This is a genomic window from Streptomyces sp. NPDC001156, assembly GCF_053598275.1.
Genome location: NZ_JBSFJX010000072.1, coordinates 1 through 42,707, shown reverse-complemented (window position 1 = coordinate 42,707; position 42,707 = coordinate 1). Strand labels below are relative to the sequence as shown.

At 70.6% G+C, this 42,707-nt stretch carries 37 protein-coding genes, 1 pseudogene and 1 riboswitch; of the genes and pseudogenes, 13 read left to right on the top strand and 25 right to left on the bottom strand.

The window, feature by feature from the left end:
* Positions 1 to 308: group II intron maturase-specific domain-containing protein (locus ACWDA7_RS28430; RefSeq protein ID WP_450607520.1), on the top strand; the 308-nt coding region annotated here is incomplete at its 5' end.
* Between the two features lie 123 nt (positions 309 to 431).
* A pseudogene (locus tag ACWDA7_RS28425) lies at positions 432 to 1,463 on the top strand (IS110 family transposase); the annotation flags it as partial.
* Between the two features lie 101 nt (positions 1,464 to 1,564).
* Here ACWDA7_RS28425 and ACWDA7_RS28420 read toward each other — a convergent pair.
* Both ACWDA7_RS28420 and ACWDA7_RS28415 read right to left on the bottom strand, forming a co-directional pair.
* On the bottom strand, positions 1,565 to 2,884 hold the full coding sequence (locus ACWDA7_RS28420) for a class I SAM-dependent RNA methyltransferase (RefSeq protein ID WP_450607518.1): 1,320 nt from the start codon (positions 2,882 to 2,884) through the stop codon (positions 1,565 to 1,567).
* A gap of 108 nt (positions 2,885 to 2,992) precedes the next feature.
* Positions 2,993 to 5,044 (bottom strand): APC family permease, encoded by a 2,052-nt coding sequence (locus tag ACWDA7_RS28415; RefSeq protein WP_450607516.1) that lies wholly within the window; start codon positions 5,042 to 5,044, stop codon positions 2,993 to 2,995.
* A gap of 392 nt (positions 5,045 to 5,436) precedes the next feature.
* Here ACWDA7_RS28415 and ACWDA7_RS28410 point away from each other — a divergent pair, with 392 nt between their 5' ends.
* Together ACWDA7_RS28410 and ACWDA7_RS28405 are read left to right on the top strand one after the other, a co-directional pair.
* The gene (locus tag ACWDA7_RS28410) at positions 5,437 to 6,108 is read left to right on the top strand and encodes a potassium channel family protein (protein WP_450607524.1); all 672 of its coding nucleotides are present in this window, start codon (positions 5,437 to 5,439) and stop codon (positions 6,106 to 6,108) included.
* Positions 6,108 to 6,779 (top strand): potassium channel family protein, encoded by a 672-nt coding sequence (locus tag ACWDA7_RS28405; protein ID WP_359394627.1) that lies wholly within the window; start codon positions 6,108 to 6,110, stop codon positions 6,777 to 6,779. Before ACWDA7_RS28410 ends, ACWDA7_RS28405 begins: the two co-directional genes overlap by 1 nt.
* 154 nt (positions 6,780 to 6,933) lie before the next feature.
* Here the strand turns inward: ACWDA7_RS28405 and ACWDA7_RS28400 are convergent, their stop codons facing one another.
* The 7 genes from ACWDA7_RS28400 to ACWDA7_RS28370 all read right to left on the bottom strand — a co-directional run bounded on the left by ACWDA7_RS28400 (position 6,934) and on the right by ACWDA7_RS28370 (position 13,604).
* Positions 6,934 to 7,683, bottom strand: a complete 750-nt coding sequence (locus tag ACWDA7_RS28400) for a DUF3159 domain-containing protein (RefSeq protein ID WP_450607514.1) — start codon at positions 7,681 to 7,683, stop codon at positions 6,934 to 6,936.
* 3 nt (positions 7,684 to 7,686) lie between these two features.
* The gene (locus ACWDA7_RS28395) at positions 7,687 to 8,085 is read right to left on the bottom strand and encodes an OB-fold nucleic acid binding domain-containing protein (protein WP_433130456.1); all 399 of its coding nucleotides are present in this window, start codon (positions 8,083 to 8,085) and stop codon (positions 7,687 to 7,689) included.
* A gap of 64 nt (positions 8,086 to 8,149) precedes the next feature.
* Positions 8,150 to 8,833: a response regulator gene (locus ACWDA7_RS28390; RefSeq protein ID WP_360989728.1), complete on the bottom strand. Its 684-nt coding sequence runs from the start codon at positions 8,831 to 8,833 to the stop codon at positions 8,150 to 8,152.
* Complete coding sequence (locus ACWDA7_RS28385) at positions 8,830 to 11,373, bottom strand: ATP-binding protein (protein WP_450607511.1); 2,544 nt, start codon at positions 11,371 to 11,373, stop codon at positions 8,830 to 8,832. The genes ACWDA7_RS28390 and ACWDA7_RS28385 overlap by 4 nt, the downstream gene beginning before the upstream one ends.
* A 374-nt stretch (positions 11,374 to 11,747) precedes the next feature.
* Entirely contained in the window at positions 11,748 to 12,506 is a 759-nt protein-coding gene (locus ACWDA7_RS28380; protein WP_450607509.1) for a DUF3710 domain-containing protein, read from the bottom strand.
* Position 12,507: 1 nt separating this feature from the next.
* Positions 12,508 to 13,023, bottom strand: a complete 516-nt coding sequence (gene dut / locus ACWDA7_RS28375) for a dUTP diphosphatase (RefSeq protein ID WP_450607507.1) — start codon at positions 13,021 to 13,023, stop codon at positions 12,508 to 12,510.
* Entirely contained in the window at positions 13,020 to 13,604 is a 585-nt protein-coding gene (locus ACWDA7_RS28370; protein ID WP_450607505.1) for a PaaI family thioesterase, read from the bottom strand. The genes dut and ACWDA7_RS28370 overlap by 4 nt, the downstream gene beginning before the upstream one ends.
* A gap of 58 nt (positions 13,605 to 13,662) precedes the next feature.
* On the opposite strand from ACWDA7_RS28370, the gene ACWDA7_RS28365 reads away from it, so the two are divergent.
* Positions 13,663 to 14,124 carry a DUF3093 domain-containing protein gene (locus tag ACWDA7_RS28365; protein ID WP_450607504.1) on the top strand — a complete coding sequence of 154 codons (462 nt, stop codon included), beginning with the start codon at positions 13,663 to 13,665 and terminating at the stop codon, positions 14,122 to 14,124.
* Between the two features lie 21 nt (positions 14,125 to 14,145).
* Here the strand turns inward: ACWDA7_RS28365 and ACWDA7_RS28360 are convergent, their stop codons facing one another.
* The 4 genes from ACWDA7_RS28360 to ACWDA7_RS28345 all read right to left on the bottom strand — a co-directional run bounded on the left by ACWDA7_RS28360 (position 14,146) and on the right by ACWDA7_RS28345 (position 17,637).
* Complete coding sequence (locus ACWDA7_RS28360) at positions 14,146 to 15,045, bottom strand: hypothetical protein (protein WP_450607502.1); 900 nt, start codon at positions 15,043 to 15,045, stop codon at positions 14,146 to 14,148.
* A gap of 13 nt (positions 15,046 to 15,058) precedes the next feature.
* Entirely contained in the window at positions 15,059 to 15,355 is a 297-nt protein-coding gene (locus ACWDA7_RS28355; protein ID WP_003993510.1) for a DUF4193 domain-containing protein, read from the bottom strand.
* Positions 15,356 to 15,745: 390 nt separating this feature from the next.
* Complete coding sequence (locus ACWDA7_RS28350) at positions 15,746 to 16,978, bottom strand: sensor histidine kinase (RefSeq protein ID WP_450607522.1); 1,233 nt, start codon at positions 16,976 to 16,978, stop codon at positions 15,746 to 15,748.
* Positions 16,979 to 16,983: 5 nt separating this feature from the next.
* Positions 16,984 to 17,637, bottom strand: coding sequence for a response regulator transcription factor (locus ACWDA7_RS28345; RefSeq protein WP_055494404.1), 654 nt, complete (start codon positions 17,635 to 17,637; stop codon positions 16,984 to 16,986).
* 414 nt (positions 17,638 to 18,051) lie between these two features.
* Here ACWDA7_RS28345 and ACWDA7_RS28340 point away from each other — a divergent pair, with 414 nt between their 5' ends.
* Positions 18,052 to 18,225, top strand: coding sequence for a hypothetical protein (locus tag ACWDA7_RS28340; RefSeq protein WP_181923169.1), 174 nt, complete (start codon positions 18,052 to 18,054; stop codon positions 18,223 to 18,225).
* Between the two features lie 287 nt (positions 18,226 to 18,512).
* Here the strand turns inward: ACWDA7_RS28340 and ACWDA7_RS28335 are convergent, their stop codons facing one another.
* Together ACWDA7_RS28335 and ACWDA7_RS28330 are read right to left on the bottom strand one after the other, a co-directional pair.
* A complete protein-coding gene (locus tag ACWDA7_RS28335) occupies positions 18,513 to 19,343 on the bottom strand; it encodes an inositol monophosphatase family protein (RefSeq protein WP_450607499.1) in 831 nt (276 codons plus the stop codon).
* Positions 19,340 to 20,467 carry a ferrochelatase gene (locus tag ACWDA7_RS28330; protein ID WP_450607497.1) on the bottom strand — a complete coding sequence of 376 codons (1,128 nt, stop codon included), beginning with the start codon at positions 20,465 to 20,467 and terminating at the stop codon, positions 19,340 to 19,342. The genes ACWDA7_RS28335 and ACWDA7_RS28330 overlap by 4 nt, the downstream gene beginning before the upstream one ends.
* A 248-nt stretch (positions 20,468 to 20,715) precedes the next feature.
* On the opposite strand from ACWDA7_RS28330, the gene ACWDA7_RS28325 reads away from it, so the two are divergent.
* The 3 genes from ACWDA7_RS28325 (at position 20,716) to sepH (ending at position 24,718) form a co-directional block, all read left to right on the top strand.
* Positions 20,716 to 21,954 carry an MFS transporter gene (locus ACWDA7_RS28325; RefSeq protein ID WP_450607495.1) on the top strand — a complete coding sequence of 413 codons (1,239 nt, stop codon included), beginning with the start codon at positions 20,716 to 20,718 and terminating at the stop codon, positions 21,952 to 21,954.
* Positions 21,914 to 23,233 carry a D-arabinono-1,4-lactone oxidase gene (locus ACWDA7_RS28320; protein WP_450607494.1) on the top strand — a complete coding sequence of 440 codons (1,320 nt, stop codon included), beginning with the start codon at positions 21,914 to 21,916 and terminating at the stop codon, positions 23,231 to 23,233. The genes ACWDA7_RS28325 and ACWDA7_RS28320 overlap by 41 nt, the downstream gene beginning before the upstream one ends.
* A gap of 447 nt (positions 23,234 to 23,680) precedes the next feature.
* Positions 23,681 to 24,718 carry a septation protein SepH gene (gene sepH, locus ACWDA7_RS28315; protein ID WP_450607492.1) on the top strand — a complete coding sequence of 346 codons (1,038 nt, stop codon included), beginning with the start codon at positions 23,681 to 23,683 and terminating at the stop codon, positions 24,716 to 24,718.
* 52 nt (positions 24,719 to 24,770) lie between these two features.
* Here the strand turns inward: sepH and ACWDA7_RS28310 are convergent, their stop codons facing one another.
* Complete coding sequence (locus ACWDA7_RS28310; RefSeq protein ID WP_450607490.1) at positions 24,771 to 25,622, bottom strand: sulfurtransferase; 852 nt, start codon at positions 25,620 to 25,622, stop codon at positions 24,771 to 24,773.
* Positions 25,623 to 25,958: 336 nt separating this feature from the next.
* Here ACWDA7_RS28310 and ACWDA7_RS28305 point away from each other — a divergent pair, with 336 nt between their 5' ends.
* A complete protein-coding gene (locus tag ACWDA7_RS28305; RefSeq protein WP_450607488.1) occupies positions 25,959 to 26,762 on the top strand; it encodes a VOC family protein in 804 nt (267 codons plus the stop codon).
* Positions 26,763 to 26,826: 64 nt separating this feature from the next.
* Here ACWDA7_RS28305 and ACWDA7_RS28300 read toward each other — a convergent pair whose 3' ends face one another.
* The 4 genes from ACWDA7_RS28300 to ACWDA7_RS28285 all read right to left on the bottom strand — a co-directional run bounded on the left by ACWDA7_RS28300 (position 26,827) and on the right by ACWDA7_RS28285 (position 32,192).
* Positions 26,827 to 27,477, bottom strand: a complete 651-nt coding sequence (locus ACWDA7_RS28300; protein ID WP_450607486.1) for a thymidine kinase — start codon at positions 27,475 to 27,477, stop codon at positions 26,827 to 26,829.
* Between the two features lie 81 nt (positions 27,478 to 27,558).
* Positions 27,559 to 28,749, bottom strand: a complete 1,191-nt coding sequence (locus ACWDA7_RS28295; protein WP_450607485.1) for an alkaline phosphatase family protein — start codon at positions 28,747 to 28,749, stop codon at positions 27,559 to 27,561.
* On the bottom strand, positions 28,749 to 29,345 hold the full coding sequence (locus tag ACWDA7_RS28290) for a DUF5998 family protein (RefSeq protein WP_432933768.1): 597 nt from the start codon (positions 29,343 to 29,345) through the stop codon (positions 28,749 to 28,751). Before ACWDA7_RS28290 ends, ACWDA7_RS28295 begins: the two co-directional genes overlap by 1 nt.
* A 42-nt stretch (positions 29,346 to 29,387) precedes the next feature.
* A complete protein-coding gene (locus ACWDA7_RS28285) occupies positions 29,388 to 32,192 on the bottom strand; it encodes a bifunctional acetate--CoA ligase family protein/GNAT family N-acetyltransferase (RefSeq protein WP_450607482.1) in 2,805 nt (934 codons plus the stop codon).
* A 156-nt stretch (positions 32,193 to 32,348) separates the two neighbouring features.
* Between ACWDA7_RS28285 and ACWDA7_RS28280 the strand changes: the two genes are divergently transcribed.
* Positions 32,349 to 32,630 carry an HPr family phosphocarrier protein gene (locus ACWDA7_RS28280; RefSeq protein ID WP_359394575.1) on the top strand — a complete coding sequence of 94 codons (282 nt, stop codon included), beginning with the start codon at positions 32,349 to 32,351 and terminating at the stop codon, positions 32,628 to 32,630.
* A 369-nt stretch (positions 32,631 to 32,999) separates the two neighbouring features.
* Here ACWDA7_RS28280 and ACWDA7_RS28275 read toward each other — a convergent pair whose 3' ends face one another.
* The 4 genes from ACWDA7_RS28275 to ACWDA7_RS28260 all read right to left on the bottom strand — a co-directional run bounded on the left by ACWDA7_RS28275 (position 33,000) and on the right by ACWDA7_RS28260 (position 37,887).
* The gene (locus tag ACWDA7_RS28275) at positions 33,000 to 33,695 is read right to left on the bottom strand and encodes a GntR family transcriptional regulator (RefSeq protein ID WP_450607480.1); all 696 of its coding nucleotides are present in this window, start codon (positions 33,693 to 33,695) and stop codon (positions 33,000 to 33,002) included.
* Between the two features lie 195 nt (positions 33,696 to 33,890).
* A complete protein-coding gene (locus tag ACWDA7_RS28270; protein WP_450607478.1) occupies positions 33,891 to 34,643 on the bottom strand; it encodes a M23 family metallopeptidase in 753 nt (250 codons plus the stop codon).
* Positions 34,644 to 34,656: 13 nt separating this feature from the next.
* A riboswitch (cyclic di-AMP (ydaO/yuaA leader) is annotated at positions 34,657 to 34,866 on the bottom strand.
* Between the two features lie 271 nt (positions 34,867 to 35,137).
* Complete coding sequence (locus tag ACWDA7_RS28265) at positions 35,138 to 36,526, bottom strand: M16 family metallopeptidase (RefSeq protein WP_450607476.1); 1,389 nt, start codon at positions 36,524 to 36,526, stop codon at positions 35,138 to 35,140.
* On the bottom strand, positions 36,523 to 37,887 hold the full coding sequence (locus tag ACWDA7_RS28260; RefSeq protein ID WP_450607474.1) for a M16 family metallopeptidase: 1,365 nt from the start codon (positions 37,885 to 37,887) through the stop codon (positions 36,523 to 36,525). The genes ACWDA7_RS28265 and ACWDA7_RS28260 overlap by 4 nt, the downstream gene beginning before the upstream one ends.
* A gap of 332 nt (positions 37,888 to 38,219) precedes the next feature.
* Here ACWDA7_RS28260 and ACWDA7_RS28255 point away from each other — a divergent pair, with 332 nt between their 5' ends.
* On the top strand, positions 38,220 to 40,676 hold the full coding sequence (locus tag ACWDA7_RS28255) for a DNA gyrase/topoisomerase IV subunit A (protein WP_450607473.1): 2,457 nt from the start codon (positions 38,220 to 38,222) through the stop codon (positions 40,674 to 40,676).
* Here ACWDA7_RS28255 and ACWDA7_RS28250 read toward each other — a convergent pair whose 3' ends face one another.
* The gene (locus ACWDA7_RS28250) at positions 40,677 to 41,762 is read right to left on the bottom strand and encodes a CobW family GTP-binding protein (protein WP_450607471.1); all 1,086 of its coding nucleotides are present in this window, start codon (positions 41,760 to 41,762) and stop codon (positions 40,677 to 40,679) included.
* A gap of 369 nt (positions 41,763 to 42,131) precedes the next feature.
* Here ACWDA7_RS28250 and ACWDA7_RS28245 point away from each other — a divergent pair.
* Positions 42,132 to 42,707 (top strand): DUF6082 family protein (locus tag ACWDA7_RS28245; RefSeq protein WP_450607469.1); only part of this gene is annotated, 576 nt, incomplete at its 3' end.

The window sequence follows — 42,707 nt, the reverse complement described above, 5'->3', positions numbered from 1 at the left end:
GCCAGCCGCTCGATGCCCTGCTGATCCAGCTCAACTGGATCCTGCGGGGCTGGTGCGCCTACTTCCGGCCCGGGGTGTCCAGTGTGACCTTCAAGTACCTGAGCTCCTACGCATGGGCTCGGGTCATGAAATGGTTGTTCAGGAAGCACCGCCGGATCACCGTGAAGGACCTGCGCCGCCGTTTCTGCGGCGGTGGCTGGTGGCCAGGCACCGAGGACAGAAAGCTGTTCAATCCCGCGAAGGTCAGCACAACGCGCTACCGGTATCGGGGAACAGTTATTCCAACTCCGTGGCCGACCACGGGATGAGGAGCAACCCCGGTTTCCTGAACGGGGCTCGTGGAGCGCCCGTTGCGGTGAAAGTCGCACGGCGGGTGCGGGAAGCGGTCCGGGGAAACGGTGCGGTCGCAAGACCGCAGCCGCGCCCCGGGCCGACTTCACTACTACGTGCTGGCCGAGGGCTTGAACGTGATCCTGGTCAACGCTCGGCAGGTCAAGAACCTGCCCGGCCGCAAGACGGACGTCTCGGACGCGGCCTGGCTGGCCCAGCTCGGCGCCCACGGCCTGGTGAGGCCCTCGTTCGTGCCGCCCGAGCCGGTGCGCGAGTTGCGGGACCTGACCCGGGCCCGCACCCGGATGACCGGCGAACGCGGGAAGATCGTGCAGCGGCTGGAGAAGCTGCTGGAGGACACCGGCATCAAGCTCGCCGCGGTCGCCTCCGACATCATGGGCGTCTCCGGCCGGGCCATGCTGGAGGCCCTCATCGACGGGGAAGGCGACCCGCAGATCCTCGCGGAGATGGCCAAGCGCAAGCTCCGCAACAAGATCCCCGAACTCACCGAGGCCCTGACCGGTCGCTTCCGTGACCACCACGCGTTCCTGACGAGGCTGTATCTGGACCAGTACGACCAGCTCACCGGCGCCATCAGGCAACTGGACGAGCGGATCGAGGAGGCGATGGCCCCCTTTCGCCCCGCCCTCGACCTGCTCGACACCATCCCCGGGATCAACCAGGCCACAGCCGAAGTGATCATCGCAGAGACCGGCGGGGACATGGCCCGGTTCGCCTCCGCCAAACACCTCGCGTCCTGGGCCGGGGTCTGCCCCGGCCACCACGAGTCCGCCGGCCGCGCCAAGAACACCAAGGTCCGCCCCGGCAACCCGTATCTCAAGGGCGCCCTCGGGCTCGCGGCCTTCGGCGCGGTAAGAACCAAGGGCACCTACCTGCAGGCCCGCTACAAACGGCTGACCTCACGCCGCGGCCCGCTCAAAGCCCTGGTCGCCGTCGAGCACTCGATCATCACCGCGATCTGGCACATGCTCACCGACAACGTCCCCTACCACGAGCTCGGCGGCGACTACTTCACCCAACGCGACCCCGAACGCGCCACCCGCCGCGCGATCAACGCCCTCAACCAGCTCGGCTACACCGTCACCCTCAACCCGATCGAAAGCGCAGCCTGAGCACCGCACGGTCCGGACACCCGGCGGCCCACTGAGACCACCGGGCATCCAGCCATGCACACACCCATCCTGACCTGCTGTTTATTTACGCGTCAGACGGCCTATCGGACTGGCTCGAGAATGGCGACGCACTCCACGTGATGCGTCATCGGGAACAGGTCGAACGCCCTGAGCGTCCGCACCTGGTACCCGCCTTCCCGGAAATACGCCAAGTCCCGTGCCAGCGCGGCCGGATCGCAGGCCACGTAGGCGATGCGGCGCGCGCCCAGGGTCGAGAGATGGGCGACCGTGCTGCGGCCCGCGCCAGTACGGGGCGGGTCCAGGACGATCAGGTCGACCTCCGTGATGCCGGTGCGCGGCAGGACCGACTCGACCTTGCCCTGTTCGATCCGGACGCGGTCGAAGTCCGCCAGGTTGTGCCGGGCGTCCTCCACCGCGCGCTTGCCGGACTCGATGCCGAGCACCGCGCCCTTGTCGCCCAGCCGGTCGGCGAGCGCGCCCGCGAAGAGGCCGACGCCGCAGTACAGGTCCAGCGCCATCTCACCCTTGCGGGGCAGCAGCCCCTGCATCACGGCCGTCACCAGCGTGTCCGCCGCCTTCGGATGGACCTGCCAGAAGCCGCCGCCGCCCACGCGATGGGTACGGCCGTCGGCACGTTCGCGGACGAAGGGCCGGCCGTGGACACGGTGGACACCACCCGTCTTCTCGTCGACCCGCAGGACCGACACCGGCCGGTCCAGCTCCACCAGCGGCAGTCGCGCGCCCGGCTTCGGCGTGAGGATCACCTGGCGGTCCTGCGAGCCCGTCGCGGCGATCGCCTCGACCGAGTCCATGCCCGTCCAGTCCCGCTTCTCGATGCCCAGCTCACTGACACCCTCGGCGGCGATCATGCAGTGGTCGACCGGTTCCACCTCGTGCGAGCGGTGCCTGCGCAGGCCCGCCTTTCCGGAGGGGTCCACCGCGTACTGCACCCGGGTGCGCCACTGCGGCACCTCGCCCGCCGGAACCTTGTCGCCCTCGGCCGGCACCACCGTGCCGTCCCAGCCCGCCTCCTCGGGAGTGAGGCCGGCGAGCCGCTGCAGTTGCTCGGCGATCACCTCGCCCTTGAGGCGGCGCTGCGCGCCCGGCTTGGCGTGCTGCCAGTCGCAGCCGCCGCAGCGACCGGGACCCGCGTACGGGCAGGGTGCCTCGATGCGGTCCTTGGAGGCTTCCAGCACGCGCACCGCGTCCGCGCGCAGGAAGCGGGCGCCCTCCTCGCCCTCCGTCACCCTCGCCACGACTCGCTCGCCCGGCAGCGTGTGCCGGACGAAGAGGACTTGGCCGGCCTCCGTACGGGCGATGCAGTGGCCACCGTGGGCGACGGGGCCGATCTCGACCTCGTACTCCTCCCCCACCAGCGATTTCTTCGGTTCTGCCTGCATGGCGGGACGACTCCAGATACGAGAGGGGGGACGACTGCGAGACCGGCACGGCCGGACGACAGCCCACCAGTCTACGTGGGTGCGACCCGGCCGTTCACCACAGTGGCCTCAGCCCTGCGAAGACGACGTCTCCCTGGCCCGTTCCTCCGCCGGGCCCCGGCGCACCGCACCCGGAGCGTTCCAGTCCTGCCGCTTGCGGGCCCTGAGTTTCGCGGCCTCCGAGGACTGCAGCTGATACGGGACCGAGGTCACCATGACGCCCGGTGTGAACAGCAGCCGGCCCTTGAGCCGCAGCGCGCTCTGGTTGTGCAGCAGGTGTTCGTACCAGCGGCCCACCACGTACTCGGGGATGATCACGGACACGGCGTCGCGCGGGGACTCGCGGCGCAGGCTCTTCACGTACTCGATCACCGGTCGGGTGATCTCGCGGTAGGGCGAGTCCAGGATCTTCAGCGGCACATCGATGGCACGCCGCTCCCACTCGTCCTTCAGCGCCTTGGTCTCCGCCGGGTCGACGTTGACGCTGAGCGCCTCCAGGGTGTCCGTGCGCAGCAGTTTTGCGTAGGCGAGGGCGCGCAGCGTGGGCCGGTGGATCTTGGAGATGAGCACCACCGAGTGGACCCGCGACGGGCGGACGCTGTCGTCGCTGGGGCCCTCGGGGGCCACGAGCTCCTCCGCGACGCTGTCGTAGTGCCTGCGGATCGCGGTCATCGTCGCGTAGAAGATGCACATGCCGAGCAGAGCGACCCAGGCGCCGTGCGTGAACTTCGTGACGAGGACGACGACCAGGACCAGGCCGGTGAAGAAGGCGCCGAAGGTGTTGATGGCACGGGAGCGCACCATGTGACGGCGCTTGGCCGGGTCCCGCTCGATGGCCAGGTGACGGTTCCAGTGTCTGACCATGCCGGTCTGGCTGAGCGTGAACGAGACGAACACGCCGACGATGTACAGCTGGATCAGCCGGGTCGAGTCCGCGCCGTAGATGAAGATCAGCAGGCTTGCCGCGCCGGCGAGCAGCACGATGCCGTTGGAGAAGGCGAGGCGGTCGCCGCGGGTGTGCAGCTGGCGCGGCAGATAGCGGTCCTGGGCGAGGATCGAGCCGAGCAGCGGGAAGCCGTTGTACGCGGTGTTCGCGGCGAGGAACAGCACCAGCGCGGTCGCCGCCGCGAGCACGATGAACAGGAAACTGCCCTTGCCGAAGACGGCCTCGGCGACCTGCGAGATCACCGGGTTCTGCACATAGCCGGAGCCCAGCGCCACACCGTGATGGAGCAGGTCGGCGGCGGGGTCCTCGGCCATGTGGACCTTGGTGGTCATGGCCAGCGCGATGATGCCGCAGAACATGGTGACGGCGAGCAGGCCCATCATCGCCAGCGTGGTCGCCGCGTTCCTCGACTTGGGCTTGCGGAAGGCCGGGACGCCGTTGGAGATCGCCTCGACACCGGTGAGCGCCGCGCAGCCGGAGGAGAAGGCGCGCAGCAGCAGGAACACCAGCGCGAAGCCGGCCAGGCCCTGGTGCTCGGCCCTGATCTCGTACGAGGCCGTGGGCGCCCGCATGGTGTCGCCGAGCACCAGCCCGCGGAACGCCCCCCACACGATCATGATGAAGACGCCCGCGACGAAGACGTACGTCGGAATGGCGAACAGCGTGCCGGACTCCTTGACCCCACGCAGGTTCATCAGCGTGAGGAGCACGACCACGGCGACCGCGCAGAGCACTTTGTGTTCGACGACGAACGGGATCGCGGAGCCCAGGTTCTCGATGCCCGAGGAGATCGACACAGCGACCGTGAGCACATAGTCGACAAGCAGCGCGCTGGCGACGGTGAGGCCGGCCTTGGGGCCAAGGTTGGTGGTCGCCACCTCGTAGTCGCCGCCGCCGCTCGGGTAGGCGTGCACGTTCTGCCGGTAGGAGGCGACCACGGTGAACATCAGCACGACGACCGCGACCGCGATCCAGGGGCTGAAGTGGTAGGCCGACACGCCCGCGATGGACAGGACCAGCAGCACCTCTCCGGGCGCGTAGGCCACGGAGGACAGGGGGTCGGAGGCGAAGACGGGGAGGGCGATGCGCTTGGGCAGCAGCGTTTCCCCGAGCCGGTCACTGCGCAGGGCGCGCCCGATGAGGATGCGTTTGGGCACGTCGGTCAGTTTGGACACAACAGAGGATCGTAAGGGCTCCTACTGGGAGCCCTCCACCCGCTGAGGGAGATCTGCCTCACGAATGCGACCGCACAGCGGCCAGGCTGCGGATTCCGCAGGTGACCGGTCGCGCACGGGTCGACGGCGAACTCCCGTCCGCTGCCGCCGCCGGACACTTCTCCGCACACGACCGCGCAATGCCCCGGCACCGCGGCGGCACTCGCCGGCGCCGGATTCCTGACTCTTCCCCGGTGCTCGCGGCACCGGCTCCCGCACAGCGCACAAAGCGGTCCGGCGCGTGTCACAGGGGTGCCCCGGGCAGACCGCGCATGTGTAGCTTGGTCGGCGGTCTGAGACCCTGTCTTTGGCGTTTCGACTGAGCCGTGACCATTGACATCGGAAGGACGGTCGTGCACATCGTCATCATGGGCTGCGGAAGAGTGGGATCCGCTCTTGCCCAGACCCTGGAGCAACAGGGGCACACGGTCGCCGTGATCGACCAGGACCCCACCGCCTTCCGACGACTGGGCTCCGGGTTCGGCGGCCGTCGTGTCACCGGAGTCGGCTTCGACCAGGACACCCTGCGCGAGGCGGGCATCGAGGAGGCCGGCGCCTTCGCCGCCGTCTCCAGCGGCGACAACTCGAACATCATCGCCGCGCGCGTGGCACGCGAGATGTTCGGCATCGAGAACGTCGCGGCCCGTATCTACGACCCCCGCCGCGCCGAGGTCTACCAGCGGCTCGGCATCCCGACCGTCGCCACGGTCCGCTGGACCGCGGACCAGATGCTGCGCCGGCTGCTGCCGTCGGGTGCCGAGCCGCTGTGGCGGGACCCCACCGGCGGTGTCCAGCTCGCCGAGGTGCACGCCTCGCCGAAATGGGTCGGCCACAAGATCAGCAGGCTGCAGGAGGAGACGGGTGTCCGCGTGGCGTTCCTCACCAGGCTGGGCGAGACGATGCTGCCGACGTCCCAGACGGTGCTGCAGGAAGGCGACCTGGTGCACGTGATGATGCGGACGGACGACGTCGAGAAGGTCGAGGCGTCGTTCGCCGAGGGTCCTGAAAGGGAGGGCGGTCACTGATGAGGGTCGCCATTGCCGGAGCCGGTGCCGTGGGCCGTTCGATCGCGGGCGAGCTCCTGGAGAACGGGCATGAGGTCCTGCTGATCGACAAGGCGCCGACCGCGATCTCGGTGGAGCGCGTGCCCCAGGCGGAGTGGCTGCTGGCCGACGCCTGCGAGATCACGTCCCTGGACGAGGCGGCGCTGCAGCGCTGCAACGTGGTGATCGCCGCGACGGGCGACGACAAGGTGAACCTGGTCGTCTCCCTGCTGGCCAAGACCGAGTACGGCGTCCCGCGCGTCGTCGCCCGGGTGAACAACCCCAAGAACGAGTGGCTGTTCAACGAGGCATGGGGCGTCGACGTGGCGGTCTCCACGCCGCGTCTGATGTCGGCGCTGGTGGAGGAGGCGGTGAGCGTCGGCGACCTGGTCCGGCTGCTCCGCTTCAGCCACGGCGACGCCAACCTGGTCGAGCTCACGCTGCCCCCGGAGTCGGCCCTGGCCGGCACGCAGGTCGGCGACGTGCAGTGGCCGGAGGACACGTCCCTGGTGACGATCATCCGCGGCACCCGGGTCCTGACCCCGTCGCGGGAGGACTCGCTGGAAGCGGGCGACGAGCTGCTGTTCGTGGCGGCCCAGGCCCGTGAGGAGCAGCTGGAGGAACTGCTCTCGGTGCGGCGCGAGGACGCCTAGTCCGGATCGCGGTCGACGCGGGGCCCCGGACGGGTCCGGGGCCCCGCGTCGGTCCGTCGTCCGGCGTTCGAGAAGGAAACCGTTCAGGGCGAAGGGGCCCCGGGGGCGCGGCCCCCGCTGCGGGGCGACGCAGGCGGGAGTCCGGCGACAGAGCTCAGGACTGCCGGCGATGCCGGCCCGCGGAGGCCTCGTGTTCCCCCACCGCGACCGTCCGTTCCTTCTCGGCCTTCTCCTCCGCCTCCATCTCCGCGAAGACGTCGATCGGCGGCGGTGCCTTCGCCAGGAACACCCAGGTGAGCCAGACGGCGAGCAGGAACGGCGGGATCTTCAGTGTGACCAGCACCCAGCCGAGCTGGGCGGTGTTGGCCCACCAGTACAGGGGGAAGAGGATCGCGCACTTGGCGAGCAGGATCAGTCCCCAGGCCCAGCTGGCCTTGGCGTAGGCCTTCTTGCGTCCCGGGTTGCGGGTGCGCCAGGAGAGGTTCTCCTTGAAGACCGGGCCGAGGATCAGGCCGATCAGGGGGACTCCGGCGAGCGTGGTGATGATGTAGGCGAGGGCCAGGCCGAGGGTGTAGAGCATGCCCGGCAGATAGAAGTCCTTGGCGTTGCCGGTCATCATCGCGAAGACCACGCCGAACGCCACACCGAACACACCGCTGAAGGCGTGCTTGACGGTGTCCCTTCTGACGAGGCGTACCACCACCAGCAGCAGCGACACCGCGAGCGCGGCGATCGCCGACAGGTGCAGGTCCTTGTTGATCGTGAAGATGGTGACGAACAGGAGGCCCGGCACCACGGTCTCGACCATGCCGCGGACCCCGCCGAACGCCTCGAAGAGCGCGGCCTCCGTCACCGCCCGCGAATCGTGCTGGGCGTCTTCGGTCGGCTTCTCGAGTGACGTCACCGGCTACTCCCGTCCGAGTGGTCTGAGTTCGTACTTCGGGTTGAACAGGACTCTGCGGCCCCGGCTCATCGAGATCCGGCCCGACGCGATCAGCTTGCGTCCCGGCTCGATCCCGACGATGGAGCGCCTGCCCAGCCACACCACGTCCAGGGCCGCCGAACCGTCGAACAGCTCGGCTTCCAGCGCCGGCACACCGGCCCGCGGGCGCAGCGTGACCGTGCGCAACGTACCAGTAACCGTGACGATCTGCCGGTCGTGGCAGTCCCCGATCCGCGTACAGCCGGTGGTCTCGGCGTCCTCCCGCAGTTCCTCCGAATCCAGCTCCTCCTGCGAGGAGGAGAGACGGTCGAGCATGCGGCGGAGCCGGCCGACCGGCCTTTCGGAGCGGGGGACAGCAGTCATACCGAAAGCCTACCGGGGGACGCCTCGCACCGGCGTACCCGAGGCACCGCCCAGGCGGCCCGGCTCACTTCTCGAACCGGTAGCCCATGCCGGGTTCGGTGATGAAGTGCTTCGGGTGCGAGGGGTCAGTCTCCAGCTTCCGTCGCAGCTGGGCCATGTAGACCCGCAGATAGTTGGTCTCCGTCCCGTACGACGGCCCCCATACCTCCTGCAGCAGCTGCTTCTGGCTGACCAGGCGCCCGGTGTTGCGGACGAGCACCTCCAGCAGATGCCACTCCGTGGGGGTGAGGCGTACGTCCTTGCCGTCGCGGTTGACCTTCTTCGCGGCCAGGTCGACGGTGAAGCCGTCGGTCTCCACCATCACGTCGTCGTCACCGCCGCCGGTCGGCTCGGCGCGGCGGACGGCGGCGCGCAGACGGGCCAGCAGCTCGTCCATGCCGAACGGCTTGGTGACGTAATCGTCGGCGCCCGCATCGAGCGCCTCGACCTTCTCGTCCGAGGAGTGGCGTGCGGACAGCACCAGGATCGGCACCCGGGTCCAGCCGCGCAGGCCCTTGATCACCTCGACGCCGTCCATGTCCGGCAGCCCGAGGTCCAGCACCACGACATCGGGGTGGCGGGCGGCGGCGAGCTGGAGTGCAGTCGCGCCGTCGGGGGCCGCGTCGACCTCGTACTTGCGCGCCTTCAGGTTGATCACGAGGGCGCGCACGATCTGCGGCTCGTCGTCGACCACGAGCACCCGGGTCATGTGGTTTGCCTTTCTGGTTCAGCGAGTCGTTCGGGGCCGAGAACACTTTCCACGGCCCGAAGTGTGAGCACCATCGTGAGCCCGCCGCCGGGGGTGTCCTCGGCGGTCAGGGTGCCGCCCATGGCCTCGGCGAAGCCGCGGGCGACCGCCAGGCCTAGGCCGACGCCGGCACCGCGCGGAGCGTCACCGTACCGCTGGAAGGGCTCGAAGATCCGTTCCTTCGCTTCGTCGGGCACACCCGGACCGCGGTCGACGACACGGACCTCCACGCGGTCGGCGAGGGCGCTCGCCGAGACCACCACCGGCGTCCCCAGGGGGCCGTACTTGACCGCGTTCTCGACGAGGTTGGCGACCGTGCGCTCCAGGAGTCCGGCGTCCACCTCGACCATCGGCAGGGTCTCCGGGATGTCCAGTTCCACGCTGTCCTCGGGCACTCCGCCGAGCGCCATCGGAACGACCTCGTCCAGGTCGACCTCCCGGATCAGCGGGGTGACGGTACCGGTCTGCAGCCGGGACATGTCCAGCAGGTTGCCCACCAGGTGGTCGAGCCGGTCGGCCCCTTCCTCGATCGCCGCGAGCAACTCGGCGCGGTCCTCGTCCGACCACTCCACGTCGTCCGACCTGAGCGAGGTGACCGAGGCCTTGATGCCCGCGAGCGGGGTGCGCAGGTCATGGCTGACGGCCGCCAGCAGGGCGGTGCGGATCCGGTTGCCCTCGGCCAGCGCGCGGGCCTGTTCGGCCTCCTGCCGCAGGCGCTGGCGGTCCAGGGCCACCGTCGCCTGGGCGGCGAAGGCGGCCAGCACCCGGCGGTCCGAGGCGGGCAGTACCCGCCCGGACAGCACCAGCGCCATGTTGTCGCCCACCGGCACGTCCACGTCGGCGTCCTCCGGCCGTCCGGTCGGCGCGCCCTGGCCCACGCTGCCCGCGCAGGTCCAGGGATCGAGCTCGCTGGTGCGTTCCAGCACCGCCGCCGACTCCATGCCGAAGGTCTCGCGCACCCGTTCAAGGATCTCGTCCAGGCTGGTCTCACCGCGCAGCACACTGCCCGCGAGGAGGGAGAGGATCTCCGACTCGGCGCGCAGCCGTGCCGCCTGGTGGGTGCGCCGGGCCGCGAGATCCACCACCGAGGCCACCGACACGGCGACGCCGACGAAGATCACGATGGCGACGATGTTCCTCGGGTCGGCGATCGTCAGCCGGTGCAGCGGGGGCGTGTAGTAGTAGTTCAGCAGCAGGGAGCCCAGCGCGGCCGAGGCGAGCGCCGGGAAGAGCCCCCCGAGCAGGGCCGCCGCCACGGTCAGGGCCAGGAACAGCAGCATGTCGTTGGCGAGACCGAGGTGCACGGCGATCAGCAGCAGGGCCAGCACGACCGGCCCGACGACGCCGACCAGCCAGCCCGCCAGGATGCGCGTACGGCCGAGGCGCGCCCCGCGGGTCACCGGGAGACCGCGTCCCTTGGCGACCTCCTCGTGGGTGACGATGTGCACGTCGAGGTCGGGGCCGGACTCGCGGGCGACCGTCGCACCGACACCGGGTCCGAAGATGTACTGCCAGGTCTTGCGGCGCGAGGAGCCGAGCACGATCTGGGTCGCGTTCACGCCGCGGGCGAAGTCCAGCAGCGCCGCGGGTATGTCCTCGCCCACCACATGGTGGAAGGTGCCGCCCAGATCCTCGACGAGGGTGCGCTGGACGGCGAGCTCCTTCGGCGAGGCCGAGGTGAGCCCGTCGGTGCGGGAGATGTAGACGGCCAGCACCTCGCCGCCTGCGCCCTTCTCCGCGAGCCGCGCGGCCCGGCGGATCAGCGTCCGCCCCTCGGGGCCGCCGGTGAGCCCGACCACGATCCGCTCGCGCGAACCCCAGATCTTCGACACCTGGTGCTCACTGCGGTACGCGGTCAGGTACTCGTCGACCCGGTCCGCCACCCACAGCAGGGCCAGCTCACGCAGGGCGGTCAGGTTTCCGGGCCGGAAGTAGTTGGACAGGGCCGCGTCGACCTTGTCCGGTTTGTAGATGTTGCCGTGCGCCATCCGGCGGCGCAGCGCCTGGGGCGACATGTCGACCAGCTCGATCTGGTCCGCGCGCCGCACCACTTCGTCGGGTACGGTCTCGCGCTGCCGTATGCCGGTTATGGACTCGACGACGTCGCCGAGGGACTCCAGGTGCTGGATGTTGACGGTCGAGACCACATCGATCCCCGCGGCCAGCAGCTCCTCGACGTCCTGCCAGCGCTTAGCATTGCGTGAGCCGGGAATGTTCGTGTGGGCGAGCTCGTCCACCAGGGCGACGGCGGGGGCACGACGCAGGACCGCGTCCACGTCCATCTCGGTGAAGACCGAGCCGCGGTGGACCAGCTCCTTGCGGGGTATCTGCTCCAGGCCGTGCAGCATCACCGCCGTGCGCGGGCGGTCGTGGTGCTCGACGAAGGCCACCACGCAGTCCGTGCCGCGCTCGACGCGCCGGTGTGCCTCGGACAGCATGGCGTATGTCTTGCCCACGCCGGGTGCCGCACCGAGGTAGATCCGAAGCTTGCCGCGTCCCATGGCCCCATTGTCTTCCCATCACACCTGCGTACGCTGCGTCGACTTTACGGCCAATAATCACGGCAAATGGGACGGGGCGCCTCGGCCAGGGCCGCTTTGACGCAACCCTGATGCGTCCGCCGAGCCCCGCGGACGGTACGGCGGCCGGGCTCCGAGGCAGCGGAGCCACGGCCGCCGTACGCGGATCAGGAGGGGTTGTCCCCGTGCGTGAGGGTCTCCCAGGCCACGAAGAGGTTGTTGCTGCCGGCCGGTCGGGTCCGCTCGCGTTGGCCGGTGACCATAGGTACAGACCAACTGGCCGTCAAGGGGCCGCACACGAAGAGGCCGTACCCCCTGCGGGGTACGGCCTCGTGTCGGTTGTGTACGTGAAGCTGTCAGCGGACCTCGGTGATCTCGGGTCCGCGCTGCAACTGGCCCATGCCGCCCGAGAAGCGGGAGCCCTCCTCCTGCTGGACGCCCTCGGGCACCATCTGCGCGTCGTTGGGCAGCTTCAGGACGATCGGATCGCGGGGCGCCATCGGGCCCTCGCCGCGGACCACGACCGTGTCCCTGAAGATCTGTTCGAGCAGGCCCGCTGCCTGCGGCTGCACGGCACCCTGACCGGAGATCACACCGCGCAGGAACCAGCGGGGACCATCCACACCGATGAACCGGACGACCTGGAATCCGCCCGTGCCATCCGGCAGCTGCACCGGTACCTGAGCGCGCAGCTCCCAGCCCAGCGGTCCCTCGACCTCGTCGACGATGCCGCCCTGCTGGGTGATGCCGCTGGCGATCTCCTCGCGCACCTCGCCCCAGATGCCCTCGCGCTTGGGCGCGGCGAAGGCCTGCAGCTGGACGGCGCTGTCCCGCAGGACGACGGTGGCCGCGACAATCGCGTCTCCCGCGACCTCGACCCGCAGCTCCATGCCCTCGACCCCGGGCACGAGCAGACCGCCGAGATCCACCCGGCCCTCGCCGGGCTCCCGGACCTCGGTGCTGTCCCAGGGGCCGTCGGGCCGGGGCTCCGGTTCGAGCCTCACGCGCTCGTGCTCGGCCTCTTCGTCCGCCTCAGTGTCGACACCGTCGACGACCTGCTCGGCCTCGCCGGCCGCGTCCTCGGCGGCATCCTTCTTGTTGCGACGTCCGAACACGTCACTGTCCTTCCCGGTCGGATACGACCGAAGCGTATCGATTCCCACCCGTTGTGCCGCCCATTGCGGCGTGACCGCCGGTGGACCCGAAGCCCCCTGCGGCCCGCGCCGAGTCGGGAAGCTCCGCCACCTCCTGGAAGCGGACCCTCTCGACCTGCTGGACGACCAATTGGGCGATCCGGTCGAAGCGCTCGAACCGCACGGACTCGCGCGGGTCGAGATTCACCACGATCACCTTGATCTCCCCACGGTACCCGGCATCAACCGTCCCCGGGGCATTCACGAGGGCGACACCGCAGCGGGCGGCGAGACCGGACCGTGGATGCACGAAGGCCGCGTACCCCTCGGGGAGCGCCACAGACACACCCGTGGGCAGTACGGCCCGCTCTCCCGGCTCGAGCTCGCAGCTTTCCGTGGTGCGCAGATCGGCTCCGGCGTCGCCGGGATGCGCGTACGCCGGAAGCGGTACGTCGGGGTCGAGGCGCCGGATCAGCACGTTCACGGGGTCGCTGCTCATGGATTCACCTCGAAGGCTCGTGCGCGCCGGAGCCGGTCCGGGTCGTTCATGGCCGCCTGGATCTCATCGGGGCGGCCGTTGTCGATGAAGTGGTCGACCTTCACCTCGATGAAGAGGGCCTCCGCCCGGACGGCCACGGGCCCGTCCGGGCCGCCGATCCGCCCGGTCGCCCTCGAATAGATCTTCCGTCCGGCCACCGCCGTCACCTCGGCCTCCAGATACAGGACGGTATCCACGGGGACCGGCCGGACGAAGTCGGTCTCCAGCCGTCCCGTCACCGCGATGGTGCGCAGCAGCCAGTTCAGGGAGCCGAGGGTCTCGTCCAGGGCGGTGGCGAGGACCCCGCCGTGGGCCAGGCCGGGCGCGCCCTGGTGTGCGGGCTGGACGGTGAACTCGGCGGTGATGGAGACGCCCTCACCGGCCCGCGCCTGCAGGTGCAGCCCGTGAGGCTGCTCTCCCCCGCATCCGAAGCACTGCCCGTAGTGGGCGCCGAGGAGTTCACCCGGCGCCGGGGCATCGGGGTGCCGTACGGGCGCCACGGCGTGGTCGGGAGGCGTCAGAGCTGCGGAAGTACCACTCACAGGCGCAGACCTTACCCGCGCGTGAGCGCGCTTCGGACACCGTGCCAAGCTTGGTTTCATGCAGCTCTCCGCGCCGCCGTACGAAGAACGTCTCACCGCGCCGCGGTCCTGGTGGCTGATGTGCCTCCTGACCGGTGTCGCGCTGGCCCTGATCCTGCTCCCCTTCGGCACGTTGCCGCTGCTCGGCGGGCTGGTCGGCGGCACCGCCGCCGCGGCGGTGGTGGCGAGCTCGTACGGCTCCCTCCGCATCCGCGTGGTGGGCGACTCGCTGATCGCCGGCGAGGCGAAGATCCCGGTGTCGGCGCTCGGCGACTCGGAGATCCTGGACGCGGAGGAGGCCCGTGCCTGGCGCACCCACAAGGCCAACACGCGCGCCTTCATGCTCCTGCGCGCCTACATCCCGACCGCTCTCAAGGTCGAGGTGACGGACCCGCAGGACCCGACGCCGTACCTGTATCTGTCGACCAGGGAGCCGGAGAAGCTGGCAGCCGCGATCAAGGCGGCCCGGGCGCGGGGGTGACAGCGGGACCGCGCCGGCCCGTCAGTACCCCGGCGGCAGGGCGTCCTTCGGCTGCTCCAGCGGCGGCAGCTCCGGCAGGGCCTCCCACGGCACCTGCACCTTGCGCAGGTCCGACCGGACGCGATCCGCGAGCCGTCGGGTGTCCTGCCCGTTCATGACCGCCCCCACCGCGGCGCCCACCAGGAAGGGCATGAGACTGGGCAGGTCGCGCACCACCCGCTTCATGATCTGCTGTCGCAGTCTGCGCTTCACCTGACCACCGAGGGCCGTGTCTATGGTCGACGGCCTGGTCACGTCGATGCCGCGCTCGCCCGACCACGAGCGCAGATAGGCGGTACTGCGCTGGGCGAGGTTCCCGGCCGGCCGCCGCCCGTACACCTCGTGCAGTTCGGCGATCAGCTTGATCTCGACCCCGGCGACTCCGGTGATCTCCGCGGCCAGTTCGGTCGGCATGGCAGGCGGCACGGGCAGCATCGCCGCGGCCCCGATGCCGGCCCCGACCGTAGCCGTCCCCCTCGCCGCGCCCGCGACCAGCTTGTCGGCCAGTTCCTCGGGCCCGAGGCCGGGGAACTGCCTGCGGAGCGCCGCGAGGTCACGGACGGGGATCCGCGGGGCCGTCTCGATGACCCGGTCGGTGAGGTTGACCAGGGCCACCTTGGCCCAGCCACCGCCCTTGCGGACGCCTTCCTGGACCCCGTCCCGGACGGCGGCCGCACGGCGCTGCCACACGGGTACCGGCGGTCGGGCCGGTACCTCGGGCCCTTCCGGGGCCGTGGAGGCTTGTGCCGGTTCGAGCGAGGCTGCTCCCGGATCGGAAGAGCCCCGCTCGTCGTCACGTGCGCCACGGGAACCCTCGGAGGGCTCCAGGTCCGCTCCCTTGTGCGGGAAGCGGCGCTTCCGAGGAGGGGTCGAGCCAGTCACGGCCGACCCGTCCTCAGTCGCAGTCGCGGCAGATCGGCTGACCGTTCTTCTCCCGGGCCAGCTGGCTGCGGTGGTGCACCAGGAAGCAGCTCATGCAGGTGAACTCGTCCTGCTGCTTCGGCAGCACACGGACGGCCAGCTCCTCGTTCGAGAGGTCTGCGCCCGGCAGCTCAAGGCCTTCTGCGGCCTCGAACTCATCGACGTCGACGGCAGAAGCGGACTTGTCGTTCCGCCTGGCCTTCAGCTCCTCAAGGCTGTCGGAGTCGACATCGTCGTCGGTCTTGCGTGGGGTGTCGTAGTCGGTTGCCATTTCGCTCTCCCCCTCTGGGTGTCTGCGGGTGTCTCCAGCGCACGTAACGCGTGAGAGGCCGGACTTGTGCCCGCCTCGAGGCGGAGATTTTGCCTCACATCAAGGTCTGTTACTCAATCGACACCCAACCGGACTCCTCAAGAGTGATCGGGTTGGATGGCGAACGGGACCGTACACGGTCCGTGTGCCCCAGCACAAAGGCATCTCACCGTGTACTTCCCGTGATCAAGGCCCGGGAAAACCCGGATTTTTAGGCTTTATGGGCACTCGAACGATCACAGAGAGTAGATGGCTGGAAAAACATCGCTGTGATCGATCACACAAGGACAGTCGAGGTCCCGGATCAGAAAATTCTGCGCAAAGCGAACATCCGACCGAGCCAACGCCCTCTCAGGTGGGCAAGGTGACGCGCATCACCAATCCACCGCCCTCTCGGGGCTGCGCGCTGATGTGCCCGCCGTGGGCGCGCGCCACGGACCGCGCGATCGACAGACCCAGCCCCACGCCCTTGTCGCTGCCCGTGCGCTCCGTACGGAGCCGGGTGAAGGGCTCGAAGAGGTTGTCGATCTCGTAGGCGGGGACCACCGGTCCGGTGTTGGAGACCACCAGCACGGCCTCGCCGTGCTGGAGCTCGGTCGTCACCTCGACCCAGCCGCCCTCCGGGATGTTGTAACGCGCCGCGTTCTGAACGAGGTTCAGGGCGATCCGCTCCAGCAGGACCCCATTGCCCTGGACGACCGCCGGGCCGCGACGGCCACGGATCTCGATGCCCTTGGCCTCCGCCTCGGCGTGCACCTGGTCGACGGCCTGGGACGCCACCTCCGCCAGATCGACGGGCTTGCGCTCGACGATCTGGTTGTCGCTGCGGGCGAGCAGCAGCAGGCCCTCCACGAGCTGTTCACTGCGCTCATTGGTGGCGAGCAGCGTCTTGCCGAGCTGCTGCAGTTCGACGGGCGCCGCCGGATCGGACAGGTGCACCTCGAGGAGCGTGCGGTTGATCGCCAGCGGCGTGCGCAGCTCGTGCGAGGCGTTCCCGACGAAGCGCTGCTGGGCGGTGAACGCCCGCTGCAGCCGCTCCAGCATGTCGTCGAAGGTGTCCGCCAGCTCCTTCAGCTCGTCGTCGGGGCCGTCCAGCTCGATACGGCGGGACAGGTCCGAGCCGGCCACCGCACGCGCGGTACGGGTGATCCGGCCGAGCGGCGAGAGCACACGGCCGGCCATCGCGTAGCCGAAGGCGAAGGCGATCACGGCAAGGCCCAGGAGGGCCAGCAGCGAGCGGCTGAGCAGGTTGTCGAGGGCGTGCTGGCGCTGCTCGTTCACGCACGCGTTCATGGCGTTGTTGAGCTCGTTCGCCGTGGGGGACGCGGGGAAGTTGCAGGTGTCGCTGGCGACCTGACCCGAGAGGATCTTGAACGGCAGTTCGCTGCCCACGTTGAGCGCATGCGCGGCGAACAGATAGATGATCGACAGCAGCAGGATGCCGGCGATCAGGAACATGCCGCCGTACAGCAGCGTGAGCCTTATGCGGATGGTCGGGCGCAGCAACGGGAACGCGAGTTCCGGACGGCGCGGGTCCCACGTGGGCTTGGGAGGTGCCATGGGCGGTGCGGGTGTCGGCGACACGGTCATCAGATCCGGTATCCGGAGCCGGGCACGGTCACGATGACCGGGGGCTCTCCGAGCTTGCGGCGCAGGGTCATGACGGTCACGCGCACGACATTGGTGAAGGGGTCCGTGTTCTCGTCCCAGGCCTTCTCCAGGAGCTGCTCGGCCGAGACCACGGCACCCTCGCTGCGCATGAGCACCTCCAGGACGGCGAACTCCTTGGGGGCGAGCTGCACCTCCTTGCCCTCCCGGAAGACCTCACGGCGGTTGGGGTCCAGCTTGATCCCGGCGCGCTCCAGGACGGGCGGCAGCGGCACGCTCGTGCGCCGGCCGAGGGCGCGTACGCGCGCGATGAGCTCGCTGAACGCGAACGGCTTGGGGAGGTAGTCGTCGGCGCCGATCTCCAGGCCCTCCACGCGGTCGCTGACGTCGCCCGAAGCGGTGAGCATCAGCACCCGGGTGGGCATGCCGAGCTCGACGATCTTGCGGCAGACGTCGTCGCCATGCACGAGCGGGAGGTCGCGGTCGAGGACGACCACGTCGTAGTCGTTGACGCCGATGCGCTCCAGGGCGGCCGCACCGTCGTACACGACGTCGACGGCCATGGCCTCCCGGCGCAGTCCCGTGGCCACCGCATCGGCGAGCAGTTGCTCGTCCTCGACGACGAGTACGCGCACGTCGCTTGTCCTTCCTCTGTCCACCCGCGTCACCCGATTGCGGGCAGCCCACGGGCAGGTCTGTCGTGGATGAGCTCCATCCTGCCCTTTTCGGCCGTAAACCGGCTGTAAGACGGGGTGAGGCGCTCCGCCATACCGGGGCGGCGGTCCGGGAATGAGAAAAAATCTCGGGCGGTTGAGGTTTCCGTGGAAGGGCGCGGGGGGAGGACGGCTTTACACCCCGCGATCACGCTCTGCATGTGGCACACCACGATGTGGTCGGCTGCTCACCGCTTCCCGCAGGGCGGGCGTGGGTGTCCGGCACCGTCGCCGCCCAGCCAGGGCTGCGCTGGGCACCCAGTGGAGACGTGATCGACCTTCCCAACGGCACACCCCCGTGCCATCGACCCACGACCCAGGACGAGGGGGCGCAGCATGGACGCATTCACCGCAGGACTTCTGCAGCGCATACGGGCGACCGAGTCCGACCTGACGCGGGCGCGCGAAACCGGCGACGACTTCCTCGCGGAGGTCGAGCAGTCGGAGCTCGACGACCTGCATCGCCTTGCCGCCGAGCACGGTGTGGAAGTCGGCGCGACGCGCGTCTGATCAGCTCGCACCGAGCGGGCCCCGGCAGATCCAGGCCAGGGCCCGCTTCGCATGCCTGGGCTGTGGGAGCGAAGGCCCGGGCCCGGCACTCCCCCGGAGGCGGGATCGCCGGAGCCCGCACGGGTGGGCGGCCGAGTGAGTGATCCTGCCGAAGCCACGCACGGACCACCGGTCGGTCCGTCGAGCGCGCTCCCCCGGCCGGCGCACGCCCGTCGATCCGGCCCGGGAACCCGCCCACGAGCCTCAGGCCCGGGCCCTGGGGTCACGCACGGGCCGGGTGGGTGTGCTCAGTCGTGCCACGCTCCCAGCTCGTCCAGCCGGGCCTGGAGCCGCTCGAAGAGACCCGGTGGGGCGGCGATCGTCAAGGCCGGGGAGATCGGCTCCCCGGGGCGGCCGCCGGTCAGCGCGCCCGCCTCGCGCGCGATCAGGTCGCCGGCCGCGTAGTCCCAGGGGTTCAGCCCCCGCTCGTAGTACGCGTCCAGGCGGCCCGCCGCCACATCGCACAGGTCGATCGCGGCCGAGCCGCCCCGCCGGATGTCCCGCACCTCGGGGATCAGCCGACGGGCCACCTCGGCCTGCTGGGCCTTGCGCTCGGCGAGATAGCCGAAGCCGGTGCTCACCAGGGCCAGGCCGAGCTCGGCCGCGGGACGCACCCGCGCGGGGCGGTCGTTCACGAACGCCCCCTCGCCCTGGACGGCTCGGAAGATCTCCTCGCGCATGGGGGCGTGGACCACTCCCACCAGCGTCTCCCCGTCCTTGCGGGCGGCGATGGAGATCGACCAGCTCGGCAGCCCGTAGAGGTAGTTGACCGTTCCGTCGATCGGGTCGATCACCCACTCGACACCGCTGCTGCCCTCGACACTGGCCCCCTCCTCGCCGAGCAGGCCGTCGTCCGGCCGGCGGTCGGACAGGAGCCCGGTGATGAGCTTCTCGGCAGCGATGTCCATCTCGGTGACGACGTCGATGGCACTGGACTTGGTGGCGGCCACCCCGAGGTCCTCGGGGCGCCCGTCGCGCAGGAAGGCGCCCGCGCGGGTCGCGGCGTCCAGCGCGATCTCCAGGAGTTCGGCCTTCAGCCGCTGCGACGGCTCGGACTGCTCGATCACGGTGTTCCTCACGCGTAGAGGCTGTCGGCGCCCGCGGCGGCGGGCCTGGGGGCGCGGGCCGGGCAGCAGCCCACCGGACAGACGTTGTGGTTCGGGCCCAGGGCGCCGAGGGCGCACGGGGCGGCCTGCTGCCCCCGCTCGGTCGTCGCGCGCTCGACGATCAGGTCGCGGACGGCGGCGGCGAACCTCGGGTCGGCGCCCACGGTGGCCGAGCGGCGCACCGGCAGCCCCAGCTCCTGCGCCTTGGCCGTGGCCTCGGTGTCGAGGTCGTAGAGCACCTCCATGTGGTCCGAGACGAACCCGATGGGCGCCATCACGACCGCCGGGACCCCTGCGTCGTGCAGCTCCTCCAGGTGGTCGCAGATGTCCGGCTCCAGCCAGGGGATCTGCGGGGCGCCCGAGCGCGACTGGTAGACGAGCTGCCAGGGGTGGTCGACGCCGGTCCGCTCGCGCACGGCCTCGGCGATCAGCCGGGCCACGTCCAGGTGCTGCTTCACATAGGCCCCGCCGTCCCCGTGCTCCTCGACCGGGCCGGAGGTGTCGGCCGCCGACGTGGGGATGGAGTGGGTGCTGAAGGCGATGTGGGCGCCGTCCCGGACGTCCTCGGGGAGGTCGGCCAGGGACTTCAGGACGCCCTCGATCATGGGCTCCACGAAGCCGGGGTGGTTGAAGTAGTGCCGCAGCTTGTCGATCCGCGGCAGCTCGAGGCCCTCGCCCTCCAGGGCGGCCAGCGCCCCCGCGAGGTCCTCGCGGTACTGGCGGCAGCCGGAGTACGACGCGTACGCGCTCGTGGCCAGGACCAGAATGCGGCGGTGGCCGTCGGCGACCATCTCGCGGAGGGTGTCGGTCACGTAGGGCGCCCAGTTGCGGTTGCCCCAGTAGACGGGCAGGTCCAGGCCGTGGTCGGCGAAGTCCTTGCGGAGCGCGTCGAGAAGGGCGCGGTTGTGGCTGTTGATGGGGCTGACCCCGCCGAAGAGGAAGTAGTGCTGCCCCACCTCCTTCAGGCGCTCCTTGGGGATACCCCGGCCTCGCGTCACGTTTTCCAGGAACGGGACCACGTCGTCCGGGCCCTCCGGGCCTCCGAAGGAGAGGAGCAGCAGGGCGTCGTACGGTCTGGCGTCTAGTGCGTCGGGCATGTCTACGATCCTGCCACCCGCCTCCGGCAACGCTCCTGCCACCCGCCCGTGCCGGGCAGCCGTTCACGGATGATCGACCGGGCGTTCGGTGCACCGTGGTCCGCCGGTCCCGGAACCGGGTCTACTGAGGCGGACCACGGTGCCGTCCGCACACTGGTGCGGACGGTGAGCTGCGCATACGTTAGGGTTGCCTAACTCGTAAGGCGCATGATCGCTTTTCATGCCTTACCGGAAGCATCGGAGACCCCGTGCCCAGCCCCTATCGCGCCTTGTTCGCCGCTCCCGGTTCCAAGGGTTTCTCCACCGCCGGCTTCCTCGGCCGGATGCCTCTGTCGATGATGGGCATCGGCGTGGTGACGATGATCTCCCAGCTCACCGGGCGCTACGGGCTCGCGGGGGCGCTCTCCGCCACCATCGCGCTCTCCGCCGCCGCGCTCGGCCCGCAGGTCTCGCGTCTCGTGGACCGGTACGGGCAGCGCCGGATACTGCGCCCCGCGACGCTCTGCGCCCTGACCGCGGCCACCGGGCTGCTCCTCACCGCGTATCTGAACGGGCCGGACTGGGTGCTGTTCGTGTGTGCCGCGGGCATCGGCGCGGTGCCGAGCCTCGGCGCCATGATCAGGGCCCGCTGGGCAGCCCTGTACCGGGGCACTCCCCAGCTGCACACCGCCTACTCGTTCGAGTCGGTGGTGGACGAGGTCTGCTTCATCTTCGGACCGATCATCTCCATCGGCCTGTCCACGAGTTGGTTCCCGGAGGCCGGGCCGCTGCTCGCCGCGTGCTTCCTCGCGGCGGGCGTCTTCTGGCTGACCGCCCAGCGCGCCACCGAGCCCGAGCCGCACCCGCGAGAGCACCACACCGGCGGCACCGCGCTGCGCTCACCGGGACTGAGGGTGCTCGTCGCCACGTTCGTGGCCACCGGCACCATCTTCGGCGCGGTCGACGTGGTGACCGTCGCCTTCGCCGACGAGCAGGGCCACAAGGCCGCGGCGAGCGTCGTCCTGGCGCTGTACGCGGCGGGTTCCTGCGTCGCCGGCCTCGTCTTCGGCCTGCTCCGCTTCACCGGGGCGCCGGAACGCAGATGGCTGCTGGGCATATGTGCCATGGCCGTGAGTATGATCCCCCTCCTACTGGTCGGAAACTTGCTGTTTCTGGCCGTGGCGCTGTTCGTTGCGGGCCTGTCCATCGCACCCACGATGATCACGACGATGGCCCTCATCGAGCGGCACGTACCACGCGCGCATCTGACCGAGGGAATGACCTGGATATCCACCGGGCTCGCGGTCGGGGTCGCGATCGGCTCCTCCTTGGCCGGCTGGGTGATCGACGCGGCCGGCGCGAGGTCCGGGTACGGGGTTCCGGCGGTGTCCGGGGCCGTCGCGGTCGCGGTCGGTTTCCTCGGGTATCGCCGGCTGGGTAGGCCGGTTCCGCAGCGGGGAGGGCCCTATGAGCACCACAGTGAGCGGGAAGAGCGGCACGTGGCGTAACTGGGCGGGGAACGTCACCGCCCGGCCCCGGCGGGAGGTCACCCCCGCGTCGGTGGAGGAACTCTCCGCCGCCGTACGGCGGGCGGCCGAGGACGGGCTGACGGTGAAGGCCGTCGGCACCGGGCACTCCTTCACCGCCGCCGCCGCGACCGACGGCGTACTGATACGCCCTCAACTGCTGACCGGCATACGCGGGATCGACCGCGAGGCCGGGACCGTCACCGTCGAGGCGGGCACCCCGCTGAAGAGACTCAACGCCGCGCTCGCACGCGAGGGGCTGTCGCTCACCAACATGGGCGACATCATGGAACAGACGGTCTCCGGCGCCGCCAGCACCGGCACCCACGGCACCGGCCGCGACTCGGGGTCGATCGCCGCCCAGATCAGGGGACTGGAACTGGTGACGGCCGACGGCTCGGTGCTGAGCTGCTCCGAGAAGGAGAACCCGGACGTCTTCGCGGCCGCACGCATCGGGATCGGCGCCCTGGGGATCATCACCGCGATCACTTTCGCGGTCGAGCCGATCTTTCTGCTGACGGCCCGCGAGGAGCCGATGCCCCTGGAGAAGGTGCTCGCCGACTTCGACGAACTGTGGGCCGAGAACGAGCACTTCGAGTTCTACTGGTTCCCGCACACCGGGAACACCAACACGAAGCGCAACAACCGCAGCCTCGGCCCCGAGAAGCCCATCGGACAGCTGAGCGGCTGGTTCGAGGACGAATTCCTTTCCAACGGGGTCTTCCAGGTGGCCAATTGGGTCGGCCGCGCCGCGCCCGCCACCATCCCGGCGATCGCCCGGATCTCCAGCCGCGCCCTGTCGGCCCGCACTTACACCGACATCCCCTACAGGGTCTTCACATCGCCGCGCCGGGTGCGGTTCGTGGAGATGGAGTACGCCGTCCCGCACGAGGCGTTGGTGGAGACGCTGCGCGAACTGAAGGCGATGGTCGACCGCTCGCCCCTGCGCGTCAGCTTCCCCGTCGAGGTGCGCACCGCCCCGGCCGACGACATCGCCCTGTCCACGGCGTCCGGGCGGGACACCGCGTACATCGCTGTACACATGTTCCGCGGTACGCCCTATCAGGCGTACTTCACCGCCGCCGAGCGCATCTTCACGGCCCACGAGGGACGCCCGCACTGGGGCAAGGTGCACACCCGGGACGCGGAGTACCTCGCCGAGGTCTACCCGCGCTTCGGCGAATTCACCGCCCTGCGGGACCGTCTCGACCCCGACCGGCGCTTCGGAAACGACTATCTGCGCCGCGTATTCGGCGCCTAGGGAAGGTGTTTGACGGACCATCAGATTCGGTCGCCTTTCCGTCGCAGGGTGATTGCGGTGCTGCGCGTCGGGTGAGGTGCGCCACGTTTTTCGGCCGCGAAACGGTGCAGTGGGCGGCCGAGTCACACCCCTTGCCAGAAGTCGGGCGGCGCGCCGATCTACTCAGGTGGCCCGAATGGAGTACTGTTGCGAGCCCTGGGTCCGGTCTCCCGCCAGGGCGTCCGGGGCCTTGCTGGACCGCCGGGGGGGGGCTGGTCGCACAGGGTGACGGGTATCGTCACTTAGCGTTGCGAATAGGTAACCGTGCCATAACGGCGACCCAGGGCCCATGCCCGACACGCCGGGCAACTCGGCAAGGTTGTGGCAGGCTGCACCCGGGCAGGCCACACTCGACTAGCGGAAGCAGCGACGCACGTGACGTCGGCAGGCACCACCCGGGAGGTCCCCATGCCCGAACTGCGTGTCGTGGCCGTCTCCAATGACGGCACACGGCTGGTGCTGAAGGCTGCGGACAGCACGGAGTACACGCTTCCGATCGACGAACGGCTCCGCGCCGCCGTACGCGGCGACCGTCCCCGCCTCGGCCAGATCGAGATCGAGGTGGAGAGTCATCTCCGCCCCCGTGACATCCAGGCCCGTATACGCGCCGGTGCGACCGCCGAAGAGGTGGCGCAGCTCGCAGGGATCCCCGTCGACCGCGTACGGCGCTTCGAGGGCCCCGTGCTGGCTGAGCGCGCCTTCATGGCCGAGCGGGCCCGCAAGACACCCGTGCGCCGGCCCGGCGAGAACGCCGGTCCCCAGCTCGGCGAGGCCGTCCAGGAGCGGTTGCTGCTGCGGGGCGCCGAGAAGGACACCGTCCAGTGGGACTCCTGGCGCCGCGACGACGGCACCTGGGAGGTGCTGCTCGTCTACCGGGTCGCGGGTGAGCCGCACTCGGCGAGCTGGACGTACGACCCGCCCCGACGGCTCGTCCAGGCGGTCGACGACGAGGCGCGGTCGCTGATCGGCGAGTCCGACGACTTCTCGGCAGCCGAGCCGAGTTACCCCTTCAAGCCGCGGATCGCCCGGCTGCCGCGTGACGGCAGGATGGACCGCGCCCTGGAGCGCCAGGCGGAGCGACCCGTCCTGCCGGCGCAGTCGTCCGAACCGCCGGAGGAGAGCACCGGTGAGCGTGACTCGCTCACCAGTCTTCTGGAGGCGGTGCCCAGCTTCCGCGGCGACCTGGTGGTGCCGGAGCGGCCCGCCGAGCCGCAGGAGGAGCCCGTGCAGGAGCCCGCGGCGGAGGAGCCGCCGGCGCCCGCGGCCTCGGCCGGCTCCGCCTACGCGGACGTCCTGATGCCGCGCAGCGTCGGCAGCCACCGTGACCGTCTGATCGGTGCGACGGACCGCCAGGCCGAGGCGGACGGCGTCCGGCCCGGCCGCAGAGCGGCGGTACCCAGCTGGGACGAGATCGTCTTCGGCACCCGGCGCAAGAAGCAGGACTGACCCGACGTCCGGGGGCGGGGTCCACGCGCTCGCGTGGACCCCGCCCCCGCGTTCACTGCGGGTCCGGACCGACCGCGACCGGGCGACCGGTGTTGCCGGACCACTCCGACCACGACCCCACGTACAGCGCGGCCGTGATCCCCGCGACCGCCAGCGCCAGCACCTCGTGGGCCGCGGAGACACCCGAACCGCAGTACACCCCGACCTCGGTCCCCTCCCTGACACCCAGCGACTTGAAACGGTCCACGAGCTCTACGGCCGGCCGGAACAGGCCGTCCTCATCGACGTTCTCGGACGTCGGCGCCGACACCGCACCCGGAATGTGGCCGCCCACGGGGTCGATCGGTTCCACCTCGCCCCGGTAGCGCTCACCGGCCCGCGCATCGAGGAGCACCCCGGTCCGGGCGAGTGCCGCGGCACCGTCGGCGTCCAGGAGCGGCAGGGCCCCCGGCAGGGGCCGGAAGTCTCCGGGGGCCGGCTCCTCGGCCCCCGTGGCGAGCGGCCCCTGCCATGCGGGGAGTCCACCGTCGAGCACCCGGACGTCCGGGTGCCCGGTCCAGCGCAACATCCACCACGCACGTGCGGCGGCCCAGCCCTGCCCGCCGTCGTACACGACGACCGGCCGCTCCGAGGAGACGCCGGCGGCCCGCATGGCAGCGCCGAAACGCTCCGTGCCGGGCAGCGGATGCCGCCCGGCGGGGCCGGGCGGATCGGCGAGATCGGCGTCCAGGTCCACGAAGACGGCGCCCGGAATGTGACCGGCGGCGTGGGCGGCGCGGCCGTCGAAAACAGGGGCGCCGGACGCCGCCGCGGCGGTCAACTGCCAGCGGATGTCCAGCAGCGTCGGCGGCTGCGGTCCCGCCAAGTCGCTCGCGAGTTCGGATGCGGAGATGATGGCCTTCATGGCCCCCATCCTCGCGCACGGGGTGGCCGAGTCGCTCAGGTCCGGCTACTCTGCTCCGCCGAACAGGTCCGGTGACCGCGTGTACGGGTTCGGGCACATGCTGTACAGCCGATGCTCACGGCCGGCACGCCGCACCGCCAGGGAAACGGGACGCGACATCGCGCATCGGGCAGGGGTACCTCGGGCCGCCGGGCGCCTCGCCACGGCGCGGCCCGACCGTAGGACGCGACCGGTGGTGCGAGCATCGACACGAGGCGTGCCCCTGCGCGTGCGCGGCGCACGGGCATGCGGGCGGAAGCTGAGCGGCCGCCATGAGGGGCCGAGGAGAGAGTGACGATGACCGAGGCACGGGGGTCGGCGGGCCTGACCGGCACGACGCATGAGAGGCACGCACCCGGTACGCCGTGCTGGGTGAGTCTGATGGTGCACGGGATGGCCGCGACCCAGGAGTTCTACGGGGCGCTGTTCGGCTGGGAGTTCCGGCCCGGACCACAGCCGCTCGGACCATATGTGCGGGCCGTGCTGAACGGCTACGAGGTGGCGGGCATCGGCCAGCTGCCGCTGGACCGCCATCTGCCCATCGCCTGGACGCCGTACCTCGGCTCGGACGACGTGGACGTGACCGCCGAGCAGGTACGCAGCTGCGGCGGAACCGTGGGCGTGGGCCCCCTGGACGCGGCCGAGGCCGGACGGCTGGCCATAGCCTGCGACCCCATGGGCGCGGTGTTCGGCATCTGGCAGGCTGCCGACCACCTCGGCACGGGCCTGACCGGCGTACCCGGCACCCCGGTCTGGAACGAGCTCCTCACCTACGACACGGCCAGTGTCGCCCCGTTCTACCGGACCGTCTTCGGCTACGCCGAGGAGCCGGTCGTCTCCCCCGACTTCGACTACATCACCCTCCACATCGAGGGCCGTCCGGTCGCCGGCATCCACGGTGTCGGGCAGGCACTGCCCCGCGACCGGGGCGCGCACTGGATGACGTACTTCCAGGTCGTGGACGCCGACCGGGCGGCCGAACGGGTCGCCGAACTGGGCGGCCACATCGTACGCGCCATGTGCAACACGGCCCTGGGTCACATGATCACGGTCGCCGACCCGGAGGGCGCGACGTTTTCGGTGGTCAGCCCGCTGGGCTGACCTTTCGGGTGAAACGGTCGGCCTCTCCGGTGAGAAGGCCAGTCTCTCGGGTGAGTCCTGGGCGTCAGGTGGACGGCACGGGGAGGACGTCCGGGGACAGGGCCGCCGCGCGGGCGGTGGCCGCGGTCATCCGGCGCCGGTGGTGGCGACGGCACAGGACCTCGTAGCCGATCTCGTCTGCGGACTGGTTGACGTCCCCCACGACCACCTGGGCACCCTCGACCACCATCGCCCCGCCGACCGTACGGGCGTTGTGCGTGGCGCGGGCGCCGCACCAGCACAGGGCCTCCACCTGGAGGACCTCGACCCGGTCGGCGACCTCGACCAGGCGCTGCGATCCCGGGAAGAGCCTGGTGCGGAAGTCGGTGGTGATGCCGAAGGCGTAGACGTCGAGCCCGAGGTCGTCGACCACACGGGCCAGCTGGTCGATCTGCTCCGGCGCCAGGAACTGCGCCTCGTCGGCGATCACATAGTCCGCACGCCCGCCCTGCGAGAGATGGTCGACTACGTACCCGTACAGGTCCTGCCCGTCCGCCACCTCCACCGCGTCCGTCACCAGGCCGAGCCGTGAGGAGAGCTTGCCCTCGCCGGCCCGGTCGTCGCGCGTGAAGATCATGCCCTGCAGTCCCCGCGCGGAGCGGTTGTGCTCGATCTGGAGAGCCAGCGTCGACTTCCCACAGTCCATCGTTCCGGAGAAGAACACCAGCTCGGGCATGGGGAGTTGAGAACCTTTCGGGGCAGGGGTTCGGGGCGTGCGGATCTTCAGCAGCCTACTGGGCGACGGGACGCGCGGCGCTCAGGTACGGACTTCCAGCAGGGGCACCAGCTGTTCGACGGCCGTCATCGAGCCGTGGTTGCCGACCATCGCCGACTCCTTCGGCTCCCGTTCGGAGGCGATGATGAGCACGTCGTCGCGGGCCGCCGCGACCACGTCGCCGATGCGCCGGTACACACGCTCCTCGACGTGCGGGCCGAACCAGCCCGCCGCGATCGCCTCGTCCCGCGAGGCCACCCAGAACTGCTCGCCGAGCACCTCGCGCCAGCAGGTCAGGACATCGTCCTCGGCGCCCGGCACGGCGTAGACATGGCGGGCGCGCCCCTCTCCGCCCAGCAGGGCGACCCCGGCGCGCAGCTCCCAGTCCTCGTCGAAGTCGATGCGGTGCTGCTCGTCGAACGGGATGTCGATCATGCCGTGGTCGGCGGTGACATACAGGGCGGAGCGCGGCGGCAGCTGTTCGGCCAGCCGCTGGACGAGCCGGTCGACGCACATGAGCTGGCTGCGCCAGGTATCGGAGTCGACACCGAAACGGTGGCCCGCGCCGTCGAGTTCGGCGTAGTACGTGTAGACCAGAGCCCGGTCGCCGGCGGCGAGTTGCTCGGCCGCCAGGTCCATACGGTCCTCGCCGGTCAGCCGCCCGAGGAACGTTCCGCCGCTGAGGGCGACCTTGGTCAGCGGGGTGTTCTGGAAGGTCGGGGAGGAGACCTGCGCCGTATGGATGCCGGCCGCGTCGGCGAGCTGGAAGACCGTCGGGTAGGGCTGCCAGGCCCGCGGTTTGGTCCAGGGCTGCCAGCGAAGCTGGTTCATCAGCTCACCCGTGTCGGGGTTGCGGACCGTGTAGCCGGGCAGGCCGTGCACGCCGGGTGGCAGTCCGGTGCCGACGGAGGCGAGCGAGGTCGCGGTGGTCGCCGGGTATCCGGCCGTGAGGGGCCGGCCGCTGCCGCCGCGCGAGGAGCCGAGCAGCGAGGTCAGGAAGGGCGCGTCCTCGGGGTGCGCCTTCAGCTGTTCCCAGCCGAGCCCGTCGACGAGGAACACGCAGTTGCGGTCGGCGGCGGTCAGCTCCGGTATGGCGGCGCCGTGACCCGGCACCCCCATGCCCGCGGCCAGGGTGGGCAGGAGGTCGGCCAGTGAGCCGGTGCCGTACTCGGGGACCGGCGCCGAACCGGCGGCGAGCGGCTCCGGGTGGTCGTCCCAGGTGGTCAGCGCCATCAGTGGGTCAGGTCCGCGGTCGCCTCGGAGAGGGACTGTGCGAAGGCGAGCGCTTGGCGCACCGTCTCCGGGCCGTCCCCGGCCTCGCTGACGCGCAGGCTGAGGTCGTCCGCCGTCGAACTGCCCGTGTAGCCGTGGTCCGCCTCGCAGTTGGGGTCGCCACAGGCGGCGGGTTCCAGGTCGATGCGGGAGACGGCGCCCCAGCCGATGGTCAGGACGACCTCGCGGGGCAGCGTGCCCGGCGTGTACGCCTCGGGGTTGGCGACGACGCGGCTGACGACGACCGAAGAGATCCGGCCGAGCTTCACCGACTCCGTGGAGGTCGTCGCGTACGGCGTCGGGGAGGTGTCGTCCGCGGCCTGCTCGTCGGTGTGGCTGACGATGAAGCGGGTGCCCGTGAGGACCAGCACGGTCACATGGCGGCGCACCTCGTTCGCGTCGAACGTGGTCTCCTGATGGACCAGGTACGACCGGATCGGATCGCCGCCCACGGCGGCTTCCACCGCCTCGGCCACGAGAGCCGGGTAATAGCCGCTGCGCTCGATCGCCGCGCGCAGCCCCTGGGTCGTCGTACTGGTCTTGGCCATGACGTCCATCCTACGGGGGTGCACTGACTGCGAGGCACCGCTCGTCGCCGCTCAGTACACCGGAAGTGTCCTCGGACCGAGATCGTCGCGGGCGGGCGGGGGCGCGAGCCGCACTGTGGCGCCGAGCACGCTCAGGCCGTGCGGCGCGACGACGACGGGCTCCAGGGTGACGGCGACCACCTCGGGATGGTCGTCGACCAGCCGCGACACGCGCAGCAGCAGCTCCTCGAGGGCAGGGGTGTCCACCGGGGCCGAACCGCGCCAGCCGAACAGCAGCGGTGCCGTGCGGATCGACCGGACCAGGGAGGTGGCGTCCCGGTCGGTGACCGGAATCAATCGGTGCGCGGTGTCGCCGAGGAGCTGTGAGGCGGCCCCGGCGAGCCCGAAGGACAGCACCGGTCCGGCCGCCGGGTCGATGACCGCCTGTACGACCGTGTCGACACCGCGTGGCGCCATCGCCTGGACGACCGGCCGCAGCTCCTGCGGCGGACCGAACAGCTCGGTCAACTCGGTGTAGGCCCGGCGCAGTTGCTCTTCGTCGGCCAGGTCGAGACGTACGCCGCCGAGGTCGGCGCGGTGGCGCAGGTGCGGGGCGGTCGCCTTGAGGGCCACCGGGTAGCCCAGGGCGCGGGCGGCCTCGGCGGCGGCCTCGGGCGCGGGCGCGGGCAGCGCCCGGCGGACGTGGATGCCGTACCGGGCGAGCAGGTCGCAGGTCTCGTCGCTGCCGAGCGTGAGCCCCTGCCCCCGGGTGAGCAGCCCGTCGATCAACCCGGCGGCGCCCTTCTCGTCGATGTCCTCGTACTCGGGCACCCTGCCCGGGTCGGCGGCGTCACGGCGCCACTGGCCGTAGTTGACGGCCTCGGCCAGGGCCCGCACGGCGCGCTCGGCGGCGGGATAGGCGGGGATGAGGCGGGCTTCCTCCGGTGCCTGAACCGCCGCGGGCGGCCGTTCCGCCGGGCGCGGGATGCCGCCGCGGTGCGCCTGGGGCGATGTGCTGACCGCCGCCGACAGGGCCTCCGCGATCCCGCCCAGCTCCACATGGACCACGAGTACGGGCTTGGCGGGCGCCGTGGCCGCCGCCGACCGCAGCGCCTCGGCCAGCTCGACGTCCCGCGGCGACCTCTCGCCGACCGCCGGGATCGCCGTGACCACGACGGCGTCGCACGTGTCGTCGGCCAGCGCCGCGGCCAGCGCCCGGTGGAAGTCCTCTGCGGTCGCCTCCGTCGTCAGGTCGAGGGGCGGCAGCGGCCGCAGCCCCTCGGTGAGGCACGCGTCGTACGTCAGCAGCCCGAGCGACTCCGAGTTCCCGAGGATCGCCACCCGCGGGCCGGCCGGCAGCGGCTGCCGCGCCAGCAGCAGTCCCGCGTCCACCAGCTCCGTGATCGTGTCCACCCGGATCACGCCCGCCTGCCGCAGCAGCGCGGACACCGTGGCGTGCGGCAGCCGCGTGGCCCGTACGGCGTGCCCCTGCGGGGCGCCTCCGTGCCGCGCCCCCTGCACCACGACCAGCGGCTTGGCCGTCGCCGTGCGCCGGGCGAGCCGGTTGAACTTGCGCGGGTTGCCGATGGTCTCCAGGTACATCAGGGCGACGTCGGTGTCCGCGTCCTCGTACCAGTACTGGAGCACGTCGTTGCCCGAGACGTCCGCGCGGTTCCCGGAGGAGACGAAGGTCGAGACGCCGGTCGAGCCGGTGACGCCTCCCCCGCGCCGGTGCAGGCGCGACAGCAGGGCGATGCCGATGGCACCGGACTGCGCGAACAGTCCTATGCGCCCGGGGCGCGGCATCTCGGGTGCGAGAGACGCGTTGAGCCGGACCTGCGGCGAGGTGTTGATGATCCCGAAGGTGTTGGGGCCGATGATCCGCATCCCGTACGACCGCGCCTGCCGCACCAGCTCCCGCTGGCGCTCACGCCCGTCGGGACCGCTCTCGGCGTACCCCGCGGACACGACCACGAGGCCCTGGACCCCGTGCTCGCCGCACTCCGCGACGACCTCCGGGACGTGCTCGGCGGGGACGGCGACCACCGCGAGGTCGACCGGCTCGGCGATGTCGCGGACCGAGCGGTGGGCGGGCACCCCGGCAAGCTCCTTCTGCCCCTCGGGCAGTGCCCCGTTCACCGCGTACAACAGGCCCGTGTACCCGCCGCTGCTGAGGTTGTCCAGGACGCTGCGGCCCACTCCCCCGGGCGTGCGGCCCGCACCGATCACGGCGACCGAGCCGGGCGCGAGCAGCCGCTGCACAGACCGCGCCTCCGCCCGCTGCTCCCGCGCACGCTGCACGGCGAGCGACCGGTCGGTGGGCTCCAGGTCGAATTCCAGACGTACGACGCCGTCCTCGAAGCTGCGCTTCTGCTGGTAGCCGGCGTCCGTGAACACCTTGATCATCTTGGTGTTGGCGGGCAGCACCTCGGCGGCGAACCGGCGGATGCCGCGCTCCCTGGCCACCGCCGCGATGTGCTCGAGGAGGGCCGAGGCGACGCCGCGGCCCTGGTGCGCGTCCTGCACCAGGAAGGCGACCTCCGCCTCGTCCGCGGGCGCGGAGGCGGCCATGCCGTCGGTGCCGATGCGGTCGTAGCGTACGGTTGCGATGAACTCGCCGCCGACCGTGGCCGCGAGTCCCACCCTGTCCACAAAGTCGTGGTGCGTGAAGCGGTGGACGTCTTTCGCGGACAGTCGCGGGTACGGCGCGAAGAAGCGGTAGTACTTCGACTCGTCCGAAACCTGCTCGTAGAAGCTGACGAGGCGCTCGGCGTCATCGGCGGTGATGGGCCTGATGCGCGCGGTGCCGCCGTCGCGCAGCACCACGTCGGCCTCCCAGTGGGCGGGGTACTCGTGCCGGTCCGACGAGGTCTGCATGCGCCCCAGAGTAAGGCTCGCGTCCGACAGCGGTGCGAGGCAGGCTGAGGGAGCCTGGCCGCACGTGCACGGGCCGTCCGCCGCCCTCTTTCTGGGCGCGCTCGACATATGGAACACTGGTCTAGACAACCCTGAACACCTGAAGGGCAGCATCACATGGCTGAGCGCCGCGTCAACGTCGGCTGGGCCGAGGGCCTCCACGCCCGCCCCGCCTCCATCTTCGTCCGGGCAGCCACGGCCTCCGGTATCCCCGTGACCATCGCCAAGGCGGGCACCAACCCGGTCAATGCCGCGTCCATGCTCGCGGTTCTCGGGCTGGGCGCCCAGGGCGGCGAGGAGATCGTCCTCGCTTCCGACGCGGAGGGCGCGGACGCCGCGCTGGACCGTCTCGCCAAGCTGGTCGCCGAGGGCCTCGAGGAGCTTCCCGAGACCGTCTGACCCTTCGGGCAGAGCACCACACGGCGGAGCCGCGTCGGCCTTCGGGCAGACGCGGCTCCGCCGTTTTCGCACCCGTTCACGGCACCCGTCAGCGCGGCTCCTCAGGCCTGCCATCACCGAGCGCCCACACCCCGGTCCCGGCCGAGCGGCCGCCATGGTGCGCGAGGCACCCTCGCACGGTCACCCGGTGCGACGTTCCACCAACATGCCGCCCTCGCACCGCCTCCGGCCGCGCAGGAAATTCAGCAGGCCACATCGAATAGCGCGCAAGTCGCACAGATATCGCACGCACCGGATTTCCGTGCGCCCGGGAAAAGGCAGCCTGAATAAACCCCTGCCGAATATCTCTCTTTGTATACGTCGCCCATGTTAATGACGCAGTCCCGACATGTTTACGGCATGTTGCGAAGTCCTCACGCGCTCCGCCCGGTCCGTCGCACCGGGAATGCGCAGCCGGTGCGCCGCGGTCGCACGCTCGGTGTGCACGGCCGTGATGGCCCGCGCCCGCTCGCTGTCCCCGCGTGCGACGGCGTCCACGATGCCGCCGTGCTCCGCCCAGGACTCCACCGGGCCGGCCGGTGCCTCGACCGCGTACATCCAGGAGATCTTGTGCCGCAGCTGAGCCAGCGTGGAGGTCAGCGCGGGGCTTCCGCAGGCTTGCGCCAGCGTCTCGTGGAACCAGCCGCCCAGAGAGCGCAGATCTTCGCTGCCGCCCTTCCTGGCCCGCTCCTGACCCAGTCTGACCAGGCCGCGCAGCACCTTGAGGTGGGCCTCGGTGCGGCGCTGCGCGGCCCGCGCGGCACACAGCGGCTCCAGCAGCATCCGCATCTCCAGCAGGTCGGCGGCCTCCTGTTCGGTGGGCTCCGCCACGCACGCGCCCGCGTGCCTGCGAGTCACGACGAACCCCTCGGCCTCCAGCGTGCGCAGCGCCTCGCGCACGGGGACGCGGGAGACGCCGTACCGGCGCGCGAGAAGCTCCTCGGTGAGCCGGCTGCCGCGCTCGTAGACACCCGCGACGATGTCATCACGGATCGCCGTGCATACCGAGTGCGCCGGAATACGCATGCCCGACCTCCGCCTTAATCCCCGCGAAACGTCGCCGATTGACGTGTTCAACCGACTCTATTGCAGCGGACCGGAATTTCCGACCGCGGGCCGGAATCCATGGATATTTTTTGGACAGACAGCCGTTCGAAAGAGGAAGGCCCCGGCTGCTGAGCCGGGGCCTTCCAGGGGCGCGCGCCTGCTTCGGGCGGGTCGTCAGACGTTCACGCCGTGCGACCGCAGATAGGCGACCGGGTCGATGTCCGAGCCGTACTCCGGGGACGTACGGGCCTCGAAGTGCAGGTGCGGCCCGGTGACATTGCCGGTGGCCCCGGACAGGCCGATCTGCCGGCCCGGAGTGACCGTCTCGCCCACGGAGACACCGATCGACGACAGGTGGCCGTACTGCGTGTAGGTGCCGTCGTTCATCTTGATGACGATCTGGTTGCCGTACGCGCCACCCCAGCCCGTCTCGACGACCGTGCCGGAGCCGACCGCGTGCACGGGCGTGCCGGTCCCGGCGTGGAAGTCGATGCCGGTGTGGGTGCCGGACGACCACAGGGAGCCGCCGGTCTTGTAGCCGGTCGAGACATAGGAGTGGGAGATCGGCGCCACATACGCGTTCAGGCGCCGACGCTCGGCCTCGCGGGCGGCGCGCTCCTTGGCCTCGCGGTCCTGCGCGGCCTTCACCGCGGCACGCACACGCGCCGCCTGCTCGGCCTTCTTCTGCTCCGCGGCCTGCCTCTGGGCGGCGGCCTGTGCGTCGATCTTCTGGGCGACCGAGTCGCCGAGGGTGACGGCCTGCATCAGGCCGGTCTGCTGGACGGGGTCGCCGGCGGCGAACGCCGGGGTGGTCAGAGCGCCGATGACACCGGTGGTGGTGAGCGCCGCGACGCCCACGGCGCTGGTGGTCGTGCGCATGACGCGGCTCGGCCGCCGGTGCTTCCCGGTGGCGCAGGTGAACGCCATGAAGTGGCTGGTCCTTTCCTTCCTTCTCGCCTACCGGGTTAGCTGACGGGTTCGGAGCAGGAAGGTCTCCTACGGGCGCATGCCCGATTCACCCCAGGGACTTGTGCCCGCCAAGGCCACGAAGGCGGCGACAGCGGGCTCCGTCGGCCGCGCAGGCGGCCACGAAAGGTGGGTCCCCGGCTCCCCTGGCTCGCGCCGTACGGGGACTCGGCGATGACTGTCCGGCGCCGCGGGTGCGGCGCACTGTCTGACGGACAGCCTGAGAGACGCTAAGAGGACGGTCTTTCAATCACCAAACCGAACAGAGTGTTTGTAGCGCATCCCACAGGGCAGAGAGGCAACCTCTATGGCAATACGGACAAATAGCACACAAGTGGGGCCCTGGTGCCGGAAAAGGCACCAGGGCCCTCATGTACCCGCCGTGCGACGCGCACCCGTCTTTCAACCAGGTCGCGATCGCACCGGGTTGCGCCTCGCGGGCGCACGGCGTCGCTCTACTCGGCCCGTACGACGCTCACTTCGCCGATACCCAGCGCCTTGACGGCCTCCTCGATCGCTGCCGCGTCGCCCACCAGGACGGTCACCAGCCGGTCGACCGGGAACGCGTTCACGACGGCGGCCGTGGCCTCCACCGTGCCCGTGGCGGACAGCGCCTGGTACAGCCTCGCCTGGTAGTCGTCCGGGAGGTGCTGCTCGACCTGGTCGGCCAGCGTGCTCGCGACGGCCGCCGCAGTCTCGAACTTGAGCGGCGCGACACCCACCAGGTTCTGCACGGCGACGTCCCGCTCGGCATCCGTCAGCCCCTCGGCGGCGAGCGTGCGCAGCACCTTCCAGAGGTCGTCGAGCGCCGGGCCGGTGTTCGGCGTGTCGACGGAGCCGCTGATGGCGAGCATCGCGGCGCCCGTGCCATCGGGCGCGGAGCGCAGCACCTGGCCGAACGCCCGCACTCCGTACGTGTAGCCCTTCTCCTCGCGCAGGACCCGGTCCAGACGCGAGGTGAGGGTGCCACCGAGGCAGTAGGTGCCGAGCACCTGGGCGGGCCACACCCGGTCGTGACGGTCGGCGCCCACGCGGCCGATCAGCAGCTGCGTCTGGACCGCCCCGGGGCGGTCCACGATGATCACGCGACCGGTGTCCTCGGCGGTCACCGGGGGCACGGGGCGCGGCTTGGCGGGCGCGCCGGTCCAGGCGCCGAGGGTCTCCCCGAGAAGCGCGTCGAGGTCGAGCCCGGTGAGGTCGCCGACCACGACGGCGGTGGCCGCCGCCGGGCGCACATGCCGGTCGTAGAAGGCACGGACGGCGGCGGAGTCGATGCCCTGGACCGTCTCCTCGGTGCCCTGGCGCGGGCGCGACATGCGCGAGGACGCCGGGAACAGCTCCTTGGACAGTTCCTTGGCGGCACGCCGGGCCGGATTGGCGATCTCGTGCGGGATCTCGTCGAGGCGGTTGCGCACCAGACGCTCCACCTCGCTGTCCGCGAACGCCGGCGACCTCAGGGCGTCGGCGAGCAGCCCGAGCGCCTTCGAGAGACGGGAAGCGGGCACTTCCAGGGAGAGGCGGACGCCGGGGTGGTCGGCGTGCGAGTCGAGGGTGGCGCCGCAGCGCTCCAGCTCGGCGGCGAACTCTTCGGCGGAGTGCTTGTCGGTGCCTTCCGAGAAGGCACGCGCCATGATCGTGGCGACGCCGTCGAGGCCGGCCGGCTCGGCGTCCAGGGGCGCGTCGAGGAGCACCTCGACGGCGACGACCTGCTGGCCGGGGCGGTGGCAGCGCAGCACCGTCAGGCCGTTGTCGAGCGTGCCGCGCTCGGGCGCCGGGAATGCCCAGGGCCGGGCCGCGCCGGGCTGGGGCTGCGGGTGGAAGTCCATGGTCGCGAGCTCGGTCACTTCGCCGACTCCTCGGTCTCGTCGGTGGTTTCGGCGCCTTCCGGGGTCTCGGCCTGGGCCGCGACCGGCTCGTACACGAGTACCGCGCGGTTGTCCGGCCGCAGCCGGGCCTTGGCGGCCTCCTGCACCTCCTGGGGCGTGACCTCGAGCACGCGCCCGACGGCGGTCAGGGCGAGCTGCGGGTCGCCGAACAGCACGGCGTACCTGCACAGTTCGTCGGCGCGGCCCGCGACCGTGCCCAGCCGGTCCAGCCACTCGCGCTCCAACTGGGCCTGGGCGCACTCCATTTCCTCGTCCGTGGGGCCCTCCTCGGCGAACCGGGCGAGCTCCTCGTCGATGGCCGCCTCGATGACGGGCACCTCGACGTCACCGGACGTCTTCACGTCCAGCCAGCCCAGCGAGGGCGCTCCGGCCAGCCGCAGCAGGCCGAATCCGGCGGCGACGGCGGTACGGTCGCGCCGGACGAGCCGGTTGTACAGGCGGGAGGACTCGCCGCCGCCGAGGATGGTGAGGGCCAGGTCGGCCGCGTCGCACGCGCGCGTACCGTCCTGCGGAAGCCGGTAGGCGGCCATCAGGGCGCGCGCCGGGACCTCCTCCTCGACGACCTCGCGCAGCTGCTCGCCGATGACGTCGGGCAGCGAGCCGTCGCGCGGCTCGGGCTTGCCGTCGTGGGAGGCGATGGACCCGAAGTACTTCTCGATCCAGGCGAGCGTCTGCTGGGGATCGATGTCACCGACCACCGAGAGCACGGCGTTGTTGGGCGCATAGTACGTGCGGAAGAAGGCCCGCGCGTCCTCCAGGGTGGCCGCGTCCAGGTCCGCCATCGACCCGATCGGCGTGTGGTGGTACGGGTGGCCCTCCGGGTAGGCGAGCGCGGTCAGCTTCTCGAACGCCGTGCCGTAGGGGACGTTGTCGTAGCGCTGGCGGCGCTCGTTCTTCACCACGTCGCGCTGGTTCTCCATGGACTCGTCGTCCAGGGCAGCTAGCAGCGAGCCCATGCGGTCGGCCTCAAGCCAGAGGGCGAGCTCCAGCTGGTGGGTGGGCATGGTCTCGAAGTAGTTGGTGCGCTCGAAGCTGGTGGTGCCGTTCAGCGAGCCGCCGGCGCCCTGGATCAGTTCGAAGTGGCCGTTGCCCTTGACCTGGCCCGAGCCCTGGAACATCAGGTGCTCGAAAAGGTGGGCGAGACCGGTGCGGCCCTCGACCTCGTGACGCGAGCCGACGTCGTACCAGAGGCACACCGCCGCGACCGGGGTCAGATGGTCCTCGGAGAGCACCACGCGCAGCCCGTTGGCCAGGCGGTGCTCGGTCGCTGTCAGGCCCCCGGAGCCTGCCTCGGCTGTGGCCGTGTGACCCATGGGCATGTACATCCCTTCGCTCGCGGAAGCTGTCGCGGAGAACCGCGGTTTCCTGCCGGTCCTGTCACTGTATGCAAGCGTGCGGACCAGTGGACAAGTTCCCGTGTGTCGTACGCCGAGAGCGAGACCGTGATTACGGGGGGTGGACGAACGAATGCACCATTGACGCGGTCCGTCCGGCACCGCGGGACGGCCGCGATGGCCGCCCGCGGACACCCGCTGCCGGGTCCCGGGGCCCTTGGGGACGGGTACTGGTCGGGGTTGTCGGTGCGGCGGTCCACAATGGTCCCCGTCAGTTTCGTTCATGCCCCGCGCAGACTGTGAAGGAGCCGGCAGCGATGGCCCGCCGCAGCACGAAGACCCCGCCGCCCGACGACGCGTACGAGGAGAGAATCCTCGACATCGACGTCGTCGACGAGATGCAGGGCTCCTTCCTGGAGTACGCGTACTCGGTCATCTACTCCCGAGCCCTGCCCGACGCGCGCGACGGCCTCAAGCCGGTGCACCGGCGCATCGTCTACCAGATGAACGAGATGGGCCTGCGTCCCGAGCGCGGCTATGTGAAGTGCGCCCGTGTCGTCGGCGAGGTCATGGGCAAGCTGCACCCGCACGGCGACGCGTCGATCTACGACGCCCTGGTGCGCATGGCGCAGCCCTTCTCGATGCGCGTCCCCCTGGTCGACGGCCACGGCAACTTCGGCTCGCTGGGCAACGACGACCCGCCGGCCGCCATGCGGTACACCGAGTGCCGGATGGCCGAGGCGACGAGCCTGATGACCGAGTCGATCGACGAGGACACGGTCGACTTCGCACCCAACTACGACGGCCAGGAGCAGGAGCCCGAGGCCCTCCCGGCCGCCTTCCCGAACCTCCTGGTCAACGGCGCCTCCGGCATCGCGGTCGGCATGGCCACGAACATGCCGCCGCACAACCTCGGCGAGGTCATCTCGGCCGCCCGCCACCTGATCCGCCACCCGAACGCGGACCTGGACACCCTGATGAAGCACGTCCCGGGCCCCGACCTGCCCACCGGCGGCCGGATCGTCGGCCTCTCGGGCATCCGGGACGCGTACGAGACGGGCCGCGGCACCTTCAGGATCCGTGCCACGGTGTCGGTGGACAGCGTGACGGCGCGCCGTAAGGGCCTGGTCGTCACCGAGCTTCCCTTCACGGTCGGTCCCGAGAAGGTGATCGCCAAGATCAAGGACCTGGTCGGCTCGAAGAAGCTCCAGGGCATCGCCGACGTCAAGGACCTCACCGACCGCGAGCACGGGCTGCGCCTGGTCATCGAGATCAAGAACGGCTTCGTGCCGGAGGCCGTGCTGGAGCAGCTCTACAAGCTGACCCCGATGGAGGAGTCCTTCGGCATCAACAACGTGGCGCTGGTCGACGGCCAGCCGCTCACGCTGGGCCTCAAGGAGCTGCTGGAGGTCTACCTCGACCACCGCTTCGAGGTCGTCCGGCGCCGCTCGGAGTACCGCCGCGGAAAGAGGCGCGACCGGCTCCACCTGGTCGAGGGCCTCCTCACGGCCCTGGTGGACATCGACGAGGTCATCCGCCTGATCCGGTCCAGCGACAACTCCGCGCAGGCCAAGGAGCGCCTGATGGAGCGCTTCTCGCTGAGCGAGGTCCAGACGCAGTACATCCTCGACACCCCGCTGCGCCGCCTGACGAAGTACGACCGCATCGAGCTCGAGGCGGAGAAGGAACGGCTCAACGCCGAGATCGCGGAACTGACCCGGATCCTCGAGTCCGACGCGGAGCTGCGCAAGCTGGTCTCCACGGAACTGGCCGCGGTGGCCAAGAAGTTCGGCACCGAGCGGCGCACGGTCCTGCTGGAGTCCTCCGGTGCCCCGGCGCCGATGGTGTCGCTCCAGGTCGAGGACGCCCCGTGCCGGGTGCTGATGTCGTCGACGGGCCTCCTGGCGCGCACGGCGAACGGCGACCCGTTCGAGGAGGACACCGACGGCAAGCGCGCCAAGCACGACGTGATCGTCTCCGCGGTCGCGGCGACGGCACGCGGCGAGGTGGGCGCGGTGACGTCCACCGGGCGTCTGCTGCGGCTGAACGTGATCGACCTCCCGCAGCTGCCGGAGACGGCGACCCGGCCGAGCCTATCCGGGGGCGCCCCGGTCTCGGAGTTCGTCTCTCTGGAGGCGGACGAGACGGTGGTCTGCCTGACGACGCTGGACGAGTCCTCCCAGGGCCTCGCGCTCGGCACGGAACAGGGCGTGGTCAAGCGTGTGGTCCCCGACTACCCCGCCAACAAGGAGGAGTTGGAGGTCATCACCCTCAAGGAGGGCGACCGGATCGTCGGCGCGATCGAGCTGCGCACGGGCGAGGAGGACCTGGTCTTCATCACGGACGACGCCCAGCTGCTGCGCTTCCCCGCGTCCCAGGTGCGACCGCAGGGCCGGCCCGCGGGCGGCATGGCGGGCATCAAGCTGTCGGACGGTGCGAAGGTGATCTCCTTCACGGCGGTGGACCCGGCGGTGGACGCGGTCGTGTTCACGGTCGCCGGCTCGCGCGGCACGCTGGACGACTCGGTCCAGACGACGGCCAAGATGACCCCCTTCGACCAGTACCCGCGCAAGGGCCGGGCCACCGGCGGTGTGCGCTGCCAGCGGTTCCTGAAGGGCGAGGACTGCCTGTCGTTCGCCTGGGCGGGCGCTACCCCGGCACGGGCGGCGCAGAAGAACGGCACACCGGCCGAGCTGCCGGAGATCGACCCGCGGCGCGACGGCTCGGGTGTGTCGCTGCAAAAAACGGTCTCGGTGGTGGCGGGACCGATGTAGTCAGCCTTCGAGGTCGCCGGGGCTCATGGGAGCCTCGGCCTCTTTGTCCTGGACGTAGCGAAGAACGCCCCACATGCCGCGCTCGTCGGCGTGTGGGGCGTCGTCCGTGCACGCCTCGAGCTCCTTGCGCAGGGCGGCGGTGTCGATGCCGGACCCGATGAGGACGAGCTGGGTGAGCCGCTCGTCGCCGGCCTTCCATGCCTCGGGGTAGAACCGCAGAAACCGCCCCACCGCGTGCACGGCGTACCGGTTGCGCGGATCGGCGGCGCCGAAGTCGACGTACCCCTTGATCCGGTAGAGGCCCTCCGGCCTGCTGTCGAGGAACTCCAGCAGCCGCCTGGGGTTCATGGGCACGCCCGAACGGTAGGACAGGCTGTCGTATCCGGTGTGCAGATGCGTGTGGTGCGGGCTGTCGTTCCCGTGTTCGTCGTCGTGCCGGTGGAGGTCGTCGAAGGACAGCTGCCCGATCCGCTCCTCGACCGGTCGGCAATCGAACAGGAATTCAGGATCGAGGCGCCCGTGGACGGCCGGGACGACGGCGGCACGCTCGGCGAGCGACTGCACCAGCCGAAGCACCCGCTCGCTGTCGTCGGCACGGTCGGTCTTGCTGACGACGACGAGATCGGCGAGGGCGAGATGGCGGTCGAGTTCGGGATGCTTCTCGCGCGTGGCGTCGAACTCGACCGCGTCGACGACCTCGACGAGTCCGCCGTAGACGACGCGCGGCTGCTCGCTGGCCAGCACCATGCGGACGAGTTCCTGGGGTTCGGCGAGTCCGCTGGCCTCGATGACGATGACGTCGATGCCGGCGGAGGGCTGGGCCAGGCGGTCCAGGTAGAGGTCGAGTTCACTGGCGTCGACGGCGCAGCACAGACATCCGTTGCCCAGGGACACGGTGGAGTCTCCGAGCGCCCCGGCGACGGCCATCGCATCGATCTCGATGTCCCCGAAGTCGTTGACGACGGCGCCGATGCGGCTGCCTCCGCTGTGGTGGAGAAGGTGGTTGAGCAGGGTGGTCTTTCCCGAGCCCAGGAATCCGGCGAGTACGACGACCGGAATCTGCTGCGAACTCGACGACCGGCTCACCGCGCGCCCCTTCTCACACCGTTGCGTGCGCCGGATCGCGTACCGGCGGGTGTACGAGGACGGCTCACGGACCGGCTTTCGCAGGATCGGGTCGGCTCTCGTACGAGGATTGAATGCCGACCCAGGATACGAGTGGGCCGATACGCAGCGAAGTGAACGATTGTTAGCGGCGCTCGCGGGGCACACGTTGAGCATGGCGCCGGGACGCGCGACCCGCACTTCCCCCCGTGCGCCTCCTCTCCGCCTCCCCGCCGATCAGAGCCGCTCGGCACCCTGGGAGGCGGCAAGCGCGCCGCCCATCGCTCGCCGGTCCCCATCAGCGACCCGCACCCGACGACCGGCGGACGGTCGCCTGATTCGGGGGTTGACATGGTCACACAGAAGCACGGGACGAGGGGGCTGGGTGCCGCAGCCGCAGCGGGGCTCGGGTTCGCGGTAGGCCTGGTGGTCGCCGTGGCCGTCCAGCAACTGCGATACGAGGAACTGCGCCTGCGGATCGAACGAACCGAGCAGAACGACCGCCGCGAAGCACGGCTGGCCGAGCAGCAGCGGCTGCAGTCATACCTTCTGGACAAGGCGCTGAGCGACCCCGATCTGGCCGCGGTGATGAGCACGATCGAGGAAGTGGACCCCACACGGCGCCGGCAGTACTTGTTCGCCAACGCGATGTATACCAACGCCCTTCTCGCCTATCGGGTGAGGGTGGTCAATCTGGAGGAACTCCATGGCCATCTCCGGGTCATCTGCCAGAACGCGATCTTCCGCGAGTACTGGGAGGCCACACGGCACCACCGCGCCAGCCTCAAGGCGGAGTCCGTGGAAGCCCGCGTAGGCCAGATGATGGACACACCAACGCTGTTGCGTTTACCGGCGACGACGAGGTGCAAGTCCATTGTCCATGATCTGGATCTGGACGTTGAGGGTGTAGGTCTGAGGGTGCTTGCC

Coding starts and splice junctions, on each gene's coding strand:
- ACWDA7_RS28340 (WP_181923169.1), top strand. CDS start 18,052: ATGGACGCATTCACCGCAGGACTTCTGCAGCGCATACGGGCGACCGAG.
- ACWDA7_RS28320 (WP_450607494.1), top strand. CDS start 21,914: ATGAGCACCACAGTGAGCGGGAAGAGCGGCACGTGGCGTAACTGGGCG.
- ACWDA7_RS28255 (WP_450607473.1), top strand. CDS start 38,220: ATGGCCCGCCGCAGCACGAAGACCCCGCCGCCCGACGACGCGTACGAG.
- ACWDA7_RS28385 (WP_450607511.1), bottom strand. CDS start 11,373: ATGGGACGCGGCAAGCTTCGGATCTACCTCGGTGCGGCACCCGGCGTG.
- ACWDA7_RS28300 (WP_450607486.1), bottom strand. CDS start 27,477: ATGCCCGAGCTGGTGTTCTTCTCCGGAACGATGGACTGTGGGAAGTCG.
- ACWDA7_RS28420 (WP_450607518.1), bottom strand. CDS start 2,884: ATGCAGGCAGAACCGAAGAAATCGCTGGTGGGGGAGGAGTACGAGGTC.
- dut (WP_450607507.1), bottom strand. CDS start 13,023: ATGAGCAGCGACCCCGTGAACGTGCTGATCCGGCGCCTCGACCCCGAC.
- ACWDA7_RS28280 (WP_359394575.1), top strand. CDS start 32,349: ATGGCTGAGCGCCGCGTCAACGTCGGCTGGGCCGAGGGCCTCCACGCC.
- ACWDA7_RS28390 (WP_360989728.1), bottom strand. CDS start 8,833: ATGACCCGGGTGCTCGTGGTCGACGACGAGCCGCAGATCGTGCGCGCC.
- ACWDA7_RS28260 (WP_450607474.1), bottom strand. CDS start 37,887: ATGCCCATGGGTCACACGGCCACAGCCGAGGCAGGCTCCGGGGGCCTG.
- ACWDA7_RS28395 (WP_433130456.1), bottom strand. CDS start 8,085: ATGACTGCTGTCCCCCGCTCCGAAAGGCCGGTCGGCCGGCTCCGCCGC.
- ACWDA7_RS28295 (WP_450607485.1), bottom strand. CDS start 28,749: ATGGCGCTGACCACCTGGGACGACCACCCGGAGCCGCTCGCCGCCGGT.
- ACWDA7_RS28270 (WP_450607478.1), bottom strand. CDS start 34,643: ATGGCGTTCACCTGCGCCACCGGGAAGCACCGGCGGCCGAGCCGCGTC.
- ACWDA7_RS28355 (WP_003993510.1), bottom strand. CDS start 15,355: ATGGCAACCGACTACGACACCCCACGCAAGACCGACGACGATGTCGAC.
- ACWDA7_RS28285 (WP_450607482.1), bottom strand. CDS start 32,192: ATGCAGACCTCGTCGGACCGGCACGAGTACCCCGCCCACTGGGAGGCC.
- ACWDA7_RS28405 (WP_359394627.1), top strand. CDS start 6,108: ATGAGGGTCGCCATTGCCGGAGCCGGTGCCGTGGGCCGTTCGATCGCG.
- ACWDA7_RS28305 (WP_450607488.1), top strand. CDS start 25,959: ATGACCGAGGCACGGGGGTCGGCGGGCCTGACCGGCACGACGCATGAG.
- sepH (WP_450607492.1), top strand. CDS start 23,681: ATGCCCGAACTGCGTGTCGTGGCCGTCTCCAATGACGGCACACGGCTG.
- ACWDA7_RS28330 (WP_450607497.1), bottom strand. CDS start 20,467: ATGCCCGACGCACTAGACGCCAGACCGTACGACGCCCTGCTGCTCCTC.
- ACWDA7_RS28310 (WP_450607490.1), bottom strand. CDS start 25,622: ATGAAGGCCATCATCTCCGCATCCGAACTCGCGAGCGACTTGGCGGGA.
- ACWDA7_RS28290 (WP_432933768.1), bottom strand. CDS start 29,345: ATGGACGTCATGGCCAAGACCAGTACGACGACCCAGGGGCTGCGCGCG.
- ACWDA7_RS28275 (WP_450607480.1), bottom strand. CDS start 33,695: ATGCGTATTCCGGCGCACTCGGTATGCACGGCGATCCGTGATGACATC.
- ACWDA7_RS28365 (WP_450607504.1), top strand. CDS start 13,663: ATGCAGCTCTCCGCGCCGCCGTACGAAGAACGTCTCACCGCGCCGCGG.